Source organism: Microbacterium sp. (assembly GCF_049650565.1).
Taxonomy (GTDB): Bacteria; Actinomycetota; Actinomycetes; order Actinomycetales; family Microbacteriaceae; genus Microbacterium.
Window position 1 is genome coordinate 56,789 of the sequence record NZ_JBASAK010000039.1, and the last position, 55,271, is coordinate 112,059.

Genomic DNA, 55,271 nt, shown 5'->3' on the forward strand with positions numbered 1-55,271 from the left:
AGTCTCTTCCCGCACGTCTCCCGCAGTGGTTCCATCGATGGCCTCGGTGCTCAGCGGCGCGCAGATCAAGGACTACCTGGAGTACTCGGCGAAGTACTTCGCGCAGGTGGCGTCGTCTGCTCCCGTCGCGCCCGACAGCTGGACCCGAGCGCTGGGCACCCCGGATTACAACTACGACCAGTTCTCGGGCGTGACCTACGACGTGGACATCGCACAGCCGGTCGGGTCGCGCATCCTGAACCTGTCGTGGGACGGTGCGCCCGTGGATCCGGACGCGAGGTTCGTCGTGGCGATCAACAACTACCGCCAGTCCGGCGGCGGCGGCTTCCCGCACGTCACCACGGCACCCGTGGTGTACAACGCGCAGGTCGCGATCCGAGAGGCCATCGTCGCGTACGCCACGGCTGCGGGAGTGATCGATCCCGCCGACTTCCACGTGGAGAACTGGAGGCTCGTGCGCGACGGGGTTCCGGTGTTCTGATCCCTCCGGGTGATCGCTCCCCGATCAGCCGGTGACAGGCGGGGCATGGGTCGCCGCCGGATCCAGCCCGCGGCGCACCAGCTCGGCCCGCGCACGCTCGAGCCCGCCGTGCTCCAGCCCCGCCAGCGCGGAGCGCCCCGCCCAGACGACGCGACCACGTCGCCGCACCGTGACCTCGAGCACTCCGGCGAGGTGCTCGAGTGCGCCCGCGGTGTTGCGCTCCTGAGACGGCAGCGGCACCGGCAGGATGTGGGATGCGCCCCGCGGTGCCGTCCCGTCGATGTCGATCGTCCATCCGAAGCCCCGGCCCCGCAGCATCCACCTCTCATCCTCGGCGACCGCGTGCACCGGGCTGACGCCGGGGTTGCCGAGCCGGATGACGCGCCCGCCCGGCAGCCGCACCACCAGTCCCGTCACCTCGGTGCGTAATGGCCCCGCGTGGATCTGCCCGCCCGCGAACGCCACGCACGCGTCGCGTTCTTCGAATCCCTGCGCCTGCCCCCACCACCAGGAATCGGGGAACCCCTCCCGGCCCCAGTTCTTCTCGGCGTAGATCTGCGCGTCGCGCAGCTGCCAGGTCTCATCGCCCAGACGTGCGGTGCCGTTGACCCGCCCGCCGAGCAGCCACGGATGCCAGTACTGGTTCAGCGCCGGCACGGCCTGAAAGATGCTCGATCCGCCGAACGCACGGTGTGACCAGGGCAGCGGGTCGCTGATCGTCACGTCGAGGCGGGCATCGGGTCCGAGGTCGACGCACAGCCTCCGGTCGTCGCCATGGAAGGCGTCGCCGGCATGGGCGCCCACACGGGTCGGGTCGGCGGATGCCGTCCGATGCGCGTCCACGCGCAGGAACCCGCTCGGATGCGCGGCGAACCCGAGGGTCGCCCATGGCCCTTTCGGGCCGAGGTTGACGCCGTTCAGGGCGATCATCACCCGGCCGGTCGCGGGATCGGTGATGCGCCAGAAGTAGCCCTCCATCGCGACCCCCGGATGCGCGGGCAACGGGCTCTGGAACGGCAGATCCGCCCCGGTCGATCGGTACCACGCGCGCAGGCCCATGGGCGTTGTCTATCACGACCGGTTTCGGAGGGGAAGGCGGTTGCGCCGCCCCGGCGCCGGTGAGGGTCCCTTGTCTCGGCGGACGGTCAGTGATTGCATCGAGATCGACGGCCGATGAGACCCACCGCCACCGGCTCCGACTCCGGCTCCGGCTCCGGCGAACCCGCAGCGCCGTCGAGGAGGAATCGTGAGCACGCACATCGTCGCCAATCAGGCGCCGCCCCGGGTCGGACTGGACGAATACGCGGTCAACCCGGCCCTGGTCGAGGGCGTGGCGCGCTACGACGCCGGCTGGGCGCACGAGCAGCTGGGCGGAGTCGGCCGGCTGGTGGGCGGGGCGGAGTTCCAGGCGGATGCCCGACGAGCCGACCGCCATGAGCCGGTGCTGCACACGCACGACAGGTGGGGCTTCCGCATCGACGAGGTCGAGTACGACCCGTCGTATCACCGCATCATCGGCGCGGCCGTCGCAGCCGGAGCGCACACCGGCGCGTTCGCCAGCCCGGGTCCCGGCGCCGGCGTCGCCCGCGCAGCGGCGTTCATGCTGTTCGCACAGGTGGAGCCGGGGCACGCGTGCCCGATCTCGATGACGCACTCCGCTGTGCCGGTGATCGCCGCGAACGATGATCTCGCCGCCGAATGGATGCCGCGGATGCTGTCGACCGAGTACGACGGCGCACTGCGCATCGGCAAGAGCAGTGCGCTGTTCGGCATGGCGATGACCGAGAAGCAGGGCGGCTCGGATGTGCGCGCCAACACCACAGCGGCAGCGCCACTGGGCGATGGACGGTATGCGCTGACCGGCCACAAGTGGTTCTGCTCGGCCCCGATGTCCGACGCGTTCCTCGTGCTCGCGCAGGCCCCCGGCGGGCTGTCGTGCTTCCTGCTGCCGCGAATGCTGGAGGACGGCACACTCAATGGCATCCGGATCATGCGACTGAAGGACAAGCTGGGCAACCGGTCGAACGCATCCAGCGAGGTGGAGTACGAGGGAGCGATCGGGCGGTTGGTCGGGGAGGAGGGCCGGGGCGTGCGGACGATCATCGAGATGGTCGCGAACACACGGCTGGACTGCATTCTCGGCTCTGCCGCGGGGATGCGGCAGGCGACGGCCGAGGCGGCCTGGCATGTGCGGCATCGTGCCGCGTTCGGGCGGATGCTGATCGATCAGCCTGCGATGACGGCCGTCGTGGCCGATCTGCAGCTGGAGACCGAGGCGGCGACGGCCGCCGCGCTGCGCCTCGCACGGGCGTACGACGTGGACGCCGATGACCAGGAGACGGCGTTCCGACGGCTGGGAACCGCGGTCATGAAGTACTGGGTGTGCAAGCGCGGTCCAGCGCACGCCGCCGAGGCGCTGGAGTGCCTGGGCGGCAACGGCATCACCGAGGACTTCCCGCTCGCGCTGCGTTATCGCGAGCAGCCCGTCATGGCGGTCTGGGAGGGCTCGGGCAATGTGATCGCCCTGGACGTGCTGCGCGCCCTGACCCGCGAGCCGGAGTCGTTCGAGGCGTTCGACGCGGAAGTCGCTCTGGCCTCGGGGACGGATGCCCGGTTCGATGCGCACCTCGGGCGGATGCGGGGGCTCGCCCGCGGCATCCTCTCCTCCCCCGCACCGGAGACGCAGGCCAGACGGCTGGTCGCCGACATGGCGCTGGCATTGCAGGCGTCCCTGCTGCTGCGCACCGCCCCGGCCGCAGTCGCGGACGGTTTCGTCGCCTCCCGACTGGGCGACGGTGCGACCTACGGGCACCTCTTCGGGGCGCTGCCGTCTGGGGTGGATGCCTCCGGAATCGCAGCCCGGGCCTGACCTCTTCCGAAGGCCCGGTGTGCCCGCCGCGCCGGCGGACCCTCGCATCACCTGGTGCGTGCGCGCTCCCGTCACGGCTGCGTGGTGAGGCCGCCGTCGATCACGAGGTCGGCGCCGGTGATGTTGCCGGCGAGAGGATGCGCGCGGCGCATCCTGCGGGCTGGCATCGCGCGCCGTCGCGGGCGGAGGCGCTCCGGCTCATGGGAGAGCTGGACGATGACCAGCCGGCCGAGCTGACGCTGCGGGGGCAGGCGGACCTCAGGGCGTTCGGAGACCCGCTCGGGTCGGCGATGTTCAATGTGCACGGTCAGTACCTTCGCGCTCTCGAGCAGCACCTGGACACCGCGTTCGACCGGCTGGGCAATCCGGGGCGGTGCAGCGCTTCGTCGAGACGGCGCGCGCGGAACGCGACCGGTGCATGGCGGATGCCGCGTCAGGGCGATGCCCGACAAGACGGATGAAGCGGCGGCCGCATCAGTGCGCGACGTCGGCGAGCTGCGGGTAGATCCGCTCCGGTGCGCTCGAGAGCAGTTGCTTGATGCCCGCCGTCTGGGCGTCGAGCATCTCGAGACGACCCTCGACGAGCGCATCGAGCGCGGCCGAGATGACCACCTCCGGGCCGTTCTTGGGAATGTCGATGCCCGCCATCATGTCGGTATCCGTAGCGGCCAGGTGCACGGCCAGCACGTGAGTGCCCTGTGCAGCGAGCTCGAGGCGCACCGCGTTGGTGAGCTGCCACTGGGCCGCCTTGCCCACGGCGTACGCCCCGTGGCCGACATCCGAGATGAAGGAGAGCGCTGACATGACGTTGATGATCGCCCCGCCGCCGTTCGCGGCGAGCACGGGGGCGAAGGCCCTGGTCATCCTGAGCGTGCCCCAGAAGTGCGTGTCCAGCTCGGCGCGCACGGCGTCGAGCTCACCGGTGACGAGCGGGGTGCCGGTCGCGATCCCGGCGTTGTTGACGAGCAGGTCCACGTCGGCCGCGGCGTCGCGGGCTGCCTGGATGGTCTCCTCGCGGGTGATGTCGACGGCCAGCGTGCGCACGCGGTCGCCGTATTCGGCGCGCAGCGCATCCAGGGTCTCCGGGCGCCGCGCGGTGGCGTACACCGCGCGGGCTCCGCGGGAGAGCAGCTGGCGGGTGAAGACGCGCCCGAGCCCGCGGTTGGCGCCGGTGACGAGTGCGGTGGAGTTCTCGATGTTCATGTCAGGAAGAGTAGGAGCTGACACCGGTGTGAGGGTCAAGCCATGAGGATCGCCGAGCTCGCACGCCGCACCGGCACGAGCCCTCGCTCGCTGCGGTACTACGAGGAGCAGGGGCTGCTTGCTCCGACGCGCACGCCAGGCGGGATGCGCGAATACGGCGACGACTCCGTGGACCACGTCATCCTCATCCAGTACTTCCTCGCCGCCGGCCTGAACAGCGCGACCATCGCGACGATGATGCCGTGCGCATGCACTCATCGCACCACGCCTGCAATGGTCGATGCGCTGCTGCGACGACGTGAAGTGCTCGACCGTCGCGTCCGCGAGCTGACGGCGATGCGGGATCTCGCCGACGTCCTGATCATGCAGGCGCGGGAGCGGCTCGACGGCGTGCCCGCCACTGTGGGCCGACCGGAGTGACGATTTCCGTGACCAAACCGTTGCATTCGTTACCTCGCCGTTATACACTCATCGCACGGTGAATGTTTGCTGTGGCATGAACCGCATGTGATTGCAGGACACTCTTGGTGCAAGGGACAAGGGCCGGCCGGAAGCCTCTCCGACCGGCCCTTACTTGTGCCCGGCATCCGCTGCGCCCGTGATGTCGCCGCACGACACTACGCTGATGGTCATGACCGATCGAGAGCTCGCACTCCGCGCCTGGGAGAGCCTGTTCCGCGCCCAGCACGAGCTGCTCGCCGAGATGTCCGGCGACTTCAGCGCCGCCGACATCACCGAAGCCGAGTACGACGTGCTGCTCACGGTGGTGCGCTCCGGCGAGATGACCGCGCGTCTGCGTGACGTCACCGCCAACTCGCTGATCAGCCAGCCCAGCGTCTCGCGCCTGGTCGACCGGATGGTCGCCCGCGAGCTCATCACCAAGGCGGTCGATCCCGAGGACGGTCGCGGCGCGCTCCTCACGGCGACGGATGCCGGCGCCCGGGCGTTCCGTCAGATGGCCACCCGCCACGGCCGCTCCATCGCCGAGAGGATGTCGCGCCTGGATGACGAGGAGCTGGCGACCCTGTACGCACTCACTCAGAAGCTGCGCGGGAACTGACGCGACCCTTCACTTCGACTCGCTCCGCTCGCTCACTACAGGCGACGGGCTCAGGGACCCGGTGGTCGAGGCTCAGGGACCCAGTGGTCGAGGCTCAGGGACCCAGTGGTCGAGGCTCAGGGATCCTTGTGTCACCCCTTCACCAGGAATCTGGCAGGGTGGTTCCCGAACACACCTTGTGAGGGGAAGGGTACTTCTATGGAGATCGCCGGAATCATCGGCATCCTGATCGTCGTCGGCATCGCCGTCGCCGCCGCCATCATCATCGCGCTCATCCTGCTGCTGTTCGCACGCAGCTGGATCAAGGTCGCCCGCGCCGACGAGGCGCTGGTCATCTCAGGTCGCAAGCAGAAGGTGCAGCGCGCGGTGATCAACGCCGACGGCAGCACCAGCTCCGAACTCGGCGAATCGCCCGTGACGGTCATCGTCAACGGCAAGTCGCTCGTCAACCCGATCACGCAGCGCCACGAGATCATCTCGCTGCGCTCGCGTCAGGTGCTGCTGAACGCGGAGGCGCAGTCACTGGATTCCGTCACGCTGAACGTCGACGGCGTCGCGATCGTGAAGATCGGCTCCGATCCGCTGTACGTGCGCCGCGCCGCCGAGCGCTTCGCCTCGCAGGACAAGGCCATCGAGCAGTTCACCACCGAGCAGCTGGAGGGCGCGCTGCGCGGCATCGTCGCCACGCTGTCCGTCGTGGAGCTCATGCGCGAGCGCAAGAAGTTCTCGGATCAGATCGCCGCCGACGTCTCAAGTGAACTCGCCGATCAGGGTCTGATCCTGGACTCGTTCCAGATCAAGGGCATCACCGACAAGGTCGGCTACATCCAGTCGCTGGGTGCGCCCGAGATCCAGGCCAAGCGCCAGGCCGCGGAGATCTCGCAGACCAACGCCGACCGTGCGATCAACCAGAAGAACATCGCCAACCAGGAAGCCAACCTGATCGAGCAGACCGCGCTCGACACCAACACCGCCAACGCGAACGCCGGCATCGGCCGCGCCCGTGCCGAGGCCGAGCAGGCCGAGCAGCTCGCCCGCGCCCAGGCCGAGCAGGCCGTTCTGCAGCAGCAGGCCGAGAACAAGCAGGCTCAGCTGGATGCCGACGTCAAGCGCGTCGCCGACGCGCAGCGGTACGAGGCCGAGACCCGCGCCCAGGCCGACCTGTTCACCCGTGAGAAGGCCGCTGAGGCTGCCGCGATCGAGCAGGTCAAGCAGGCCGAGGCGCGCACGCGCATCGCCGAGCAGCAGGCGCAGGCAGACAAGGCGCGTGCAGCCGGTGAGGCCGCCGCGGCCGAGGCGAAGGCCACCGGTGAGGCCAATGCTCTGCGCGCGCAGGCCGAAGCAGAGGCCGAGGCCCGCCGCGTGCGCGCCAATGCCGAGGCCGAGGCGATCCGAGCCGAGGGTGAAGCCCGCGCCGCCGCCGTCGAGGCGGAGGCGAAGGCCATCGCGTCCAACCAGGAGGCGTTCCTGTCACAGCGCGTGCTCGAGGTGCTGCCGTCGATCATGTCCGAATTCGCGAAGGGCTACGCGGCGATCGGCAACGTGTCGATCATCGGCGGCTCCGGCGAGGACGGCGCCTCCAGCGTCGTGGGCGGCGACAGCGCCAGAGCGATGCGCTCGGTGTTCGACAGCGTCAGCTCCGCCACCGGCCTCGACCTCGCCGCCATCATCCAGGGACAGGCCATCGGCCGCGGCCTCGGCGAGGGGCTCGGCGAGGGCATCGGCCGGGCTCAGGCATCCGCCCCCGCCACTGGCGCGCCCGTGGCGACTGCCACGCAGACGGCGGAGAAGACCGCCGAGTGACCGCCGACTGACCGCCGGGTGAGCACGGGCGCCGATCGCGAGCATCCCTCGCGGTCGGCGCCCGCATCATCCCTGAGGCGTGCGCGGACCGGACGCGGACGCCCGCGCCGCCTCCGCTGTCTCCTGGAACTCGACGATCGCCGCACTGTTGTCCTGCGCCCAGCGGGTGAGCACCTCGATCGGCTCCGCGAGCGTCTCGCCTATCTCGCTCAAGCTGTACTCGACCGCGCGACCGGAGGTGCGGCGGTCCACCAGCCCATACTCCTGAAGGCGGCGCAACGTCTGCGTCAGGACTTTGCGCGACACGCCGCCGATCACATCCACGAGTTCGCCATGCCTGCGAGGCCGTCGGCTGAGTGCGAAGAGGGCGAGAACCGCCCACTTGTCGGAGAGGATCTCGGTCGCGAGCCGGGTGGGGCAATCGACGAGCTGAGCACGTGGGTCGTCGTTCTGCACCCACCAGAGGTTACCAGCAGGTAACCGCTCGCTTCCTAACGTGGAGAAGTTCCCGACGATAGGAGTGCACATGCCACGCGTGATCGAATTCGACCGGTTCGGCGGCCCGGAAGTCCTGCAGGTCCGCGACGCCGATCTCCCGGACCCGGCGGACGGGGAAGTGCGGGTCCGCATCGAGGCGTTCGCGATCAACCCGCTGGATGTGATGGCGCGCTCCGGTCAGGCCCCTGCGCCTGTGCCGCTCCCGCGCGCGCGGCTGGGAGTCGAGGCCACCGGAGTGGTCGACGCGCTCGGCGCGGGCGTGAGCGCCATGCACGTCGGCGATCCGGTCATCATCGCCGCCGTGCCGGATGCGGCCGCACACGGGACCTACGCCGACTACGTCACCGTCCCGACGGATCGCCTGCTGCCCCGCCCGCCCCAGCTCGACGTCCCCGAGGCGGCCGCGGTGTGGGTCGCCTACTCCACGGCATACGGCGCACTCGTGGAGACGGCGGGGATGCGGGCCGGCGACCAGGTGGTCATCACCGCGGCATCCGGAGCCGTGGGGCGGGCCGCGGTCCAGCTCGCCGACTACTCCGGCGCCCATCCGATCGCCATCACCCGCAGCACCGCGAAATCCGAGAGCCTGCGGCGCGCCGGTGCCGCCGTCGTCGTGGCCACCGATGCGGAGGATCTCGTCGCCGCGGTCGCCCGCCGCACCGAGGGCCGCGGCGCCGACATCGCCCTCGACCTGGTCGGAGGCCCGGGCGTCGACGACATCGCCCGCGCGACACGGCCCGGTGGTTCGCTGATCCTGGCGGGCTTCCTGGACCCGCGGCCTGCGCCACTGCCCTACGCCCCGGTGACGCTGCGCCGCTACCGCAGCTTCGACCACACGCTCGACCCGATCGTCGTCCGCCGGATGGCGAGCTTCCTGGACGCAGCCACGCGCGCAGGTGCGCTGCGGCCGCGCATCGAGCGGATCTTCCCGATCGACCGGATCGCGGACGCGCACGCGCATCTCGCGAGCGCCCGGCACCAGGGCGGGAAGATCGTCGTCACCACCTGAGCGGACTGCCCGCCCCGGACGGGCACGAGAAGATGGACTCGTGCACCGCCGACCGTTCGACCTGGACCGCATCGGGGAGGGCCTGTCCTTCCACCGAGCCCTCGACGAGCTGGCGCGGTCGCTGGAATCCGCGCGCGCAGTCGTCGTGACCGCTCCGCCGGGTACCGGGAAGACCACGCTCGTCCCGCCGCTGCTGGTCTCTCGCACCGCCGGCCGAGTGGTCGTCACCCAGCCCCGACGCGTGGCGGCTCGTGCCGCAGCCAGACGACTGGCGCAGCTGGACGGCTCGGCGCTGGGCGACCGGGTGGGCTTCACCGTCCGCGGCGAGCGCCGGGTCGGGCCCGATACCCGCATCGAGTTCGTCACCGCCGGTGTGCTGCTGCGGCGGATGCTGGACGACCCGGGCCTCGACGGCGTCGGCGCCGTGGTCATCGACGAGGTGCACGAGCGGGCGCTGGAGACCGACCTGCTGATCGGGCTGCTCGGCGAGGTGAGGGAGCTGCGCGACGACCTCGTCGTCGTGGCCATGTCCGCCACCCTCGACGCGGAGCACCTGGCGCGCGTGCTGGGCTCCGAGGACGCCCACGCCCCCGTCGTGGATCACCGCGTCCCCGCCTTTCCGCTGACCGAGATCTGGGCGCCCGGCTCCGCACCCCGGCTGGATCAGCGCGGAGTGACCGGGGCGTTCCTCGACCATGTCGCGCGCACCGCGGCATCCGCTGCACAGGACCTGACCGAGACCGACCCGGCCGCCGACGTGCTCGTGTTCGCGCCCGGCGCTCGCGAGGTCGCCGGGATCGCCCGCCGCCTGAGAGGCCAGACCGAGGGCTTCGACGTGCGCGAGCTGCACGGGCAGGTCCCCGCGGCGGAGCAGGACGCAGTGGTGCGCGTGCGTCGGCCGGAAGAGGCCCCCGCGCATCATCGTCACGACCTCGCTGGCCGAGTCATCGCTCACGGTGCCCGGCGTGCGCCTGGTCGTGGACAGCTGCCTGTCCCGGCATCCGCGCCGCGATGCCGCGCGCGGCATGACCGGGCTCGTGACCGTCGGATCGTCAAGGTCGTCTTCCATCCAGCGGGCCGGTCGAGCCACCCGGCAGGGGCCGGGGACCGTGATCCGGTGCATCGACGAGCGCACCTACTCCGCGGCTCCGGCCCGGCCCGCACCCGAGATCGCCACCAGCGACCTCGCCGATGCCGCCCTGCTGCTCGCCAGCTGGGGAGCGCCAGGCGGTGACGGCCTGAGCCTGATCGACCCACTGCCCTCCGACGCTCTCGCCGACGCACTCGGGGTGCTGCGCGGCCTCGGTGCCGTGGACGACGAGGGACGCGCCACCTCCGCAGGCCGCGCGCTCGCCCGCATCCCGACCGATCCGCGCCTGGCCCGTGCGCTGCTCGACGGGGCGCCGCTGGTGGGCGCGCGTCTCGCCGCCGAAGTGGTGGTGCTGCTGGGCGGGCAGCTCCGCATCCGGGATGCCGACGTGGCCGATGCCCTGGTCGCCCTGCGGGGACGGCGCGACACGGAGGCGAAGAGCTGGGCCCGCGATGCGGAGCGGATGCTGCGGTTCGCCCCGCTCGACGGCCCCGTCCGCCCCAGCATGGACGACGTCGGGCTGGTGATCGCGCTGGCCTTCCCCGAGCGGGTCGCACGGCGCGTGGATCGCTCCGCCGACGGGGCGAGCTTCCTGCTGGCCTCGGGCACCCGCGCCGGTGTGCGCGGTGCGCTGGCGGGCGCCGAATGGCTTGCGGTCGCCGACGTCGCGCTGTCCGGCGGCCGCACGGCGGCAGGATCGGGCGCCGTGATCCGCGCTGCCGCGGCGATCAGTGAGGAGCAGGTGGAGAAGGCGGCCGGGCGTCTGCTGACCGACCGTGTCGAGGCGAACTTCGAGAAGGGTCGCGTCTCCGCGCGCCGCGAGCGCCGGGTCGGCGCCATCGTGCGCTCGTCAGTGCCGGTGCGCGCGACTGCAGACGAGGGCAGGGATGCCGTGCGCCGTGCCCTGCAGCGCGAGGGCCTGGGGCTGTTCACCTGGACGGATGCGGGCGACGCACTGCGGCGGAGGATGAGCCTGCTGCACCGCAAGCTCGGAGACCCCTGGCCGGATGTGTCGGACGACGGCCTGCTGGCGGACCTGGACTCCTGGCTCGGGCCGGAGCTGGATCACCTGGCCACCGGCACTCCCACCAGCAGACTGGATCTGGCATCCGCTCTGCGCCGCCTGCTGCCCTGGCCGGCCGCCACACACTTCGACGAGCTCGCACCGGAACGTCTCGAGGTGCCCACGGGCTCCCGCATCCGCATCGCCTACCCGCCGCTGGACGATCCCGCAGCGCGCCCCGTCGTAGCCGTGAAACTGCAGGAGTGCTTCGGCTGGGCGCAGACGCCGAGGCTGGCCGACGGACGGGTGCCGGTGCTGTTCCACCTGCTCTCCCCTGCCGGGCGCCCGCTGGCCGTCACCGACGACCTGGCGTCGTTCTGGTCGGGGCCCTACGCGCAGGTGCGCGCCGAGATGCGCGGGCGCTACCCCAAGCATCCGTGGCCCGAGGATCCCTGGGCCGCGACGCCCACCAGGCATACGAAGAACCGCACCGAGAAGGGATGATCACATGTGCCGGGATGGATCCATCCGCTGGTGCAGGATGCGAATCACATCAACGCCGTCAGCGGCCACACGATAGAAGATGAGATGACTCCCGATGCGGTATCGCCGATATCCCTCGCGGATGTCATCGCAGGCGCGCCCGCGATCCGGATCCTCAGCGATCCGCTCGACAGCGGCTCTGAGTTCGGAGATGTACGTCTCAGCCTGTACGCCGTCCCAGTGCTCCTGCGTGAAGTCCCAGATGTCCGAGAGATCACGCTGGGCCGCCGGCGTGAGCCGATACGAGTTCACGCCTTCTTGCTCGCGATGAACGCATCGAAGTCGAAGTTTTCCGGCTCACCGCTGTTCTCGCCTGCGACGAGTGCGCCGCGCAGGGCCGCGAGACGGGTCTCCTGATCCTCCAGCAGTCGCAGGCTCGCCCGCACCACTTCACTGGCCGAACGGTAGCGCCCGGAGCCGACCTGCTCGGCGAGGAAGACGGCGAAGTGATCGTCCAGGCTGATCGATGTGTTCTGAGCCATGGACCGATTCTACCAATTGTTGGTAATTCAGGCGCCCTGTCTACGGCGTGCGGCGGCGCAGCGTGAGCGGCGCCAGCACCAGGCATCCGATCGCGAACGCCGCCACGATCAGCAGCGGGGCGCCGACGTCCCAGCCGGTGTCGCCCCGGGCGACGGCTTGGATGGCGTCGATGGCGTGACTGAGCGGCAACCAGTCCGAGATCGCATACAGCACGTCGGGCATCTGGTCGCGCGGCATGAACAGGCCGCCGAGGATGATCTGCGGGAACACCAGCACAGGCATGAACTGCACGGCCTGGAACTCGGTCTGCGCGAACGCGCTGGCCAGCAGACCGAGGGCCGTGCCCAGCACGGCATCCACCACCGCGACCGACCCCAGCTGCCACAGCGGGCCGTCGACGGTCAGTCCGCACACGTACACGGCGAACGCCACTGTGACGATCGCCTGCAGGATGGCCATCAGTCCGAACGCCAGCGCATAGCCGAGGATGAAGTCGCCCTTGCCGAGCGGGGTGGTCATCAGCCGCTCGAGCGTGCCGGAGCGGCGCTCGCGCAGCGTGGTGATCGAAGTGATGAGGAACATCACGATGAACGGGAAGAGCGCCAGGATCGCGCCGCCGAATCGGTCGAAGACACCGTCCTGATCGGCGAACAGCCAGGCGAACAGGCCCACCAGCAGGCTCGGCGCGATGAGCATGAGCGCGATGGAGCGCGGGTCGTGGCGCAACTGCTGCAGCACGCGACCGGCGGTGGCGAAGGTGCGGTTCATCGTTCCTCCTCTCTCCGGGAGCGTCGTGTCTCGTGGCCGGCATCGCGCTGGATGAGCGTGAGGAAGGCGGTCTCGGCATCCGTCTGACCGGTGTCGGCCAGCAGCTGCTGCGGCGTCGTGTCGGCGATGATCCGGCCGTCGCGCATGAGCAGCAGGCGGTCGCAGCGCAGTGCCTCGTCCATCACGTGACTGGAGACCAGCATGGTGGTGCCCGTGTCGGCGATCCCGCGGAACAGAGTCCACAGCTCGTTGCGCAGCACCGGATCCAGGCCCACGGTCGGCTCGTCCAGTACGACCAGCTCGGGGCTGCCGAGCAGCGCGGCGCCCAGCGAGACGCGGCCCCGCTGGCCACCGCTGAGCGCGTCGACGGGCTGGTTCGCGTGGCTGGAGAGCCCCACCTGGGCCAGCACGCGGTCGACGTCGGCGCGGGGGGCGCCGAGGACGGATGCGAAGTAGCGCAGGTTCTCGCGCACCGTGAGGTCGGTGTACACGGCGGAGCCCTGCGTGCCGTACGAGACTCGGTTGCGCAGCGCACGAGAGCCGGCCGGTTCGCCGAGCACCTCGACGCTGCCGCCGTGGGTGCGCTGCACTCCGACGATGGAGCGCATGAGCGTGGTCTTGCCGCACCCGGACGGTCCGAGCAGACCGATCACCTGTCCACCTGGGACACGCAGCGACAGTCCGTCGAACACGTCATGGCGCCCGCGCCGCACCCGCAGTCCGTCGATCACCACCACGTCCTTATTCATCATGTGATGAATTATTCACCGGGAGGACCGGAAGATCAAGACCGAGAGGTCAGTCGAACAGGTAGCGCTGGATCGACGGGGCGACTCGCGCCACGAGGTCGTCGATCGGGGCATCCGCCATCGCCGGGAGCTTCACGACGTACCGGGTGATGAGGAGCCCGGCGACCTGCGACGCCACCAGCGATGCCCGCAGCTCGGCATCCGGGGCATCCAGCTCGGCCGCGATGCGCGGCAGCAGCTCGCGCGAGAGGAACCCGGTCACGAGCGGAGCCGTCAGCTTGCCGCTGATCGCGGTGCGCAGGATGATGATGCCGCGTTTGCGCACAGTGGGACGCTCGAACGACTCCAGCACGAAGCGGATGATGCGCTCCCCCGCCTGCTCGCGCGGCCCGCGCAGGATGCGCGGCACCTCCAGATCAGGTCGCAGCGGGAAATCCGTGACCTCGGCGAACAGGTCGGCCTTCGCACCGAAGTAATGGTGCACGAGCGCGGGATCCACCCCGGCCCGCGCGGCGATGCCCCGCACGGTCGCTCCGTCGTAGCCGTGCTCGCCGAACTCATGCACGGCCGCCGCCGCGATGCGGGCCCGGGAGTCGGACTCCCCCGGAGGACGCCCTCTGCCGCGCCTGGTCGTCATGAGGTCAGCTTACGACCCGGCTCGGCTCGGGGTCGCCCTGCGCGCGGCCCGCACCGGACAGCTGCGCGAGCAGCGCGGCGAGCGCGGCCGCGCTGACGAGCACGCCGTAGCCGATGAGGACGGGCGCGAGCCCGAAGACGGAGATCAGAGATCCCGCGATCACGGCCGGCACGGAGAACGACAAGTAGGCGATGACGTAGATCACAGAGAAGAGTCCGGCGCGATCTTCGCGAGCGACGAGGGGAAGCACGAGCCGCAGCGCGCCGGCGTAGGAGATTCCGAAGCCGACGCCGATGACGATGATCATCGCGAAGTACAGCATGGTGGACGCCGTGAGCACCGCCGCGACGCTCGTCAGCGTGCCGACGACCAGCGCCAGCGCTCCGATGGCGAGCAGTGCTCGCGAGCTCCAGCGCCAGAAGATGATGGTCGCCACCATCGCGCTCGCGGCGAGGGTGCCCACGGTCGCGCCCTGCAGCGTGTGGTTCTGCGTGCCGAAGACATCGCGCGCGATGAGCGCGCCGAGCGAGATGAAGAGCCCGCCGGTTCCCCAGGATGCGATGATCGCCGGAGTGACGCGCAGCAGGGCCGCCGCCGCCTCATGGGGAACCCTCAGCCGAGGAATCAGCGACGGCACGAGGCCCCGCATTCGCGCGGTGGTCTCGGGGAGCAGCCTGCTGAGCGCGGCGATGATCACGATCACGACGACCACGACGCCGAAGGTCAGCGTGCGAGCGTGCGAGGCCAGATCGAGCATGACCCCGCCGAAGAGTGCGCCCACCGCCAGGCCGGCCGCCGGTCCAGCAGAGTTCGCCAGCGCGACGCGTCCGGCGAGCGCGGGCGGCGCGAGTTCGGCCATGTGCGTGCTCACCGTCGACATCACGAGCGCCGTGGCGATCCCCTGCAGGATGCGCGCGGAGAGAAGGGCGCCGAGCGAGTCGCCCCAGCCGAACAGGCCGAGGCTGACCGCCAGCATCAGGAGTCCGACCGAGGTGACCGCACGTCGTCCCAGATGGTCGGAGAGCGATCCCACCACGAGGAGCGTGACGAGGAGGCCGGCGGGATAGACGGCGAACACGACGGTGATCTCGACGACACCCAGGCCCAGGGCGCCCTGGATCTGCGGGTAGAAGGGCGAAGAGACTGTCGAAGCCGCCATGGCTGCGGCGATTGCGATGATCGTGAGGACGAATCCTGCGGTGCTATGCGACGGACGGCCTGCCGCGTGCTGTCGAGTGGACATGATCTCCTGGTTCCATAAATTTCGAACTAGGAGATCATGCCACGAAACGCCACATGGTTCAACTATGATCGAACCATGTCCCCGCCTACGGCTCTTCCACATCCTGATCCGGAGGAGTTCTCGCTCTCGGCAGTACTGAAGGCTCTCGCCGACCCGGAGCGCCTGACGATCGTGGCTCAGCTCACGCAGGGACCGCAGGATGTCGGCGAGTGCTTTCGAGATAATCCGGCCGTGCCGAAATCGACGCGCTCGCACCTCATGAAGGTGCTGAGGGAAGCGGGGATCATCCGCAACGATCCCACCCCGGGCGGACCCGGGCGCCGCGTGACGCTGCGCCAGGAAGACCTCGACGCCCGCTTCCCGGGATTGCTCGCCGCCATCCTCGCGAACGCGCCCACCTGAGCGTCAGCACTCGATGACGTTGACCGCGAGGCCGCCTTCGCTGGTCTCCTTGTACTTCGTCGACATGTCGAGGCCCGTCTGACGCATGGTCTCGACCACGGCATCCAGCGACACGAAGTGCTCGCCGTTGCCCCGCAGCGCCAGACGCGCGGCGGTGACGGCGGTGGATGCCGCGACGGCGTTGCGCTCGATGCAGGGGATCTGCACGAGTCCGCCGATCGGGTCGCAGGTCAGACCCAGGTGGTGCTCCATGGCGATCTCGGCCGCGTTCTCGATCTGCCGGGTCGTGCCGCCCATCACGGCGGTCAGCCCGCCGGCGGCCATGGCGCATGCCGAGCCGACCTCGGCCTGGCATCCGCCCTCGGCACCGGAGATGGACGCGTTCGCCTTGAACAGCGAGCCCAGGGCGGTGGCGGTCAGCAGGAACCGGCGGATGCCGCGACGTCGGTTGGCCTCGGCGATGACATCGGGATCGTCGATGGCGCCGACCGCGACCAGCGACGCCTCGGCGCCGAACCCGAGCAGCGCGCTGCCGACGAGCTCGCCGTACGGCGTGACCGCATTGCCCACGCCGAGGCCGGAGTCGGCCAGGAACCGCCACCAGTACATGGCCACGGCCGGCAGGATTCCCGCGGCGCCGTTCGTGGGAGCGGTGACCACCCGACCGCCGGCGGCGTTCTCCTCGTTGACGGCCAGCGCGAACGCGCCCAGCCATTCGCCCGGGACCTGCGCGTGGCCGTCGGATTCGACGGACTCCAGCTGCTCGCGGATGTCGGAGGCGCGGCGCTTGACCTTGAGGATGCCGGGAAGGACGCCGCCGGTGTTCAGGCCCGCTTCCACGCAGGCGCGCATGGCGTCCCAGATGGCGTCCAGACCTGCTGCGACCTCCTCCTCGCTGCGGATGGCGGTCTCGTTCAGCCGTGCGATCTCGGCGATGGTCAGCCCGTTCTCGTCGCACAGCTCCATGAGCTCCGCCGCATTGTCATACGGGTACGGCTGCTCGGCGACGGTGAGCTTCGCCTCCTCGCCGTCTCGGCGGATGAAGCCGCCGCCGATCGAGTAGTAGATCTGCTCGAGCACCGGCTCGCCCGCGGCATCCAGCGCCCGCAGGGTCATCGCGTTGGGATGGCCGGGCAGGCGGGTGCGCGGCGTGAAGGCGACGTCGTCCTTCACGAAGTCGATCAGATGCCGTCCCGCCAGGTTCAGCTGCTGTCCTTCGGGCCAGCGCTGCCAGGCCTCGCGCACGTCGTCGGGATCGCAGCTCTCGGGGCGCAGCCCCTGCAGCCCGGAGACCACGGCATCCGGCGTGCCGTGCCCGAGGCCGGTGGCGCCCAGCGAGCCGAACAGCTCACAGGTCACGCGCGTCACGCGACCCAGCAGCCCTTCCGCATCGAGGCGGGCGGCGAAGTCGACTCCGGCTCGCATCGGGCCGACGGTATGGGAGCTCGAGGGCCCCACTCCGATGGAGAACAGATCGAAGGCCGAGACGTACGCAGTCACGCTCCCAGCCTACGTCGTCGAGGGCCCCAGGAGGCAGCATCGGCCCCCGGGCATGAACGAGACCGAAGCGCCGACAGCATCCCGCCCTCCCCATGCAGGAACGGCGGTCATGGCCTCCGTGCCCGCAGCTGCGCGGTCAGTTCGGCCGCCGCAGCAATGACAGCGTGTCCGAATTCCGCGACCTTGATCTCTCCCATCCGATAACCGGGCCCTGCGACGCTGATCGCAGCCACGATCTCGCCGCTCGCGTCATGCACAGCGGCCCCCACGACGGTGGCTTCCGGGTCGTCGACGGCTGCCATCACGACGTATCCCGACTCGGGGATACGTCCCTCGAAGATCTCGCCGACAACCGATCCCGACATCGACACCGTTCGGCCGACCCATCCGTCGAACCCCACATGACGGATCGGCAGAGGACTCTGCACCTCTCGCAGGAACGTGCAGGTGTTCGCCGGACCGGGAATCGCGAGATAGCTCGACTCCTGCGTGTCGGCGGTGAGTTGCTGCATGACCGACGCGGAGAGATCGATCAGCTCCTCCGCGCGCGTGCTGTCGTTGAACATCGTGGACTGCACGAAGCGCACGCCCAGCGAATACTGCCCATCGGCTCCCCGCGATACGTATCCCCAGTGCTCCAGCGCGCGCAGCATCCGCATGGTGGTGCTGGTGGGAAGCCGGGTCGCCCGCGCGACATCGCTCAACGCGGTTGGCCCATGATCCACGACGAGGGTCAGTATCTCGAGCGCCCGGTGCACGGACTGCGGACCCATCGACGCGTCGATCTCGGTCATCGCGCCCTCACCCGCGCTCCCCGACATCTTCCCGCCCTCTGCCGTGCCCGTCGCTTTCACGGCAGTCTAGTCACGAGCGCGCCATCGACTGTCGCGGCGAACGCCGGAATGAGCTCACGCGCCAGCTCGACGTCACCCCTCAGATCACGATCAGCCATCTCCTCCGGCAGCCGTCGAGCGATGGCGACGAGTCTTGCCACCCGTGACGGAGCAGCCTCCGTGCCCGACTCGCGGAGCCGATGCGCTCGGACCGCGACGAGTACCTCCGACGCCACCATCGTCTCGAACGCGGTCACTGCGCGTTCGAGCTGGTCGAGCGCGGTGGGGGCGAAGGTCGCATCCTCCTCCACTCCGCAGGACAGGACCGCACTCTGCACGGACACGGGCGCCGACGCCGCGTGGATGTCCCCCATCGCACTCGCGACGAGGTACTCAACCACCATGGTGCCGGAGCCTCTCCCGCCGGGTGACAGGAAGCGGGGAAGTCCGGTGAACGAGTCGTCGTTGGCGAACCGCAGCCTCGCCAGTGCCAGGGGCGCGTTCTGCGCGAGTGCGATGGCTGTGGCATCGAGTTCATGTGCGAGCCACGTCTCAAGGAACGCACCGTGATGGACGGCGTGGCCCTCCTCGGCGAAGAACCGGGGGTTCTCCTGAGCGCGGCTCGTCAGTGTCTCCACCACCTCGCGCAATCTGCGCGTGGCGCAATCGAGCATGCTGATCGCGGGGAGAAAGCCACGGAACGCGAACGGGTCCTGGATCCGCGCCGGGCTCCAGTCGGGCGATCCGAGAAGTCCCGTGAGTCGTGCGGCCTGCTCGTTCGCCGTCGGGATCGCGACCGCGAGCGCGGCCTCTGCGGAGAACGCCGACGGGTTGGCGCGAAGTGCGACTGCGGATAAGGCGAAAGCGGCGAGTTCCGCTCGGATGAGCGTCTGCAGCCGGGCGACGACAAGCGCGGCGCCCGCGAGTGTCAGGGCGCTCGAACTCATGAAGGGCAAGGCGCTGTCCGAGCGTATCGATCCGATCGGGTCGAATCCGCCACGGTCGACGGGTCGCTCTCCGGCGAGCGCCAGAGCGGTGCCGGCGAGGGCCGGCAGATCCGCCGTCCCGATGCCGCCGAAGCGCCGGATCTCGGGCATCGCATCGGCGTCGAGCATCCTCGCCAGCCCGTCGACCAGCGATACGTCTATCCCTGAACCCGGATGCAGCAGCTGGTTCAGCCTCACGGCGAGCATGGCACGGACGGTCCCCCGGGCGATGGCGGGTCCGGCGTCGACCGCGTGGCTCCGAAGAAGGCTCATCCCGTGCGCCACCGGATCGCTCTCGGCCGGCGAGAGCCGGTTCGCACCGACTCCCGTCGAGCGTCCGTAGATGGGCTGACGTCCGGCGATGTCGTCTGCGGACCGGTGGTACGCCGCGACCTGCTCGCGGGCGACCGCGGAGACATCCACCGCAGCACCTCCGGCGATCGCCGCGACATCTTCGACCGTGAGCCTGGTCGGAAGCATGTACGTCATCGTGTTGCCTCGCTTTCAAGAAGTGCTTGCCAGATGTGACGCACATTACTACAGTGTGAACAAGTTAAGTTTCATCTGATGAAATCCATGACGATATTCGCACCCACGCGAAGGAGACGAAGATGTCGCCCAGGACCCTCGCCAGCCGACCCTGTCGGTGCGTCGACGGCACAATCCCGGCCGAGGCGGACGCATGATCGAGTTCAAGAACGTCGTCAAGACCTACGACAACGGCACCACGGCGGTCGCAGACCTCTCCTTCGTCGCTCCCACGGGGAAGATCACTGTCCTCGTCGGACCGTCGGGGTGCGGGAAGACGACGACGCTTCGCATGGTGAACCGCCTGATCGAGCAGACGTCGGGCGCCATCCTGCTCGGCGGCGAGGACAACGCGAAGACCGACACCATCCGCATGCGCCGGAACATCGGGTACGTCATCCAGAATGCCGGCCTCTTCCCGCATCAGACCGTCCTCGACAATGTCTGCGCGGTTCCATACCTCAACAAGAGCGACAAGCGCGCGAGCCGTGAACGCGCATTGGATCTGCTCGAACTCGTCGGGATCGATCGCAGTTACGCGAGCCGCTACCCTTGGCAGCTGTCCGGTGGTCAGCAGCAGCGCATCGGCGTGGCGCGTGCGCTTGCCGCGGACCCGCCGTACATGCTGATGGACGAGCCGTTCAGCGCTGTGGACCCGATCGTACGCAAGCAGCTGCAAGCCGAGTTCCTCAAGATCCAGGCCGACCTGGCCAAGACGATCGTGATGGTCACGCACGACATCGACGAGGCGCTCAAGCTCGGCGACCAGATCGTCGTGCTGAAGGAGGGCGGCGTCCTCGCGCAGATCGGCACGCCCGCGGAGATCCTTGCGAGCCCGGCGGATCAGTTCGTCGCGGACTTCCTCGGAGAATCCCGCGGCTACCACGCACTGAGCTTCGAGCCGATCGTCGGCCTCGAGCCGCACCGCACACCGGCCATCCGGCTCGGCGAGCTCCTCACCGGCCAAGCCGGCGACTGGGTCGTCGCCTGCGACGACAGCGGACTACCGATCGGCTGGGCCGAGGCCGACGGCGAGCCCCTGCTGGCAGAGGACGTTGTCGTCGCGACCGCCGTGTCCCGGAGCCGTGGGAACTACCGCGAGCTTCTGGATGCCGCACTTGCGAGCCCGGTCGGCCGCGCGATCATGATCGACGACGGTGCCTACGCCGGCACCCTCGGTTCCGACGCCGTCATCCGCGGAGCCGTGGAGAAGCTCGATGCAGGGCGGATGCCATGAGGCTCGACTGGATCACCAACAACCTCGACGAGATCCTGCAGCTGACTGTCGCCCACCTCTGGCTCACGCTGCTCCCGACCGCCATCGGGCTGCTGCTCTCCATCCCGCTCGGCTATCTCGCCTTCAATCATCGCAAGAGCTACCCGTACATCGTGGGCGGCACGAGCCTGTTCTACACGATCCCGTCGCTGGCGCTGTTCATCCTGCTGCCCAAAGTGATGGGCACCAGAATCCTCGACCCGATGAACGTCATCGTCGCCCTCGTGATCTACACCATCGCCCTCCTGGTGCGCGTGGTCGCCGACGGTCTCGATTCCGTCTCCCCTGACGTGGTCAAGGCCGCGCAGGGGGTGGGCTTCACCCGAGCGCAGACGTTCTTCCGGATCCAGCTGCCGATCGCCATGCCCTCGATCCTCAGTGGTCTCCGCGTGGTCGTCGTCTCCAACATCTCCATCGTCACCATGGCCGCGGTAATCGGGATCGCACAGCTCGGCTCGCTCTTCACCCTGGGATTCAGCCGTCGCCTGTACGTGCCGATCATCGCCGGCCTCGTCGTCTGCCTGCTGCTGGCCCTCGTCGTCGACCGGCTGCTCGTGCTGCTCGGCAAGGTCATGACCCCATGGGCGCCGAGAGGAGTGCTCTGATGGACATCATCGGCTGGCTGGTCGATCCGGCGAACTGGACCGGCACGGGCTCGATACCCGTTCAATCGCTCATGCACCTGCTGTACTCCGGCATCGCGCTCCTCGCCGCCGCGATCGTCGCCGTACCGCTCGGGCTCTACGTGGGGCATACGGGCAAGGGGGAGAGCCTCATCATGGGGTCGGTGAACGCGATGCGCGCTCTGCCGACGCTCGGCCTCCTCATCCTGCTCGTCCTCCTCATCGCTCCGACGATCGCCAACAACCTGGCCTTCGTGATCCCGGCACTCATCGTGCTCGTGCTGCTGGCGATCCCGCCGATCCTCAGCGGCGTCGCGAGCGGCATCCGCGCCATCGACCGCTCCGTGATCGACGCCGCACGCGGCATGGGATTCTCCACGGCGCAGATCATCTGGCGGATCGAGATCCCCTGCGCGCTCCCGCTGACGCTCTCGGGCGTGCGAGGAGCGACCCTGCAGGTCGTCTCGACCGCGACCGTCGCCGCGTACGTCTCTCTCGACGGACTCGGCAGGTTCATCATCGACGGGCGCGCCGGCAACGACTACGCCGAGATGGCCGGCGGCTCACTCGTGCTCGCCGTGCTCGCGATCCTGCTCGAACTCGGCTTCGCCCTCACGACGCGCGCCGTCGTGTCCCCGGGACTCACACGACGGACGAAGGCTGCGCCGATCGCACCCGCGCTCGACACCGAGACCAGGGCGCTCCGCGTCGCCTGAACACCACGCCCCACACACCTCACCGCCCTGCGAAAGGACTCATCATGCACAAGAAAGCCATGCTCGCTACGCTCGCCGTCGCCGCCGTACTCGCTCTCCCGGCCTGTTCCGGAGCAGATCCGCTCAGCACCGGAGCAGGCGGCAACGGCAGCGCCGGCGACACGACGAAGATCATCGTCGGCTCGGCGGACTTCTCGGAGAGCCAGCTGCTCGCCACGATCTACTCGCATGCGTTGAAGGATGCGGGCGTCGACGTCGAGGAGAAGCTGAACATCGGCAGCCGCGAGGTCTACATGCAGGCGCTGAAGGACGGGTCCATCAATCTGCTTCCCGAGTACAACGGCTACCTGCTGGGCGAACTCGACCCGAAGACGACCGAGACGGACCGCGATGTCATCCAGCAGCAGCTCAAGGACAAGCTGAACCCCGAGGGCATCGAGGTGCTCGACCCCGCCGAGGCGGAGAACACGGATGTGCTCGTGGTCGGCGCCGACGTCGCGAAGAAGCACGATCTGGTGAAGATCTCCGACCTGGCTCCGGTCGCCGACCAGCTCGTCCTGGCTGGTCCGGCGGAATGGAAGACCCGGCAGATCGGCCTCCCCGGGCTCGAGCAGGTGTACGGGCTGAAGTTCAAGGAGTTCAAGGTCCTCGACGCCGGCGGCCCCCTCACGCTCTCCGCGCTACAGAACGGTCAGGCGCAAGTGGGCGACATGTTCAGCTCCGACCCGGCCATCAAGGAGGGCGGGTTCGTCAGCCTGGTCGACGACAAGGGCCTGTTCCTGCCGGCGAACGTCCTTCCCGTGATCCGCAAGGAGGTCGCTTCGGACAAGGTGAAGAAGGTGCTCGATCAGATCTCGGCCGCGCTGACCACCACCGACCTAATGACGATGAACGGCCGCATCGCCGACGGCGACGACATCCAGACCATCGCCGACGACTGGATCGCGAAGCACATCAAGTAGGCGATCGAAAGATGCCCCTCTGCTCGTCGCGCAGAGGGGCATCTTCGTTCCGCGCGACCCCTACTCCACGAGCTTCCCGGTGCTGTCGACCTCCCGCATCAGTTCGGCGATCTCGTCGGGGACAGGGGCGATCGCCTCGCGGGTCACTCCGGTGCGGGGCGACCACACCAGATTCACCTGCATCGCGGGATCGGTCTCGGGGTAGTCGCTGCGGTTGTGGCATCCGCGGGTCTCGCGGCGCTCCAGCGCCGCTTCGAGCGTCGCACTGGCGGCGATCGCCGACGCCTTCAGGTCGAATGCATGCGCAAGATCCTGGAACCCGGCGATGTCCGGGTGGATTCCGACATCCGCCATCCGGGCCTCGATCGCGTCGAGCTCGGCGAGCCCTTCGCGCAGCCCCTGCTCGTCGCGCACGACGCCGGCGTGCTCGGTCATGGTGTTGCGGATCGCGCGCTGCAGCGCCCGCACGTTCTCAGTGCCGTCGGCGGCGAGCAGGTCGTCGATCTCCGCGCGGGCCTGCGCCACGGCATCCGCCGAGCGCCGCTGCGCATTCAGACCCAGCGCGTGCGCCATCGCCGCCTGCGCGACGATGCGGCCGTAGACGAGCAGCTCGATCAGCGAGTTGCCGCCGAGCCGGTTCGCGCCGTGCAGCCCACTGGCCGCCTCGCCCACGGCGTAGAGCCCGTCGACGTCGGTGCTGTGGTCCTCCGGACGCACCCATACGCCGCCCATCGAGTAGTGCGCGGTAGGCGCGATCTCGATCGGGTCGGTGGTGATGTCGAGCATCTGCAGCTCGAGCAGTGTCTGGTACACGCGCGGCAGCCGCGTCATGATCGTCTCGCGAGGCAGGTGCGAGACGTCGAGCCAGACGCCGCCGTTCCTCGTTCCGCGCCCCTGCTTGATCTCGGTGTACGCGGCGAGCGCGACGCGGTCGCGGGTGGAGAGCTCCATCCTCTCCGGGTCGTACCCCGACATGAAGCGCTCGCCCAGGCCGTTGCGCAGGATGCCGCCCTCGCCGCGCGCCGCTTCGGAGACCAGCGTGCCGGCCGCGTTCTCGGGCTCGATGATGCCGGACGGGTGGAATTGCACGAGTTCGGGATCGCGGATGCGGGCGCCCGCCTCGACGGCGAGCCGGAAGGAGTCGCCGGTGTTCTCGTCGCGGCGCGAGGAGGTGCGCCGCCAGATGCGGGTGTGGCCGCCGGCGGCGAGGATGACGGCGTCGGCGTGGATGAGGTAGCGCGTGCCGTCGGACTGGTCGAAGCCGTAGGCGCCGAACACGACGCCTTCGCGCACGAGGATGCGAGTGATGTAGACGCCGTCGAGGATCGGAACGTCCAGCTCCTCGGCGCGCCGAACCAGGGTGCGCTGGATCTCGAGGCCGGTGTAGTCGCCGGCGAACGCCGTGCGGCGGAAGGTGTGCGCACCGAAGAAGCGCTGCGAGATGCGGCCGTCGTCCTCACGGGCGAAGCCCATCCCCCACCGCTCGAGATCACGGATGCCGCGCTCCGCGCCCCGCGTCACGATCTCCACCGTCTGCGGATCGGCCAGCAGGTAGCTCTCCTTGATGGTGTCGGCGGCATGCTGCTGCCAGCTGTCTTCGGCATCCATGGTTCCCAGGGCCGCGTTGATGCCTCCGGCCGCCAGGGACGTGTGCGCGTCCTGGCGCGGACGCTTTCCGACCGCCAGCACGTCGATGCCGTGCTCGGCGACCTCGATCGCCGCGCGCAACCCCGACCCGCCGGTGCCGATGACCAGTACGGTGGTGGAGATCTGACGTTCGCGAGCACTCATGCGATCCACGCTAAGCTCATCATTTCAATAGTTCCAATGCATTATTCAGCTCGATTCGATAGCCTGAGCGCATGAACTTGGAGCAGCTGCGTGGATTCGTGGAGGTGGCGCGCCTGCGGCACTTCACTCGAGCATCCGAGATCCTGCACGTTGCCCAGCCGTCGTTGAGCCGGCAGATCTCGACGCTCGAGCACGAGCTCGGCGCCCTCCTGCTGCATCGCGCCCGCGGGCACATCACGCTGACTCCTGCGGGCGAGGCGCTGATGCCCCGCGCGCAGCGGATCCTCACCGAGGTCGACGCCATTCGCGACGAGATGGACGAGCTGGCCGGACTGCGCCGTGGCCGCGTTCGCCTGGGCGCGCCGCCCACGCTCTGCGTGAGCCTGGTCGCCGAGGCCATCAGCGCGTTCCACGCCGCGCATCCCGGAGTGGATCTGCACCTGGCTGAGGCCGGGTCGCGGACGCTGACCGATCAGCTGGCCGTCGGCCAATTGGACATCGCGCTGGTCACAGCCTCCGATACCCGGTCGATGCCGGGTGCATCACTGAACCGGATGCCGCTGCTGGCGGAGGAGCTGGTGGTGGCGACCTCGACAGCCGAGCCGCTCATCGCCGAGGGCACGACGGTCGGAATCGCAGAGCTCGCCGAGCTGCCGCTGATCGCGCTGGATCGCAGCTACGACCTGCGGGCGACGACGGATGCCGCGTTCCGCGCCGCGGGGCTCGCACCGGCCCCAGTGCTGGAGGGACCGGAGATGGATGCGGTGCTGCGATTCGTGGAGCAGGGGCTGGGCGTCGCCGTCGTGCCGGCCATGGCGCTGACGAACCGGCCTGCCCTGCGCTCCGCGCGGCTGTCGGCGAAGCTGACCAGGACGGTCAGCCTCGCGCACCGCTCGGATGTCACTCCCGGCGTCGCCGTGTCCGCGATGCGGGACGTGCTCGTCGACACGGCGGCGGAGTTCGCCGAGCGCGACCCGGCGCTGCACAGCCTGCACAGCTGAGGCCCACCAGAACCGCCACCACGGCGCCGCGGGCGGTTCGCACCGCACAGCGCCTGCGCTCCGTGATCGCCGAGGAGCGACACGACCGCGGGGCGATCACCAGTCTCGCGGGGCGCGAGGCGGATCACCGAGGAGTCGCCGGGAACAGAAGAAACCCCCTCCGGAGAGGGGGTTTCGCTACTGTCTCAACACAGTGTGCGCCACGAGGGACTCGAACCCCCAACCTTCTGATCCGTAGTCAGATGCTCTATCCATTGAGCTAGTGGCGCATTCCCCGCTCAGCGGGCCAGGGAACAGCCTACAGCACCGCCACGCACGACGCGAAATCGGGCCGAGCCCTCACGCATCCCCCGCGTGTCGCGACTCGCGACGGGTGCTCCGCTCGGACTTGACCGCCTGCTTCTCGGCCGCTTTCTCTGCAGCCTTCTCGCGCTTGCGGCGCGCGCGGCGCTCGGACGAGAGCGCCTGAAGATCGACGAGCTTCAGGGCCTGCATCCGCGCTTCGCGCATGCGGTCGTAATCCGGATCCTGATCGGGGCGCATACCCTCGACCCGCAGTCGGCGGTCGAGATTGCCGCGCACGTCGCCCCACGCCGCCACGCGCGCCTCCTCCACGAGCGCGCGCAGCGAGTCGGGCTCGTCGGTCATCTTGCGCAACCGGTCGGCGACGCCGGCGGACTGCTTGGCACGGCGACGAAGGTTGCGCACATCACGATCGCGGTAGTCATGCGTGCCGTGCGGGTCGGAATGCCGCCCCTTGGCGCGCTTGCGCAGCTTGGCCAACCGCTCCGCCTCTTCGTCGGATTCCTTGGCCATGAGCTTCAGCTCTCTGCGAGCGACGTGCATGTAGTGGTCGATCTCGAACGTGCCGCCGCGCGCGATCGTGCCGACCAGGATCTGGTTCTTCACCGCCAGCCGTGCCGCCGCCGTGGCGATCGCGACACCCTCGCCGATGGCATCCGTCGTGCGTCCCACGAGCACCTCCCGAACCGAGCGTACCGGCCGCCGCCGACGTTCGGCAGTGAAGTCAGCGGGCATCGCCCTGGCGTGCCCGCAACCGCTCCTCAGCGGACGCGCGGCCTGCCGCCAGGTGCGCGGGGATCATGGTCTTGAGCGTCTCGATGTCGCGCCTCCTCATGACAGCGAGGATCTCGCGGTGCGCCGCGGTCATCTCGGCCAGCTCATCGTGCTGGCCGAACAGCCAGCGCAGTCGCGTGATGAGCGAGGCCGCCAGCTCCGAGAGCATGGCATTGTGCGCCAGCTCCACCGCGGTGATGTGGAACATGGCGGATGCCGCGCGCGAGGCCGCCGCGTCGCCGGAGGCCGCCGCGGCGTCCTCCTCATCGACGATCGCCTCCAGGCGCGCGAACCCGGCGTCGTCGGTGCGCTGCGTCGCCAGGACGAACGCGAGGGTCTCCACGGCCGATCGCACCTCGGCGAAGTCCTGCAGATCCTGCACGGAGAACTCCCGCACCACAGCCCAGCTGCGCGGCGTCGAGATCACGATGCCCTCGGCGACGAGCGCTTTGATGGCCTCCCGCACAGGAAGCCGGGAGACGTGCAGCTCAGCCGCGATGTCTCGTTCGATCAGCCGCGAGCCGGGTTCGCGCCGGCCCAGCATGATGTCCTCGCGCAGCGCATCGGCGACGCGCGAGGACTCCAGGCCGGTCTCCCTCTCCAGCACCATGTCTGGATTCAACCACCAGCCATCGACATCGGCCAGTTCTCCGCATGAACCGGTGGCATCCTGGAACCATGCCTCGCACCGAGCTCGACGGTCTCGTCCGCCTCTATCCCGCGTCCGACGGCCCGCTGCGGGGGAGCACGCTGCTCTGGGCGCACGGCGGCGGCTTCGTGCATGGCGGCCTGGACATGCCGGAGGCGGATGCCGTGTCCCGGGCCGTCGCTGCGCACGGCGCGGCCGTCGTGTCCGTGGACTACGCGTTGGTGGGCGAAGACGGTTCGCGGACGTTCCCCGCGGGTTCCGACGACGTCCTCACAGCCTGGTCGTGGCTCGCCGACGGGGCTGACAGCGCCGAGCGTCTCTTCATCGGCGGCGCCAGCGCTGGCGCGAACATCGTCGCCGGCGCAGTGCTGCGGATGCTCGGGCACGCGCCTGCCACGGCATCCGCTCCCATACCGACCGGAGTGATCCTGGCGTATCCGACGCTGCTGGCGGCGCAACCGGCACCGCCGGCCGGACTGCGAGCCGCCCTGGATGCCAATCCAGCGGCCGACGTGTTCGGCCCGTCAGCAGTGCGGGCGATGTACGAGACGTACCTCGGCGGGCGCGCGGACGACGCGCCCCTGACCGCTGCGCCAGGGCTGGCGACGCCATCCGACGTCGCGGGGTTCCCCGCGACGATCATCGTCAACAGCGAGGTGGACGAGCTGCGGGTCTCGGGTGAGGTGTTCGCCGCGACGCTGACGGATGCCGGCATCGCCACGGACGTGTCGCTGGAGCCGGACACGACGCACGGGCACCTCAATCGCCCGGAGGAACCCGCGTTCGGGCGGACCATCGCACGTGTGACGGAGTGGATGGCGCGGCATTGAATCCCGCGCCATCCGACCGGCTCAGGGCAGGCGGTTGGCGATGGCCAGGTTGGCCTTCAGCTCCTCGGCGTTCTGCCGCACGACGTAGGCGGGACGGTCGCGCTCGACGCGCCACGACTCGCTGAGCGGGCCGATGTTGACGGTGTCGAAGCCGAGCTCGTCGTAGAAGCGGGTGACGAACTCCACAGCATCCGCGTGGTCGCTCGCGGTGGCCAGCGCACGACGGTTCGGCGTTCCCGCCGGGGCGACGTCGGTCGTGATGTCGCGGGCGGGGATGTGATTGAACGCCTTCGCGACGAGCGAGGTGGGCAGGTGCTGCTGCACCAGCTGCGAGGTGGTGGTCTCTCCCCGATCCAGCGCATCGATGCGGCCGTCGCGCTCGAAGTAGTAGTTGTTGGTGTCGAGCACGATCTTGCCTGCCAGCGGCTCGACGGGGATCTGGGCGAGCGCATGGAACGGCACGGTCACCACCACCACATCGCCGGCGGCCCCGGCATCCGCCGCCGTCGCCGCCCTGGCGTGCTCGCCCAGCTCGGCCACGAGATCCGCGAGGGTCTCGGGCCCGCGCGAGTTCGCGATCACCACGTCGTATCCGGCCGTGACAGCCGCGCGTGCGACCTGGCTGCCGATGTGTCCTGCACCGATGATTCCGAGAGTTGTCATGCTCGTGACAACAGGTGCGGAGCGCGAGTATTCCTGCGTGACGATCCGTGTCGCTCTACAGCTCGGCCGGCGGGTCGGGCTCGGCCTCGGCGACCTCAGGATGCCGGGCGAGGTTGATCACGCCGGCGACGAGTCCGCCCCAGACCGTGACCATGGCGATGATCATCATGACGACGGCGACGGGTGTCATGACCGGGCTCCTCTCGTCACGGCATCCGCTCTGCCTGCAGCATCCGGGATCCGGACGGCGCCGGTCTCCGCGTCCGGCGCGTACGCCTCATCGACGAGGAACGCGTCGTACTCCGGGTCGTCCTTGGCGCGCGAGCGCCGGCTCCACGGCAGCAGCGACAGCAGGATCGCCAGCACCACGAGCGAGACGACCATCCCCCAGCCGAAGATCGACAGGAACCACATCGGGTAGCCGCCGTAGGGCGCATCGACCTTGGCCCTGATTTCACTGACGAACAGGTAGCCCAGCACGAGCGGCGCCAGCGCGCCGACCAGCAGCATCCAGAACCATCCGACGGTGAAGCTGGAGCGCCGGTTGAGGTGGTCGCGCAGCGCAGGGAGCCGGTGCAGAATCCACCCGACGAGTATGACCGCGACCAGGGCGACGGCCATGATGCCGAACGCGTTGATGAACGCATCGGTGGTGTCCAGCACGGCCAGGGCCGTGGTCGTGGAGAACATCGCGATGGAGATCAGCGCGACGGGGATCGACACCACCAGCGTGGTGCGCACGCGCCCCCAGCCCAGCTTGTCCTGGAGAGCTGCGACCACCACCTCGAGCACGGAGATCAGCGAGGTGATGCCCGCGAACACCAGGGCGCCGAAGAACAGCACGCCGATGATCGATCCGCCGGTGGCCTGCGAGACGATCGTCGGGAAGGCCACGAAGGCCAGGCCGATGCCCGCGGTCGCGGTGTGCGCGACATCCGTGCCCTGCGCCTGCGCCATGAAGCCCAGGGCCGCGAACACGCCGATTCCGGCGAGGATCTCGAAGCCGGAGTTCGCGAACGCCACCACCAGGCCGGAGCCGGTGAGGTCGGTCCTGCGCTTGAGGTACGAGGAATAGGTGACCATGATGCCGAACGCCACCGACAGCGAGAAGAAGATGTGTCCGTAGGCGGAGGCCCACACCGCGGGGTCGGCGAGCGCCTGCCAGTTGGGCGTGAAGAAGGCGTTCAGGCCGTCGACGGCGCCGGGCAGGAACAGCGACTGCACCACCAGGGCAGCGAACATCACCGTCAGCAGCGGCATGAGCACGACGTTGGCGCGCCCGATGCCGCGCTTGACGCCCAGGGCCATGATGATGACGACGACCAGCCACACCGCGATCAGCGGGTATCCCACCTGTGGCACGAACTGCGTCGATACGCCGTGCTTGACGTCCCCCATCTGCAGGAAGTCGCCGAAGAAGAAGTCGTTCTCGTTTCCGGCGCCCCAGGTGATCTGCGCGGAGAACCAGGTGTACATGGCGGCCCACGCGATGATCACGGCGTAGTAGGTGGCGATCACCACGCAGATCAGCACCTGCCACCAGCCCAGCGGCTCGGCGGCCCGGTGCATGCGGCGGAACGCCAGTGGCGCCGACCCGCGGAACCGGTGCCCGATCGCGTAGTCGAGGAACAGCAACGGGATGCCGGCGGTCAGCAGCGCGCACAGGTACGGGATGAGGAACGCCCCGCCGCCGCCCTCGTAGGCGACGTACGGGAATCGCCAGATGTTCCCCAACCCCACCGCCGATCCGATCGCGGAGAGGATGAAGACGTTCCGGGAGCCGAAAGCCTCCCGTTTGGTGGACTGCGTCGTCGCGGATGGCATGAGTCGAGGGTATCGGAGCGGGGCGGACCGACTCAGCGAGTTGACGGAAGCTTGAGGCGGGGCGGCCGGCCGCCCCGCCTCCGCGTCACCTCGTCGCGACGAACGGGTCGAAGCCCTCCGGGAGCAGCGGCACGGGAGCGACGGTGCTGGCGATGTCGAGCGTGCTGCCGGAGGCCGCGGACTCCTGCGCCGAGAGCATGACGTCGAGCACGTGATAGCCGAGCTCGCCGTTGGCGACGTGCGGGCGATCCTCGGCGATGGCACGGGCCATGTCCAGCACACCCAGGCCGCGGCCGGTGACGACGCCGTGCGAGGGGATCTCGATCCACTCCTGCTCGACGGACATGCCATCGCGCAGCACGCCGAGGGGCTTCACGTACGCGATGCGACCGTCGAACTGGTTGGGGTCCGGCAGCACGATCGTGCCCTCGGTGCCGTGGATCTCGACGATGCCGTGCCGTTCCAGCGCCGAGTCGAAGCTCAGCAGGTGCGTACCGTGCTGTCCGCCCTCGAACGAAGTCAGCACCTGCACGCGGGACGGCACCTCGACAGGGAACGTCTCGCCCGCGCGCGGGCCCGTGCGGATCTCGCGCTGCGTGCGAGAGCGCGAACCGCGGGCGGCGACGGAGACGATGGGGCCGAGCAGGCTCACCAGCGCGGAGAAGTAGTACGGCCCCATGTCCAGCAGCGGGCCGGCCCCTTGTGCGAAGAAGAAGGGGCCGGCTCGGGATGCCACATGTCGGGCCCCTGGGTCTGGAATACTGTGCTGGCGAACAGGGGACGACCGATCACCCCGCCCTGGATGGCCCGCTTCGCGGTCTGGAAGCCGGGGCCGAGGATGGTGTCGGGTGCGGAGCCGATCCGTACGCCCGCGGCAGCCGCTGCACGCAGCAGCTGTGCCGCGCCCTCGCGCTCCAGGCCCAGCGGCTTCTCCGACCACACGTGCTTGCCCGCGGTGACGGCAGACCGAGGGCGAGACCGCCGGTGCCGGGGCCGCCGCAGCCGCCGGCATCCCGTTCACACTGTCCACGCTCGGCACCACGTCGATCGAGGGCGTGAAGGCCGCCAACCTTCGAGAGCCTCAGGGACCCATTCCAGGAAGGAACTGGTTCCAGCTGTACGTCATGCGCGACCGCGAGATCTCCTACGAGCTCACCCGCCGCGCCGCCGCCGCCGGGTTCGACACCCTGCACTTCACCGTGGACACGCCGGTAGCCGGAGCCCGGCTGCGCGACAAGCGCAACGGGTTCAGCATCCCGCCGCAGCTGACGCTGGGAACCATCATCAACGCGATCCCGCGACCGTGGTGGTGGTTCGACTTCCTCACCACCCCGAAGCTCGAGTTCGCCTCGCTCAGCACCACCGGCGGGACCGTCGGCGAGCTGCTGGATGCCGCCATGGATCCCACGATCAGCTATGACGACATCGGCGTGATCCGCGACCTGTGGCCCGGCAAGATCGTCGTCAAGGGCGTGCAGAACGTCGAGGACTCGGTGCGGCTGCGCGATGCCGGCGTCGACGGCATCGTGCTCTCCAACCACGGCGGGCGCCAGCTCGACCGCGCGCCCATCCCGTTCCATCTGCTGCCTCACGTGCGCAAGGCCGTGGGAGACGACTTCACCGTCATGATGGACACCGGCATCATGAACGGCGCCGACGTCGTGGCGGCCATCGCCCTGGGTGCGGACTTCACGCTCATCGGGCGGGCGTACCTGTACGGCCTGATGGCCGGCGGGCGAGCGGGCGTGGACCGCACGATCACCATCCTGCGCACCGAGATCGAGCGCACCATGCGCCTGCTGGGCGTCGCCTCGCTCGCCGAGCTGGAGCCCGGCCACGTCACGCAGTTGGCGCGTCTCGTACCGGTCGCGCAGGGAGCAGCGGTGTCTGCGCGCTGAAGGTCCGCCCGAGCGCGCAACACCCCATGGACGCCGCACCCCGACGAGGCGCATGCTGCTGGTGCTGAGCCTGCCCGCGCGGGCAGGAGACCCGGGAGACCGCTCGGCGCTCATGCCGTGAGGCGGGCCTGCACGATTCGTGCGAATCGACGGCTCACCACTTCGAGTGGATGGCCTCGCGGAAGCGGCGGTCGTAGATCTCGCGCACGGATGCCGTGAACTCCTCCCCCAGATCCGGAATGGATCCCGCGGCAGCGTTCGACTCCGCCTGGGAGACGCTGCGGGCGCCGGGGATCACCGACGAGACGCCGGGAATCTGGGACACCCACGCCAGGGCCGCCGCAGCCGGCGCGAGACCGTGCCGCTCTGCGAGCGCGGAGAACTCCCGCGCAGCCTCCACGCCCTCGTCGTAGTCGACACCCGAGAACGTCTCACCTTGATCGAACGCCTCCCCGTGCCTGTTGAAGCTGCGGTGGTCGTTCGCAGCGAACACGGTGTCGTGCGTGTAGCGCCCCGAGAGCAGTCCGCTGGCGAGCGGCACCCGGGCGATGATCCCGACTCCGGCTTCGCGCGCGGCCGGCAGCACGCGGTCGAGCGGCTTCAGCCGGAACGCATTGAGGATGATCTGCACGGTCGCGACCCCCGGGCGCGCGATCGCGGTGAGCGCCTCGTCGACTCTCTCGACGCTCACACCGTAGTTCGCGATCGCCCCGTCGTCGACGAGCGTGTCCAGTGCGTCGAACACGGCGTCATCGGAATACACCGCGGTGGGCGGGCAGTGCAGCTGCACGAGATCCAGCGTCTCGACGCCCAGGTTGCGCCGACTGCGGTCGGTCCACGCGCGGAAGTTCTCCAGGACGTAGTTCTCCGGGACCTGATCCACGCGACGCCCCATCTTGGTCGCGACGGTGACCTCGGCATCCGGGTGATCACGACGCCAAGCTCCGATCAGCGACTCGCTGCGCCCATCGCCGTAGACGTCCGCTGTGTCGAAGAAGGTGACGCCCGCCGCCGCGCTCGCGTCCAGCACCGCCCGCGCATCGGCCTCGCTCACCTCGCCCCAGTCGGCGCCCAGCTGCCAGGTTCCCAGTCCGATGAGAGAGACGTCACGGCCGGTACGGCCAAGGATGCGATGCTGCATGCCACCAGCCTAGATGCCGCGCTGACTGCGACCAGCGCCTGCCGTTGAGTGCATGCTGACGAGGTGCGGTGCAGCGCTCCGTGTTACGCGATCCGGACGAATCGCGGGCCGCTGTAGCCGTCGCGCGCAACATGCTCCGTGAACATGTCCAGCGGGCGCGCCCAGTGGCTGTAGTCGTCGTAGAGCTTGCGGTAGAAGACCAGCGGCTCGTCGGTCTCGCTGTGCCGGCCGACGGCGATGACCTCGTACCGGGCGCCTTTGAAGTGCTGGTAGATGCCCGGTGCCACCTGCTGTGTCTCGTTCTCGGCCATGCCTCATCCTCACACGCATCGGCCATCCGTCACAGCAGAAAATCTGAGCCCCGAGACTGCGTCCCGGGGCTCAAATTCTTGGCGGAGACGGAGGGATTTGAACCCTCGGTCCCCTTGCGAGGACTCCACCTTAGCAGGGTGGTGCACTAGGCCTGACTATGCGACGTCTCCAGGTGCCCGACCGGAATCGAGCACGTCATGCAATCATAACTGGTCGCGCGGAGTGCGGCGAACCGGGCGAACCTCAGCGCCGCACGTTGCCGTTCGAGCAGGTGACCTGGGCGGCCGACGTGCCCTTGATCGCGGACGGGAGCTGGGTGACATCCGTCGGCGCATCGGTGGGCGTGCCCGTGGGAGCATCCGTCGGGCTCGTCGTCGGCGTCGCCGGGTCCGCGGGCGTCTCGGGCCCCGGATCCTTCACGACCACACCGTCGTTGCTGTTGTTCTCGTGGGTGATCTGCAGCTGCGAGTTGGCCGTGATGGCGTCCCACAGGATCTTGGCGTTGCGCTTGTCCGGGATGACGCGGTTCGGATCGGCGGGGTCGTACATCGTGGGGTACTGCACGAACACGAAGTCCTGGAACGGCACGTCCTTGACGGCCAGCGCGATCTGCGCGATGGTCATGGGGTTGGCCAGCGAGGTGGACGTCTCGAGGTTGTTCAGACCCGTGTCAGCCAGCCTGAGCATGGTGCCGACGTTGCCGAGCACCTGGCCGCTGACCAGCTTGCGCACCAGACTCGACATGTACTGCTGCTGGTTGCTGATGCGCCCCAGGTCGCTGCCGTCGCCCACGCCGTGCCGGGTGCGCAGGAACTGCAGCGCCTGCAAGCCCTGGATGGTGTGATCTCCGGCGGCCATGTCGAGACCCGTGAAGCGGTCCTTGATGGGGTTCGCCAGGCACACATCGACGCCGCCGATGGCATCCGTGATCTCGATCACGCCGCCGAAGGTGACCTTCGCGGCGAACTCGATGTCCTCGCCGCCGACGAGACTCGAGACGGTCTTGGCCACGCAGTTCAGCCCGCCCTTCTCGCCGCCGTGCTCGTAGGCGACGTTGAGCTGCTGCTTGCTCATCGCCGAGTAGGTCCTGTTGTTGGCATCCGTGCAGGACGGGATCGGGATCATCAGGTCGCGGGGGAAGCTCACGACCGTGACGCGGCGCGGCTCGGACGAGACGTGCACGAGCATGGTGACGTCGTTCAGCGTGCCGCCGGCGTCCTTGCCCGAGCAGCGCTGCCCGAACAGTGCGGCGTACTTCGGCTCGCAGGTGTCGACGCCCGTCAGCAGGATGTCGAATCCGCCCTTGTAGGCGGCGATGTCCGGCGGCAGCTCCTTCTGGTGATCCAGCTGCACTGCATTGGCGCTGACGGTGTTCAGCATCCCGCCGACCACGAACGTGGCCACGCCGATGCCGCTGACAAGCACCACGGCCATGGCGATGCCGATGAGCTTGAGCAGCTGCCCGACGGCGCCCGGCGAGCGCAGCTGACCATGACGGGCGATGGGCATGCGTCGCCTGGCGGAGGTGCTCACACGGTGCCTTTCACGAACAGAAGCGGAGGGTGTGGGATTCGAACCCACGAGACATCACTGCCCACTGGTTTTCAAGACCAGCTCCATCGGCCGCTCGGACAACCCTCCCGATCCCGGCTCGCACCGGTCGATCAGGCGTCGAGTCTATCGGTTCCGGGGGAGGATCGAACTCGCCGACGCCTCAATTGTGGCGTGAAGACCTGGATAAGCCCTGGATTGACGCTCGGAACGCACGGGGAGCGGATGCTGCGCCGCAGGGCTCCCGGATGCCTCAGAGCAGCGTCCTCAGGGCGATCGCGAGACCGCCGTCGTCGACGCTCAGCGTCTGCTCGCCGGCGGCGTCCTTCACCTCGTCCGGGGCCTGCCCCATCGCGACGGCGCGTCCGCCGCCACCCTGTGCCCAGGCGAACATGCCGAGGTCGTTGCGGCCGTCCCCGGCCACCAGCACGTCCTCGCCGTTCACACCGAGCTCGGTGCGCACCCGCTCGAGCGCGGTGCCCTTGTCGACGCCGTGCGGGGCGATGTCCAGCCATGCCGTCCAGCCGATGGCGTAGGAGACCTCGTTCAGCCCCACCTCCTCCACCAGCCGGTGGAAGTCCGCCTCATCGTGGTTCGGCGAGACGACCACCACGCGCGAGACGGGCTGCGAGACGAGCTCCTCGAACGTGACCTGGCGACCGCCGTCGAGCGTCCAGTCGTCGAGCACAGCGGTGTACAGCCGCTGACCGGACTCCAGTTCGACCATGTACCGAGCCTCCGGCAGCCGCTCGCGCAGCAGCGCCAGCACCGGGGTGGGATCGAACACCTCCACGTGCCAGCGGGTCCACTCGCCGTCGACGCGCCGCATGATCACGGCGCCGTTCGAGCACACCGCGAACTCGCTCGTCAGACCGAGCTGCTCGACGTACCCGCGCGTGCCGCCCCACCCGCGACCGGTGGCCAGCATCACCTCGAAACCGGCATCCCGCACCTCGGCGACGGCGTCCACGACCCCGGGGCTGAGGGTCTCGTCCTGGCACAGGATGGTGCCGTCGACGTCCAGGCCCACCAGGCCCCGGACGGTCACTCCGCGACCTGCGCAGGGTCGACCCCTTCGACGGGCTCAGGAACCCATCCGATGGGCCGCAGCACCTCGATGCCGCCCAGGTACGGACGCAGCACCTCCGGCACGGTGACCGACCCGTCGGCCTGCTGGTGCGTCTCGAGGAGGGCGACGATCCATCGGGTGGTGGCCAGCGTGCCGTTCAGCGTGGCCACGTTCGCGGTCTTCCCACCCTCTTCGGGGCGATACCGCACGTCGAGCCGGCGCGCCTGGTACGTGGTGCAGTTCGACGTGGACGTGAGCTCGCGGAACGCGCCCTGCGTGGGCACCCACGCCTCGATGTCGAACTTTCGCGCGGCGCTGGAGCCCAGGTCGCCGGCGGCCACGTCGATCACGCGGTACGACAGGCCGAGTGCGGTGAGCATCTCCTCCTGCAGCGCGACCAGCCGGTCGTGCTCGGCCTCGGCATCCTCGGGAGTGGTGTAGACGAACATCTCCAGCTTGTTGAACTGGTGCACGCGGATGATGCCGCGGGTGTCCTTGCCGTACGAGCCGGCCTCGCTGCGGTAGCAGGTGGACCAGCCCGCGTAGCGCTGCGCGCCTGCGGACAGGTCGAGGATCTCGTCCTTGTGGTAGCCGGCCAGCGGCACCTCGCTGGTGCCGACCAGGTACAGGTCCTCCTTGTCGAGGTGGTACACCTCATCGGCGTGCTCGCCGAGGAACCCGGTGCCCTGCATGATCTCCGGGCGCACCAGCGTGGGGACGATCATGGGCGTGAAGCCGTTGTCGAGCGCCTTCTGCAGCGCCAGGTTCATCAGCGCGATCTCCAGTCGCGCGCCGATGCCCTTGAGGAAGTAGAACCGGGAGCCGGAGACCTTCACGCCCCGCTCCATGTCGATGGCGCCCAGCAGCTCGCCGATCTCCAGGTGGTCGCGCGGAGTGAAGTCGAACGTGGGGATCTCGCCGACGCGGCGCAGTTCGACGAAGTCCTCCTCGCCACCGGAGGGGACGCCGTCGATGATGACGTTCTCGATCTTCGCCAGAGCGGATGCTGCGGCGTCCGCCGCCTCGTTCGACGCCTGCTGCGCGGCCTTGACCCGCTCGGCCAGGTCCTTCACCTGCGCGACGAGCGCCGCCTTCTCGTCCTTGGGCGCCTTGGCGACGGTCTTGCCGAAGGCATTCTGCTCGGCCCGCAGGGACTCGAACGCGTTCAGCGCATCACGGCGCGATCGGTCGGCCTCGATCGCGGCGTCGACGGTCTCGGGCGCGTTCCCGCGCGCGAGCTGTGAACGACGGACGAGCTCGGGCTCGTCGCGGAGGAGGTTCAGATCGATCATTGTGCAAGTCTATCGAGCGGCCCCGACGCGCCGATCGGGGCGACGGGCCGTAGAGTGGCGGCATGTCGGCATCCGAGGACCAGCACCCGCACGCGGCGCTGGTGCTCAACCCGGTGAAGGTCGACACGAAGAAGCTGCGCGCCACGCTCCAGGCACTCTCGAAGAAGCACGGCTGGGGCCCGCCGAGGTTCTACGAGACCAGCGTGGCCGACCCCGGGCGGCAGGCCGCCCGCACGGCTCTGGACGAGGGCGCCGTCGCGGTGCTCGCCGCCGGCGGAGACGGCACCGTGCGCTCGGTCTCCGAGGCGATGGCCGGTACCGGCATCCCCTTCGCGATCGTCCCCGGCGGCACGGGCAACCTGTTCGCCCGTAACCTGGGCCTGCCGCTGCTGGATCCGGAGAAGGTGATGGATGCCGTGTTCACCGGCTTCACGCATCCGGTGGACATCGGCTGGGCGGAACTGACCAAGCAGGACGGCACCTCGTCCGAGCACGGATTCGTCGTGCTGGCCGGGATGGGGCTCGACGCCGACATGATCGCCAACACACGCCCCGATCTGAAGAAGACCGTCGGCTGGGTCGCGTACCTGGAGGGCGCGGCGCGGTCGCTGCCCCGGGCGAAGCCGTTCCGCGTCGTCTACCAGCTCGATGACGGCAGGCTGCACTCCACCAAGGTGCACAGCATGCTGTTCGCCAACTGCGGCGCCCTTCCTGCGGGGATCGCCCTCATGCCGGATGCCTCGCTCGACGACGGCACGATGGACATCGCGGTCATCCAGCCCACCGGTCCGCTGGGCTGGATGGGCGTCTGGCGCAAGGTGTGGTGGGACAACTCGGTGCTGCGCCGCTCACGCGCCGGACGCCGCGTGCTCGAGCGTCGCGGCAAGGAGGCGTCGATCCGGTACCTCCGCGGGCAGCGGGCCGAGGCCGCGATGGTCTCCCCCACCTCGATCGAGCTCGACGGCGATGAGATGGGCACCGCCGTGCGGATGACGTGCCGCATCCAGCAGGGCGGTCTGAGCATCCTGCTCCCCGCCGGGCACGACGTCTCCCGCTTCTGATCGGACTTCTGTCCGGCCGAGGACAGGCTGGTCAGCCGAGCACAGGCACCTCGCCGGAAAGGCCGTCCCCCTGCATCCGCAGCGTGAACGATCCATCGCCCTGCCGCTCCTCCGTCAGCTGGATGACCGTCACACGCGGCGACAGATCCATCGTGCACACGCGATCGAGCGACGCGAACGACACCGAGATCTGGTCCTTCGTCTGAACCGCCTGCTCCGGCACGGGCGGACAGGTCGAGGATCCGTACGTGATCAGCAGGATGCCGTCGTCGTCGAACCAGCCCGCCGAGGGCTGTCCGATCGGAGCGTCGCTGGGCACCGCATCGAGCGCGTCGAGGTCGGCATCCTCCGTCAGATCCCGATAGACGATCCTCACCGCCACGTCCTTCGTGACGTCGACGCCGCCGGGGACGGGGAACGCGATGGCCCGCGGACCGAAGTCCGCGGTGCAGGCGGTGTTCTCCCCCGCTCTGTCGGTGAGCGTCACCTCGATGGTCTGGCCGTCTGCCTTCGCGTCGGCCCTGTGCGGCTGGCAGTCCTTCGACGACGAGCCCCAGGTGACGATGCCGATGGATGCTCCACCAGCGAGCCACGCCGCCCCGACGTCGCCCGAGTCGTGCTCACCCGGTGCGGTCGGCGCCGTGGAGGGATCCGATGCGCTCGTGCTGGTGGCTGCCGGCGCGGTCGGAGTCGTGGAGCATCCGGCTGCCGGCACCGCGACGGCGGCGAGTGCGAGGACGAACGGGACCAGGCGGAGTCGCGAAAGGCTCATGGCCCCAGTCTCGCCCGGTCTTGCATGCTCGGCAACCGGCGCCTGCCGCAGCTCGGCAACGGCCTACTGCAGCGCCGAGGTCAGGCGCGCGAGGTTGTCGAGCACGGTGGAGCGCAGCGGCTGCTTCATCCACTCCTCCAGCGTCAGCTCGCGGCTGAGCATCCGGTACTCGTCCTCGACGATGCGCATCTCGTCGACGAACTCCTCGCCTCTGACCAGCATGGAGACCTCCATGTTCAGACCGAAGGAGCGCATGTCCATGTTGCTGGAGCCGATGACGGCCACCTGGTCGTCGATGGTGAGACTCTTGGTGTGCAGGATGTACGGCCTGGGGTACATCCAGATCCGCACCCCGGCGCTCAGCAGCGCCTCGTAGTAGCTGCGTTGCGCGTGGTAGACCATCGCCTGGTCGCCCTCCTCCGAGACGAAGAGCTCCACCTGCACGCCGCGGTCGACCGCCGCGGTCACGGCCAGCAGCAGCGCCTCGTCGGGTACGAAGTACGGGCTGACGATCATGATGCGCTCCCGCGCGGCGTACAGCAGGGCCAGGAACAGTCGCAGGTTGTTCTCCACCTCGAATCCCGGACCCGACGGCACGACCTGGCATCCCAGCTCGCCCGTGCCGTGCTCGATCCTGGTCAGATCGCCGATGTCGGGGACGCGATCGGTCTCGGCGTAGTAGTCGCTCAGGAACACGGCGTTCAGGCTGGCGACGACGGGTCCCCGCATGCGCACCATGAGGTCGACCCAGTGCAGGCCGCGCTTGATGTTCTTGGGCAGGTTGTACGAGGAGTCGGTGACGTTCTGCGATCCGACGAACCCGACCGAGCCGTCGACCACGAGCAGCTTGCGGTGATTGCGCAGATCCGGACGCTGGATGCGACCGCGCAGCGGCTGCACGGGGAGCATCAGGTGCCAGTCGGCCCCCATGTCGTCGAGCCGCTTCAGTGTCTCGCGGTACTTCGGCTTCCAGCGGTTGGCCCAGTAGTCCAGCAGTACGCGCACCGGGACGCCCCGGGCCGCCGTCTCCTCCATCGCGCGGAAGAAGTTGTCGGTGGAGGCGTCCGACTGCAGGATGTAGAACTCGACGTGCACGTAGTCCTGTGCGTTGCGCATGGCCTCGGCCATGGCATCCAGCGACTCCTGGTAGTCGCTGATCAGGTGCGCCTCATTGCCACCGGAGAGCGGGAGGGCGCCCAGATGCTGGTTCATGGCCACCAGCGGCGGGAACCACTCGGGCGCGTTCGGTCGCACGGAGCCGAAATTCAGGTGCCCGGCCGCCTCGGCGATGTACTCGTTGACCTGCTCCTGCTTGCGGCGTCGTGCGCGCGGCAGCTTGGGGTTTCCGATCAGCAGGAACAGCAGCACGCCCAGCACGGGGATGAGGAAGATCGCCAGCAGCCACGCCATCGCCGAGCTGGGGCGGCGGTTGCGTGGCACGATGATGATCGAGATGACGCGCATCGAGATGTCGATGACCAGGTACCCGGTGACGGCCCACCACGGCCAGTTGTTCACGTCGAACATCGCACCCCCTTCTCGGCCCTCACTGCTGTCCGCTCTGGTTCACAGTAGCCGCAGTCCGAGACGGAGGCGGTCAGGATGCCTTGGGCGGCAGTCCGCGTCGAGCGCGCTCCTCGGCCTCGATCTGGGCGTGCACCTTGCGCTCGGTGCGGTCGGATCGCAGGATGCCGCGCAGGATGATCGCGAAGAGGATGCAGATCGCCAGGGTCGGCAGAATCGCCCAGCCCACCGCGACCCAGATGTTGTCCACGTCTCAATCGTACGGTACGGCCGCTGTGAATCGCCCTGCACAGAAGGCGGATCCGGACGACCTGTGCACAGCAGCCGAGGATCCCGCGGATCCAGTGTGAGCACAGGTGGGAGCCTGCTCGGCACACTCACGGCATGAGCACGATCATCCACGCCACAGAACCCGCCGAGCTGCTCGGCATCGTCCCGGCTCTGGCCGGCTTCACCCCGAGGCGGAGCATCGTGATGCTGCCGTTCCACGGGAACCGCGCGCACGGCGCGATGCGCATGGATCTGCCGGATGCCGACGTCGATCCCGAGGAGTTCGCGAACGCCGCCGTGCACGCGCTTCTGCAGGTGCGCGGCGTCGACGCGACGGCCGTCGTGGTCTACACCGACGAATCTGCGCAGACCGTCCCCGACGGTGTCCTGCTGCCGAGGCTGGCGCTCGCGGAGACGCTGGTCGACGTCATCGAGCAGGCGGGGCTGCATCTCGTCGACGCCCTGTGCGTGACGCCGGAGGGGTGGGCGGACTACGGGGAGGACGGGCCCGTCATCCGGCCACTGGCCGGCATCCCGCTCCTCCCGGACCTTCCCGGGATCGGGTCCGTCACCGGCGACCAGACCGCGGGCGCGGAACTGCCACCGGGCGACCTCGTGCAGCGTGAGCGCGTCGGGCTCGCGCTGCACGAGCTGGAGCAGCTGCTGGCGGGGCATCGCCCCGGCCGCATCGCGGCGAAGCCCGGAGAGAGCCCTCTGGCGCTCGAGCGCGCGGGCATGATCCTCGACGATCTGCCGGGGTTCGTCGAGCGGATCACGGGCAGCCCCGGCGACCTGTCCCCCTATGACTGCGCGGCGCTGCTGTGGTGCCTGAACCGGCCCGCCCTGCGCGACGCCGTGATCGTGCAATGGGCGACCGACGACGAGTTCGGATGCCTGGCGCTGCAGGCGCAGCTGGAGTTCGCGGGCACCCACGACGAGATCCCGGATGCCGTCGGCCGGGTGTTCCTGGGGCGCGGGCCCCGCCCCGACCCCGATCGGCTGGGTTGCGCTCTGCAGGTGGTGCGTCGGGCCGCGTCGCTCGCCCCACGGACAGCGAAGCCCGGCGCCCTGACGGCAGCCGCCTGGCTGGCGTGGGCGATGGGGCGCTCCTCGCACGCCGGGCAGTACATCGATCAGGCGCTGAAGATCGAGCCGGAGCACGGCATGGCGTCGCTGATCTCGAGCATGCTGTCGGCGGCGCTGCTGCCGGAGTGGGTGCTGCATCGTGCCTGATGCGAGCTGCGCGCTACTCTTTCCGACATGCTCCGGTCGAGACGGTCTTCTTGTCGCTCCCCAGCTGGGCGATCACGGGCAGCAGTTCGGCATTGGTCATCGCGTAGCCGATGCCCGGCTTGACCTCGTCCTTGGCGAAGACGAGACCCGCCGCCTGCCCGCTCTCGGTGAGCAGCGGTCCGCCGGAGTTGCCGGGCTCCACCTGCGCCCGCAGCGCGTAGATGCTGCGCACATCGGTGCGGTCACCGTAGATGCTCGGCAGCGTCGCATTCGACGACGAGATCACCCCGGCGGCCACCTCGGTGAAGGGTCCCCCGAAGGGGTACCCCATCACGGCGGCGCCGTCGCCGGGCTTCAGCGCATCGGAGAGCGCGAGCGGCTTGGCCGTGACGTCGGCGGCGATCACCGCGATGTCGTCCACGGGGTCGTAGTAGATCACGCGGCCGTCGCGTGCGGGCTCCCCCGGCAGCTCCACCACGGGCGTGCTGACACCCGCCACGACGTGCGCGTTGGTGATGATGCGGTCGGGGGCGATCACGAAGCCCGAGCCGTTGGAGATGATGCTGCACTGGCTGGCCACGCCCGAGACGCGGGCCACCGAAGCCTGCGCGGCCTTCAACCCGGGGCTCGACAGGTCGATGGAACCGGCGTGCGGCGAGGCGTCCAGCACGCCGGGGCTGGCCGCGCCGTCGACCGTCGGCAGCTGCATCCCGCCGAACACGAGCGCGCGCAGCCGTGCTGTCGCATCGGCGAGCGGAGCCGGCGTGTACTGCTCGATGGTGCTCAGCACGCTGGACGAGGCGACGGCGGGCGAGAGGCCGGGGATGCCGGCCGTCGCGATCGACGATCCCGCCATCGTGACGGCCAGGGCGCCGGCGACCAGCGCGGCGACACCGCCCAGCATCCGCTCCAGCACCCGCAGACGCAGGTGGTCCGCTCCCCGGCGCAGCAGCGCGCCGATCGCCGATCCGATTCCCGAGCCGACGACCAGCAGTGCCAGGGCGACGGCCACGACGATCAGCCCCTGCCACTGACTCTCCGGCAGCACGCGGGCCACCAGCGGAAGCACTACGGGCACGGCGAGCGCACCCGCGACCAGCCCGCACAGCGCGCCGAGGATCGAGAAGAACCCCGCGCTCAGACCCACCACGACGGCGACCAGCAGAAGCACCGCGATGACAAGATCGACGACCCCGAACACCACGGTGATCTCCCCTACTTCACCAGTGGGAAGAGGATCGTCTCGCGGATGCCCAGGCCCGTGACGGCCATCAGCAGTCGATCGATGCCCATGCCCATGCCCCCGGACGGCGGCATGCCGTGCTCGAGCGCGCGCAGGAACTCCTCGTCGATGGACATGGCCTCGTCGTCACCGCGCGCGGCCAGCTTGGCCTGCTCGGTGAAGCGCTCGCGCTGGATGACGGGGTCGACCAGCTCGGAGTACCCGGTGGCCAGCTCGAACCCGCGGATGTACAGGTCCCACTTCTCCACGACGCCGGCGGTCGAGCGATGGTCGCGCACCAGCGGAGAGGTGTCGACGGGGAAGTCCATCACGAACGTGGGGCGCACCAGGTCGCCCTTCACGAAGTGCTCCCACAGCTCCTCGACGAGCTTGCCGTGCGTGGCATGCGCGGGGATGTCCACACCGCTCTCGTTCGCGAAGGCGATCAGGTCCTCGACCGCATCCTGCGGGGTGACCGTGCGACCGCATGCCGCCGACAGCGAGTCGTACATCGAGATGCGGTCCCACTCACCGCCCAGGTCGTACTCGGTGCCGTCCGCCCACGTGACGGTGGTGGATCCGGCGACCGCGATGGCCGCGTTCTGCACGAGCTCCTGCGTGAGCTCGGCCATCTGGTTGTAGTCGCCGTACGCCTGGTAGGCCTCGAGCATGGCGAACTCCGGCGAGTGCGTGGAGTCCGCCCCCTCGTTGCGGAAGTTGCGGTTGATCTCATAGACCCGCTCGATACCGCCGACCACGGCGCGCTTGAGGTACAGCTCCGGGGCGATGCGCAGGTACAGCTCCGTGTCGAACGCGTTGGAGTGCGTCACGAACGGACGGGCGGATGCCCCGCCGTGCTGCACCTGCAGCATGGGGGTCTCCACCTCGAGGTAGTCGTGGCTGGTGAACGTGGCGCGCAGGCTGGCGTTCACGGCTGCGCGGGCGCGCACGGTGGCGCGGGCCTGGTCGCGCACGATCAGGTCGAGGAAGCGGCTGCGCACGCGCGACTCCTCACTGAGCTCGGCGTACACGTTCGGCAGCGGCAGGATCGCCTTGGATGCGATGGCCCAGTCGTCGGCCATGATCGACAGCTCGCCGCGCCGGCTGGAGATGACCTCACCGTGCACGAACACGTGATCGCCCAGGTCGACGAGCTCCTTCCAACCCGCCAGCGACTCCTCGCCGACGTTCGCGAGGGAGACCATCGCCTGGATGCGCGAACCGTCGCCGGCCTGCAGGGTCGCGAAGCACAGCTTGCCGGTATTGCGGCTGAACACCACGCGGCCGGCCACGCCGACGATCTCGCCGGTCTCGGCGCCGGCCTCGAGGCCGCCGTACTGCGCGCGCAGCGCCGGGATGCCGTGCGTGACGGGCACGCCCACGGGGAACGCCCCGCCACCGGCATCCGCCCGGTTCGCGATCAGCTTGTCGCGCTTGGCAAGACGCACGGCCTTCTGCTCGAAGACGTCGTCCTCCAGCTCGGCGGGGACGGTGGTCTGCGCAGGCACGTCAGTCATGGGTGGGGCTCCTCGGGAAAGTCGCCTCCCAGTCTACCGGCGGGGCTTCGGCCCTCCTGAGCGCGAGGCGAGCGCCCGGGGGTGCCCGAGCACGCCACGGGCTCAGAGCCCGAAGGGGATGTCCCCCGGGCCTGCCGCCTCGCGCAGCGCCTGCTCCACGGTGGATGAGACCAACGCGGAGAGGTAGCCGCCGGGGTTCTCGACGCCCACGCTGCGCAGCAGCGAGGTCGCCTGCTCGACGATGGCTCGGGAGAACTCGGATGCCGTGGCGATGGCCTCGCCGTAGGCGGCCCGATCCTGCTCGGCGATGACGACGGGCTCGCAGCCCAGTTCCACCGCGAGCGCCTGCGCGATGGGCAGCACCGCAGCGGGGGCCGTGACGGCGGCGAACGACGCGTTCAACTGTCGCAGGTCCATGGTGGTGCCGGTGAACGCGATCGCGGGGTGCACCGCCAACGGAATCGCGCCGCGCTCGGCGGCCGGACGCAGCACCTCGATGCCATGCAGCGGATCGGTGTGCAGCACCAGCTGGCCCAGCTGCCATCCGCCGACCTCGGCGATCCCCGCGACGAGGCCGGGCAGTTCGTCGTGCGGGACGGCGAGCACGACGAGCTCGCTGCGGCGCACGACCTCCAGGGCCTCCAGCACCGGCACACCCGGCAGCACGGCGGCCGCTCTGTCGTCATCCGATCCGGCGGTGATTCCGACGATCGCGTGTCCGGCCCCGGCGAGCGCGGCGCCGATGACCGGGCCCACTCGACCTGCGCCGATGATTCCGACGCCCAGACGGCCGTCCCTGTTCATGCTCACTCCTCGGGGGCCCTGGGTGGCAGCACGGGTGCAGGCGGTGCCGACGACACGGGCGATGCGGGCGGCTCCGACGGCAGGATCTCCGCCTGCCACTCGCCCCATCGGTGCGTGTGGTCCCGTGTGGCGGCGAGCGCCGCGGCTCGGCTCACGCGGTCGAGCAGCGCGATCGCGTCATCCCGCTCGAGACCCGACAGGGTGCCCGAGATGGGCCCGGTGACGGAGTGCACTTGTCCGCCGGACACGTTCTGCAGCCGGTCCAGCGGCCCCTGAGCGATGGACACCCCCTGCAGTCGCGCAAGCGGGAAGACGGCGAGCTTGCGCCACAGCATCCCGCGGCGAAGCAGCACGCCGAACTCGGTGATCGCGTACCCGTGACGCTTCCACGACAGCGGGCGATGCCACCAGGCGCGCTTCGGGATGGTCTTGTAGGGGTCGCCGACGGTTGGCCCGAGGATGCCGTGCTCCCACACCAGGGGCAGGTCCTGGGCGGGCGCGCCCGGAAGGATCAGCGACAGCACGCGCTCGACGTCGGCGCGCTTGCCGACCGGCAGCACGATGTTGAACTGCTGCGCGTTGCCGGACTGCTGCTGCGCTGCGCTCTTGCCGCTCATCCGGTTGATCTTGACCGTCCACCAGCCGAACGGCCGCCACAGCAGCGACTGCGTCACCTCGACCGCGAAGATGCGGCCAGGCGGGAGCGTCTCGGTGACGGTCGTCAGCAGGCCGTAGGTGATGCGCACGCCATCCGGCGTGGGGGCGATCGAGTAGCGCAGCGACTTGGAGATCTGCGCCCACGTGATGCCGACCACGGCGATCACGAGGGGCACGCCCATCCCGAGCGCGATGCCCACCATCGAGACGATGATCTCGCCGCTGCTGTCGCCGTCCGCGGTCATCCCGAAGAAGGAGGCCGTGAGCGCGACGACGAAGATCGCACCGAAGAACAGCACCCACAGCACCGCTGAGATCAGCTGCGAGGCGACCAGACGGCCGGTGGGGATCTTGACGACGCTCTCGGGTGCCACGTCAGCCAGGTCCACCCCCGCGATCAGGTCGCTGACACCGACGTTCATCGAGTCGACGAGCTGCGAGGTCATACTCGCATGAGCGGGCATGCCGGCGCCGCCGCTGCGCGCCTGTGCGCGCGCCGCCCTGGCACCGGATGCCAGCCGCAGGATGTCGGCGCGGATGGACTCCGCCTTCGGCGTGGACAGGTACTCCAGCTCCACGTTGGCGTCGTTGCCGGCACCCACGACCTCGAGCTTGGCGAGGCCGATGATGCGGGCGGGAAACGGACGGGTGAGGTTCACGCCCTGCACCCGGTCCAACGGCGCACGACGGTGCGAGCGGAACACGATGCCCTTGCGCACCTCGACGTGGTCGCCGGTGATGCGGAACCGGTGGAACCGCCAGAACATCCAGAACACGACGACCAGCAGGATCGCCAGCGCCAGCACGCCCAGCAGCACCAGCAGCACCAGGTTGTTCGCCAGCACCCAGTCGACGGGGTCGCCGCCGTAGTCGAGGTACTTGGACTCGCCCGGGGCGAAGATGCTCACCGTCCAGGCGATCACGCGGTCGCGCAGGTTCGAGATCACGATGCCCGCGACGATGATCAGCACCAGGCCGCCCTTGAACAGCGGCGTCAGCGGATGCATCCGATGCCACTCGCCGTCAGCCTGAGACGACGACCCGCCCTGCGGCAGCACCGCAGGGGCCGGATCCCCGTCGGGCTGCGACGCCCACCCGGCCGAGTCGGTCACAGTCCCGTCCTGCGGGTCTCGGCCACCTCGATGAGCGTGTCGCGCAGCACCTCGGCGGCCTCCTGCGTGAGGCCGGGGATCTGCACGCCGGTGGTCGCGGCGGCGGTGACCATCTTCAGCTGCGAGATGCCGAACGCGCGGTCGAGCGGCCCCTGCGTGATGTCGACGAGCTGCATGCGCCCGTAGGGCACGGCGACCATGCGCTGCCACAGGATGCCCCGGCGGAACACCACGTCGTCGGCACGCAGCATGTAGCCGAGCGCCCTGGCCTGCCGGGGCAGGATGATCAGCGTGAACACGTCGACGAGCACGATCGCACCCGCCGGGATCCACACCCAGGTCTGAGCGAGGACGAGTGCCAGCACGAGCGCCGCGATGACAGTCACGGCGATGAAGATCGCGTTCTGCACGTACTGCGAGACCACGTACCGCGGGGAGATCTGGTGCCAGACGCCGTCGAGCGCGAGCGCCCGGCCGCTGCGCGGCGTGCGCAGGGACTCATAGGTGCCGACATCCAGCACGGGCGGGAAGAGAGGAGCGGATGCCGGATGCTCGGGCTCGGCCGGACCGACCGATCCTGCAGGCGGTTGCGCCACGACAGGCGGCGCCGGCTCGACGGGAGACGCCGGCACGGCGGGCTGAGCGGGCTCGTTCGGGTCAGCGGGCGGTGTCGTCGGGCTCTCGGTCATCAGGATCCTTCGGCAGAGTGCAGAACTGTTCGGCGACCAGTGCCGCCCCGATCAGCACGAGTGCTCCCACGATCAGGGCGACCATCGCCACCGTCGACCCTACCGGCGTCGGCACGGGACGGGTGGAGAGGTAGCCGAGCAGGCCGATGGCGAATCCCGTCATGATCGCGCCCAGCAGGCTGGACGCCTGCGCCAGCGTCGACGCGCGGGCCGCGCGGAACGGGTCGATCCGCACGCCGCCGCGCACGCTGCGACGGACCGGCCAGGCCACGCCCAGGCAGGCGACCGCCAGCAGCACCAGGAGCACCGGCAGGAACAGCGAGGGGGTGAACGTCGCGCGTCCGGTCACCGTGAGCAGGTGATCGAAGCCGTAGCCGGCCCCCGCCGCCAGCAGTGCCAGCACGGCGAGTGCGCCCGGCGAGGTGCGCTTCACTGCTGCGCCTTCAGGCGGCGCACCAGCTCGTCCACCCGCCCGGCGCCGGGCAGCACGGCATCCGGGTCGAGGCTGAGCCACGGCTCCAGCACGAAGAGCCGCTCCGCAGCGCGTGGATGCGGCACCATCAGGTGCTCCTCATCGCTGCGGAAATCTCCGTAGGCGATGAGGTCCAGGTCGAGCGTTCGGTCGCCCCAGCGCTCCAGGCGCACCCGGCCCTGCTCCTCCTCCACGGCGTGCAGCATGCCCAGCAGCACCTGCGGCGCAAGCCGCGTGGTCACCAGCGCCACCGCGTTCAGGTAGCGGGGAGCATCCGGGTCCGGTCCGTCCGGCTTGACGGCGATGGATTCGATGGGCTCGGACATCACCACGTCGGCGACCAGCGGCAGGCGGCGCAGCCGCTCGGCAGCAGCATGCAGCATCTCACCGCGGTCGCCCTCGTTCGAGCCCATCGCGACGACGGCGACCTGCGGATCGCGGCCGGGCCGCGGGTCCGGCGGCTCAGGCAGATGCGTGAGGCGCACGTCCATCAGCCACGTCTCCGGTGCACGACCACAGCCACGTCGGCGAAGGTCTGCTGGATGGGCGCATGCGGCTTGTGCACGGTGACGGTGACCAGCTGCACGCGCTCATCCTCGAGCACGGCATCCGCGATGCGCTCCGCGAGCTTCTCGATGAGGTTCACCGGCTCACCGGCCACGATCGCCGCGACCTTGTCGGCCAGCTCGCCGTAGTGCACGGTGTCGAGCACGTCGTCGGATGCCGCCGGCCTGCTCAGCGGCAGCATCAGCCGCAGGTCGATGGTGAACTCCTGACCGTCACGGCGCTCGAAGTCGAACACTCCGTGGTGGCCGAACACCGTCAGCCCGGTCAGCACGATCTCGTCGAGAACATCCATGTCAGACTCCGTCCCATGCGCCGACCACGGCCAGCGCGTCTCGTGTGGCCGCCACATCGTGCACGCGCACGGCCCAGATCCCCGCCCGCGCGGCCAGGGCGCTGGTCACGGCCGTCGCCAGGTCGCGGCGCCGCTCGCTGAGCGGGTCGGGTCCGGATGCCCTGTGCAGCGCGTCGGCCAGCAGGCGCTTGCGCGACGTGCCGACCAGCACACGGTGGCCGAGAGCGGAGATCTCGTCGAGTCCACGCAGCACCTCCCAGTTCTGCTCGGCGGTCTTGGCGAATCCGATGCCGGGGTCGACGATGATCCGGGCGGGGGCGATGCCGGCCGCCTTCGCGGCCACCACCCGCTCGCGCAGCTCGCCGGCGACCTCGCGGGCCACGCGCGTGTACTGCGCGTGCGCGTACATGTCCTGGCTCGGCCCGCGCCAGTGGCCGATCGCGATGTCGGCGCCCAGCTCGGCGACGGCCGACAGCATCCGCTCGTCGGCGAGGCCTCCGGACACGTCGTTGACGATCCGCGAGCCCGCCCGCACGGCGGCGACAGCGGTGTCGGCATTGAGTGTGTCGATGGAGGTGGGAATGCCGGCATCCGTCAGCGCCTCGATGACCGGCAGCACGCGGGAGCGCTCGATCCCGGGATCCACGCGCAGCGCGCCCGGTCGGGTGGACTCGCCGCCCACGTCGATGATCACGGCGCCCTGGGAGTGCATGAGGCGGGCGCGCTGGATGGCGGCCTCGGGGTCGATGTACCGGCCGCCGTCGCTGAACGAGTCGGGCGTCGTGTTGAGCACGCCCCAGATGCCGGTCACGCGGCGGCCCCGATCAGGGCGATGATCTCCGCGCGGGCAGCGGGTTCGGCCAGTTCCCCGCGGGCGGCGACGGTGACGGTGGACGCATCGGGCTGGCGCCCGCCGCGCAGCGTGACGCAGCCGTGCACGGCGTCCATCACGACCAGCACGCCCCGGGCATCGAGGTTCGCGGTGACGGCATCCGCGATCTGCTCGCCCAGCCGCTCCTGCACCTGCGGGCGGGCGGCGAGGGTCTCCACGACCTTCACCAGCGACCCGAGGCCGACGACCTGCTCGCCCGGCAGGTACGCCAGGTGCGCGACCCCGGCGAAGGGCAGCAGGTGGTGCTCGCAGACCGAGCGGAAGCGGATGCCGCGCATGACCACCGCGCCCGACGGCAGCGTGTCGGGCGCGGGGCCGCCGGCGACGCTGATGGTGCGGGAGAGGTGCACCGCAGGGTCCTCGCCCACGCCGGCGAACAGCTCCGCGTACAGCTCGGCGACCCGGCTCGGCGTCTGGGTCAGTCCAGGACGATCCGGGTCCTCTCCGATGGCTTCGAGCAGTTCTCGGGTGAGGTGCTCGAGACGCTCCTTGTCAACCGCCACGTCAGGCCGTCGCCGGCCGCGCCTGCCCGCCGACGCTCTTCGGCCCTGCCGTGCGCGGAGTCTCGGTGCGCGCCTGCTCGTCGGCCGCGACGGGCTCGACGGCCCGCACGGGAACGGCGATCGGAGGCAGCGTCGATACCGGGCGGCGGTCGCTGGAGAGCCACTGCGGGCGTTCGGGCAGCTTGCGCACGTCGGTGAAGATCTCGGCGATGCGGTGGTGGTCGAGCGTCTCCTCCTCGAGCAGCGCCAGCGCGAGGCGGTCGAGCACATCGCGGTTCTCGCTGATCACCTGGTAGGCCTCGTCGTGCGCCTGCTCGATCAGCGCCCGCACCTGCTCGTCGACGGCCTCGGCGATCTTGTCGGAGTAGTCGTGGCCGCGGTTCATGTCGCGGGCCACGAACATCTCGCCGCCCTCGGAGCCGAGCTTGACCGGCCCCACCTGCGTGGTCATGCCGTACTCGGTGACCATCTTCCGGGCGATGCCGGTGGCCTTCTCGATGTCGTTGCTGGCACCGGTGGTGGGGTCGTGGAACACGATCTCCTCGGCCACTCGTCCGCCCATCGCGTAGGTCAGCTGATCCTGCAGCTCGTTGCGGGTGACGGAGTACTTGTCATCCAGCGGCAGCACCATCGTGTAGCCGAGGGCCTTGCCGCGCGGCAGGATGGTGATCTTCGTGACCGGGTCGGTGTGGTTCATGGCTGCCGCAGCCAGGGCGTGGCCTCCCTCGTGGTACGCCGTGATGAGCCTCTCGCGATCCTTCATCACCCGGGTGCGGCGCTGCGGGCCGGCGATCACGCGATCGATGGCCTCATCCAGAGCGCGGTTGTCGATCAGCTGCGCATTGGAGCGGGCGGTCAGCAGAGCGGCCTCGTTGAGCACGTTGGCCAGGTCGGCGCCGGTGAAGCCGGGCGTCTTGCGGGCTACCACCTCGAGCTCGACGTTCTTGGAGAGCGGCTTGCCCTTGGCATGCACCTCGAGGATCTTCTGCCGGCCCTTCAGATCGGGCGCGTCCACGCCGATCTGACGGTCGAAGCGGCCCGGACGCAGAAGTGCGGGGTCCAGGATGTCGGGACGGTTGGTGGCCGCGATGACGATGACGTTGGCGTTCGGGTCGAAGCCATCCATCTCGACGAGCATCTGGTTCAGCGTCTGCTCACGCTCGTCGTTGCCACCGCCGAGGCCCGCGCCGCGGTGCCGGCCGACGGCGTCGATCTCGTCGATGAAGATGATGGCCGGAGCGTTCTCCTTGGCCTGGTTGAACAGGTCGCGCACGCGGGAGGCGCCGACGCCGACGAACATCTCCACGAAGTCCGAGCCGGAGATGGAGTAGAACGGGGCGCCGGCCTCGCCGGCCACGGCACGGGCCAGCAGCGTCTTCCCGGTTCCGGGAGGGCCGTACAGCAGCACGCCCTTCGGGATGCGGGCGCCGATGGCCTGGAACCTGCCCGGATCCTGCAGGAACTCCTTGATCTCGTGGAGCTCCTCGATGGCCTCATCAGCGCCGGCCACGTCGGCGAAGGTGACGGTCGGGGTCTCCTTGTTGACGAGTTTGGCCTTGGATTTGCCGAACTGCATGACCTTGCTGCCGCCGCCCTGCATGGAGGAGAGCAGCCACCAGAACAGCAGTCCCAGCAGCACGAGGGGAAGAAGAAGGGAGATGAACCCGTCCAGCCACGTCGAGCGCGGCACGACGTCACGAGAGTCGGCGGGCTTGATGCCGGCATCGTCGATGGCCTCGAGCACCTGCGGGGCGCGCGCTTCGACGTAGTAGAACTGCACGTTCGTGGCGCCCTTGAACGGCTTCGACAGGGTCAGGTCGACGCGCTGATCGCCGTCGGTGTTGACCGCCTTGGTGACCGTCTTGCCCTGCAGCAGCTCGATGCCCTGCGGTGCGGTGATGAGCGTGGGCGCCGACAGGTTCGAGATCAGCAGGAACCCGCCGAAGAGCAGCGCGCCGATCAGCACGATGTAGATCAGCGGGTTGCGGGAGATCTTCTTGACATCCATGGTCCGTTCAGCGTACCGCCCGGGCACTGGCCCCCTGCTGTGCGTTCACCATCGGCGAACCGGGAGGATCCGATGCGTTCTCAGGAATACACGTGCGGCGCCAGCACTGCGACGTCACGCAGGTTGCGGTAGCGCTCGGCGTAGTCCAGCCCGTAGCCGACCACGAACTCGGTGGGGATGTCGAAGCCGACGTACTTGCAGTCGATCTCGACCTTCGCCGCCTCGGGCTTGCGCAGCAGCGCCAGCACCTCGATGGACTCCGCACCGCGGGACTCGAAGTTCTCCAGCAGCCAGCTCAGGGTCAGGCCCGAGTCGATGATGTCCTCGACGATCAGCACATGCTTTCCGTGCAGATCGGTGTCGAGGTCCTTGCGGATCTGCACCACGCCGCTGGACTTGGTGCCGGCGCCGTAGCTGGAGACCGCCATCCAGTCCATCGGCACGTGGAAGGGCAGCGCGCGGATGAAGTCGGCCATCACCATCACCGCGCCCTTGAGCACGCCGATGAGGATGAGATCCTTGCCCTCGTAGTCGACGGTCACCCGCGCGGCGAGCTCCGCGAGCTTGGCGTGGATCTCCTCCTCGGTGACGAGGATCTGGGTGAGGTCTTCAGGAATGTCCGCGGCGCGCATGGGATCGAGTTTAGATCGGCATGCGCACTACTGTGAGCGGTGGAGCGGGCAGGCGCCCGCGGGGAAGGAAGACCATGGACCTCGACGAGATCCTCAAGCAGGTGCCGATCGACGACATCGCCGCCAAGTTCGGCGTCAGCACGGATGTCGCCCGACAGGCCGTCACCGAGGGCAGTGCCGCCCTCGTTCACGGACTCGCCAGCAACGCGAAGACGACGGAGGGCTCCTCCGCCATCGAGAACGCCCTGAACCGCCACGGCGGCTTCTCCGGCGCGTCGAAGGTGGACGACGTGGACCAGGCCGACGGCGGCAAGATCCTCGGCCACGTGTTCGGAGACAAGCAGCAGCAGGTGACCGACAGCCTGACCAAGTCGGACAAGACCGCCGGCGGCATCGACTTCGGCAAGCTCCTGCCGATCCTCGCACCGATCATCATGGGCGTGCTGGCCAACGCCAAGGGCGGCTCGGGCGACTCGGGCGACAACGGAGGCGGCCTCGGGAACATCCTCGGCGGTCTGCTCGGCGGCAGCCAGCAGAACTCGACCAGTGGCGGCGGGCTCGACGACATCCTCGGCGGCCTCGGCGGGCTGTTCGGCGGCTCGACCGGCGGCGGCTCGCAGGGCGGCGGCAACGTGATCGGCGACATCCTGGGCGGTCTGTTCGGCAAGAAGTAGGCGACGC

55 protein-coding genes, 3 tRNA genes and 3 pseudogenes are annotated in these 55,271 nt (G+C 69.4%); 18 read left to right on the forward strand and 43 right to left on the reverse strand.

Annotation, left to right across the window (positions count from 1 at the left end):
* Window positions 1–37: 37 nt before the first annotated feature.
* The gene (locus WA967_RS06700; RefSeq protein ID WP_424420335.1) at window positions 38–481 is read left to right on the forward strand and encodes a 5'-nucleotidase C-terminal domain-containing protein; all 444 of its coding nucleotides are present in this window, start codon (window positions 38–40) and stop codon (window positions 479–481) included.
* 24 nt (window positions 482–505) lie between these two features.
* On the opposite strand, the gene WA967_RS06705 is transcribed toward WA967_RS06700, so the two are convergent.
* Entirely contained in the window at window positions 506–1,540 is a 1,035-nt protein-coding gene (locus WA967_RS06705; RefSeq protein ID WP_424420337.1) for a tocopherol cyclase family protein, read from the reverse strand.
* A 187-nt stretch (window positions 1,541–1,727) separates the two neighbouring features.
* On the opposite strand from WA967_RS06705, the gene WA967_RS06710 reads away from it, so the two are divergent.
* On the forward strand, window positions 1,728–3,350 hold the full coding sequence (locus WA967_RS06710) for an acyl-CoA dehydrogenase family protein (RefSeq protein WP_424420340.1): 1,623 nt from the start codon (window positions 1,728–1,730) through the stop codon (window positions 3,348–3,350).
* A 71-nt stretch (window positions 3,351–3,421) separates the two neighbouring features.
* On the opposite strand, the gene WA967_RS06715 is transcribed toward WA967_RS06710, so the two are convergent.
* Window positions 3,422–3,655, reverse strand: coding sequence for a hypothetical protein (locus tag WA967_RS06715; protein WP_424420343.1), 234 nt, complete (start codon window positions 3,653–3,655; stop codon window positions 3,422–3,424).
* Window positions 3,656–3,824: 169 nt separating this feature from the next.
* Entirely contained in the window at window positions 3,825–4,553 is a 729-nt protein-coding gene (locus tag WA967_RS06720; RefSeq protein WP_424420346.1) for an SDR family oxidoreductase, read from the reverse strand.
* 42 nt (window positions 4,554–4,595) lie between these two features.
* Here WA967_RS06720 and WA967_RS06725 point away from each other — a divergent pair, with 42 nt between their 5' ends.
* The 3 genes from WA967_RS06725 to WA967_RS06735 all read left to right on the forward strand — a co-directional run bounded on the left by WA967_RS06725 (window position 4,596) and on the right by WA967_RS06735 (window position 7,416).
* Entirely contained in the window at window positions 4,596–4,973 is a 378-nt protein-coding gene (locus tag WA967_RS06725) for a MerR family transcriptional regulator (RefSeq protein WP_424420349.1), read from the forward strand.
* 211 nt (window positions 4,974–5,184) lie between these two features.
* Window positions 5,185–5,613 carry a MarR family winged helix-turn-helix transcriptional regulator gene (locus tag WA967_RS06730; protein ID WP_424420352.1) on the forward strand — a complete coding sequence of 143 codons (429 nt, stop codon included), beginning with the start codon at window positions 5,185–5,187 and terminating at the stop codon, window positions 5,611–5,613.
* Window positions 5,614–5,811: 198 nt separating this feature from the next.
* Complete coding sequence (locus tag WA967_RS06735) at window positions 5,812–7,416, forward strand: SPFH domain-containing protein (protein ID WP_424420355.1); 1,605 nt, start codon at window positions 5,812–5,814, stop codon at window positions 7,414–7,416.
* 66 nt (window positions 7,417–7,482) lie between these two features.
* On the opposite strand, the gene WA967_RS06740 is transcribed toward WA967_RS06735, so the two are convergent.
* Window positions 7,483–7,872, reverse strand: a complete 390-nt coding sequence (locus WA967_RS06740; RefSeq protein ID WP_424420358.1) for a winged helix-turn-helix transcriptional regulator — start codon at window positions 7,870–7,872, stop codon at window positions 7,483–7,485.
* A 70-nt stretch (window positions 7,873–7,942) separates the two neighbouring features.
* Between WA967_RS06740 and WA967_RS06745 the strand changes: the two genes are divergently transcribed.
* Window positions 7,943–8,923 carry a zinc-dependent alcohol dehydrogenase family protein gene (locus tag WA967_RS06745; RefSeq protein ID WP_424420361.1) on the forward strand — a complete coding sequence of 327 codons (981 nt, stop codon included), beginning with the start codon at window positions 7,943–7,945 and terminating at the stop codon, window positions 8,921–8,923.
* Window positions 8,924–8,963: 40 nt separating this feature from the next.
* Window positions 8,964–11,520, forward strand: a pseudogene (gene hrpB / locus WA967_RS06750) (ATP-dependent helicase HrpB).
* Here the strand turns inward: hrpB and WA967_RS06755 are convergent.
* From WA967_RS06755 to WA967_RS06780, 6 genes are read right to left on the reverse strand one after another with little or no spacing between them, the layout of a single operon-like run.
* Window positions 11,521–11,811 (reverse strand): type II toxin-antitoxin system RelE/ParE family toxin, encoded by a 291-nt coding sequence (locus tag WA967_RS06755; protein WP_424420363.1) that lies wholly within the window; start codon window positions 11,809–11,811, stop codon window positions 11,521–11,523. It lies immediately after the preceding pseudogene.
* Window positions 11,808–12,041: a type II toxin-antitoxin system ParD family antitoxin gene (locus WA967_RS06760; protein WP_424420365.1), complete on the reverse strand. Its 234-nt coding sequence runs from the start codon at window positions 12,039–12,041 to the stop codon at window positions 11,808–11,810. The genes WA967_RS06755 and WA967_RS06760 overlap by 4 nt, the downstream gene beginning before the upstream one ends.
* A gap of 40 nt (window positions 12,042–12,081) precedes the next feature.
* Window positions 12,082–12,810 carry an ABC transporter permease gene (locus WA967_RS06765; RefSeq protein WP_424420368.1) on the reverse strand — a complete coding sequence of 243 codons (729 nt, stop codon included), beginning with the start codon at window positions 12,808–12,810 and terminating at the stop codon, window positions 12,082–12,084.
* A complete protein-coding gene (locus tag WA967_RS06770) occupies window positions 12,807–13,559 on the reverse strand; it encodes an ABC transporter ATP-binding protein (RefSeq protein WP_424420568.1) in 753 nt (250 codons plus the stop codon). The genes WA967_RS06765 and WA967_RS06770 overlap by 4 nt, the downstream gene beginning before the upstream one ends.
* 49 nt (window positions 13,560–13,608) lie before the next feature.
* A complete protein-coding gene (locus WA967_RS06775; RefSeq protein WP_424420371.1) occupies window positions 13,609–14,196 on the reverse strand; it encodes a TetR family transcriptional regulator in 588 nt (195 codons plus the stop codon).
* A gap of 4 nt (window positions 14,197–14,200) precedes the next feature.
* Window positions 14,201–15,439 carry an MFS transporter gene (locus WA967_RS06780; protein WP_424420374.1) on the reverse strand — a complete coding sequence of 413 codons (1,239 nt, stop codon included), beginning with the start codon at window positions 15,437–15,439 and terminating at the stop codon, window positions 14,201–14,203.
* A gap of 36 nt (window positions 15,440–15,475) precedes the next feature.
* Between WA967_RS06780 and WA967_RS06785 the strand changes: the two genes are divergently transcribed.
* The gene (locus WA967_RS06785) at window positions 15,476–15,841 is read left to right on the forward strand and encodes an ArsR/SmtB family transcription factor (protein ID WP_424420377.1); all 366 of its coding nucleotides are present in this window, start codon (window positions 15,476–15,478) and stop codon (window positions 15,839–15,841) included.
* 3 nt (window positions 15,842–15,844) lie between these two features.
* Here the strand turns inward: WA967_RS06785 and WA967_RS06790 are convergent, their stop codons facing one another.
* The 3 genes from WA967_RS06790 to WA967_RS06800 form a co-directional block, all read right to left on the reverse strand.
* Window positions 15,845–17,341 carry an L-serine ammonia-lyase, iron-sulfur-dependent, subunit alpha gene (locus tag WA967_RS06790; protein WP_424420379.1) on the reverse strand — a complete coding sequence of 499 codons (1,497 nt, stop codon included), beginning with the start codon at window positions 17,339–17,341 and terminating at the stop codon, window positions 15,845–15,847.
* Window positions 17,342–17,448: 107 nt separating this feature from the next.
* Window positions 17,449–18,135, reverse strand: a complete 687-nt coding sequence (locus WA967_RS06795; protein WP_424420381.1) for an IclR family transcriptional regulator — start codon at window positions 18,133–18,135, stop codon at window positions 17,449–17,451.
* 56 nt (window positions 18,136–18,191) lie between these two features.
* On the reverse strand, window positions 18,192–19,649 hold the full coding sequence (locus tag WA967_RS06800; protein WP_424420384.1) for an aromatic amino acid lyase: 1,458 nt from the start codon (window positions 19,647–19,649) through the stop codon (window positions 18,192–18,194).
* A 193-nt stretch (window positions 19,650–19,842) separates the two neighbouring features.
* Here WA967_RS06800 and WA967_RS06805 point away from each other — a divergent pair, with 193 nt between their 5' ends.
* The 4 genes from WA967_RS06805 to WA967_RS06820 are packed head-to-tail and all read left to right on the forward strand — an operon-like array spanning window position 19,843 to window position 23,265.
* Window positions 19,843–20,925, forward strand: a complete 1,083-nt coding sequence (locus WA967_RS06805) for an ABC transporter ATP-binding protein (protein WP_424420386.1) — start codon at window positions 19,843–19,845, stop codon at window positions 20,923–20,925.
* Complete coding sequence (locus WA967_RS06810; protein ID WP_424420388.1) at window positions 20,922–21,569, forward strand: ABC transporter permease; 648 nt, start codon at window positions 20,922–20,924, stop codon at window positions 21,567–21,569. The genes WA967_RS06805 and WA967_RS06810 overlap by 4 nt, the downstream gene beginning before the upstream one ends.
* A complete protein-coding gene (locus tag WA967_RS06815; protein WP_424420390.1) occupies window positions 21,569–22,303 on the forward strand; it encodes an ABC transporter permease in 735 nt (244 codons plus the stop codon). Before WA967_RS06810 ends, WA967_RS06815 begins: the two co-directional genes overlap by 1 nt.
* Before the next feature lie 44 nt (window positions 22,304–22,347).
* Window positions 22,348–23,265, forward strand: coding sequence for an ABC transporter substrate-binding protein (locus WA967_RS06820; RefSeq protein ID WP_424420393.1), 918 nt, complete (start codon window positions 22,348–22,350; stop codon window positions 23,263–23,265).
* Between the two features lie 60 nt (window positions 23,266–23,325).
* On the opposite strand, the gene WA967_RS06825 is transcribed toward WA967_RS06820, so the two are convergent.
* Window positions 23,326–25,056, reverse strand: a complete 1,731-nt coding sequence (locus WA967_RS06825) for an L-aspartate oxidase (protein ID WP_424420396.1) — start codon at window positions 25,054–25,056, stop codon at window positions 23,326–23,328.
* Window positions 25,057–25,127: 71 nt separating this feature from the next.
* Here WA967_RS06825 and WA967_RS06830 point away from each other — a divergent pair, with 71 nt between their 5' ends.
* Window positions 25,128–26,057 (forward strand): LysR family transcriptional regulator, encoded by a 930-nt coding sequence (locus tag WA967_RS06830; RefSeq protein WP_424420399.1) that lies wholly within the window; start codon window positions 25,128–25,130, stop codon window positions 26,055–26,057.
* A 196-nt stretch (window positions 26,058–26,253) separates the two neighbouring features.
* Here WA967_RS06830 and WA967_RS06835 read toward each other — a convergent pair.
* The 3 genes from WA967_RS06835 to WA967_RS06845 form a co-directional block, all read right to left on the reverse strand.
* Window positions 26,254–26,326: transfer RNA gene (locus WA967_RS06835), tRNA-Arg, on the reverse strand.
* 70 nt (window positions 26,327–26,396) lie between these two features.
* Complete coding sequence (locus WA967_RS06840) at window positions 26,397–27,032, reverse strand: asparagine synthase (protein ID WP_424420402.1); 636 nt, start codon at window positions 27,030–27,032, stop codon at window positions 26,397–26,399.
* A gap of 52 nt (window positions 27,033–27,084) precedes the next feature.
* Window positions 27,085–27,744: a GntR family transcriptional regulator gene (locus tag WA967_RS06845; protein WP_424420405.1), complete on the reverse strand. Its 660-nt coding sequence runs from the start codon at window positions 27,742–27,744 to the stop codon at window positions 27,085–27,087.
* 68 nt (window positions 27,745–27,812) lie between these two features.
* Between WA967_RS06845 and WA967_RS06850 the strand changes: the two genes are divergently transcribed.
* Window positions 27,813–28,613, forward strand: a complete 801-nt coding sequence (locus tag WA967_RS06850) for an alpha/beta hydrolase (protein WP_424420407.1) — start codon at window positions 27,813–27,815, stop codon at window positions 28,611–28,613.
* 21 nt (window positions 28,614–28,634) lie between these two features.
* Here WA967_RS06850 and WA967_RS06855 read toward each other — a convergent pair whose 3' ends face one another.
* From WA967_RS06855 to WA967_RS06870, 4 genes and pseudogenes are all read right to left on the reverse strand, one after another.
* On the reverse strand, window positions 28,635–29,276 hold the full coding sequence (locus tag WA967_RS06855; protein WP_424420408.1) for an NADPH-dependent F420 reductase: 642 nt from the start codon (window positions 29,274–29,276) through the stop codon (window positions 28,635–28,637).
* A 55-nt stretch (window positions 29,277–29,331) separates the two neighbouring features.
* A complete protein-coding gene (locus WA967_RS06860) occupies window positions 29,332–29,466 on the reverse strand; it encodes a methionine/alanine import family NSS transporter small subunit (RefSeq protein ID WP_424420410.1) in 135 nt (44 codons plus the stop codon).
* Window positions 29,463–31,100, reverse strand: a complete 1,638-nt coding sequence (locus tag WA967_RS06865) for a sodium-dependent transporter (protein WP_424420412.1) — start codon at window positions 31,098–31,100, stop codon at window positions 29,463–29,465. The genes WA967_RS06860 and WA967_RS06865 overlap by 4 nt, the downstream gene beginning before the upstream one ends.
* Window positions 31,101–31,185: 85 nt before the next feature.
* Window positions 31,186–32,066: pseudogene (locus tag WA967_RS06870) on the reverse strand (Gfo/Idh/MocA family protein); the annotation flags it as partial.
* Between WA967_RS06870 and WA967_RS06875 the strand changes: the two are divergent.
* Window positions 32,063–32,998, forward strand: a pseudogene (locus WA967_RS06875) (alpha-hydroxy acid oxidase); the annotation flags it as partial. The pseudogenes WA967_RS06870 and WA967_RS06875 sit on opposite strands and share 4 nt — an antisense overlap.
* A gap of 154 nt (window positions 32,999–33,152) precedes the next feature.
* On the opposite strand, the gene WA967_RS06880 reads toward WA967_RS06875, so the two are convergent.
* The 7 genes from WA967_RS06880 to serS all read right to left on the reverse strand — a co-directional run bounded on the left by WA967_RS06880 (window position 33,153) and on the right by serS (window position 38,363).
* Window positions 33,153–34,139, reverse strand: coding sequence for an aldo/keto reductase (locus tag WA967_RS06880; protein ID WP_424420415.1), 987 nt, complete (start codon window positions 34,137–34,139; stop codon window positions 33,153–33,155).
* An 83-nt stretch (window positions 34,140–34,222) separates the two neighbouring features.
* Window positions 34,223–34,450 carry a DUF1653 domain-containing protein gene (locus tag WA967_RS06885; protein WP_424420417.1) on the reverse strand — a complete coding sequence of 76 codons (228 nt, stop codon included), beginning with the start codon at window positions 34,448–34,450 and terminating at the stop codon, window positions 34,223–34,225.
* A 79-nt stretch (window positions 34,451–34,529) separates the two neighbouring features.
* Window positions 34,530–34,621: transfer RNA gene (locus WA967_RS06890), tRNA-Ser, on the reverse strand.
* A 73-nt stretch (window positions 34,622–34,694) separates the two neighbouring features.
* Window positions 34,695–35,960: an LCP family protein gene (locus WA967_RS06895; RefSeq protein WP_424420420.1), complete on the reverse strand. Its 1,266-nt coding sequence runs from the start codon at window positions 35,958–35,960 to the stop codon at window positions 34,695–34,697.
* Window positions 35,961–36,007: 47 nt separating this feature from the next.
* A tRNA-Ser gene (locus WA967_RS06900) sits at window positions 36,008–36,092 on the reverse strand.
* A 163-nt stretch (window positions 36,093–36,255) separates the two neighbouring features.
* On the reverse strand, window positions 36,256–37,050 hold the full coding sequence (locus tag WA967_RS06905) for an HAD family hydrolase (RefSeq protein ID WP_424420423.1): 795 nt from the start codon (window positions 37,048–37,050) through the stop codon (window positions 36,256–36,258).
* Window positions 37,047–38,363, reverse strand: coding sequence for a serine--tRNA ligase (gene serS, locus WA967_RS06910; RefSeq protein WP_424420426.1), 1,317 nt, complete (start codon window positions 38,361–38,363; stop codon window positions 37,047–37,049). Before serS ends, WA967_RS06905 begins: the two co-directional genes overlap by 4 nt.
* A 62-nt stretch (window positions 38,364–38,425) precedes the next feature.
* On the opposite strand from serS, the gene WA967_RS06915 reads away from it, so the two are divergent.
* Window positions 38,426–39,424, forward strand: a complete 999-nt coding sequence (locus tag WA967_RS06915) for a diacylglycerol/lipid kinase family protein (protein ID WP_424420429.1) — start codon at window positions 38,426–38,428, stop codon at window positions 39,422–39,424.
* A 31-nt stretch (window positions 39,425–39,455) separates the two neighbouring features.
* On the opposite strand, the gene WA967_RS06920 is transcribed toward WA967_RS06915, so the two are convergent.
* The 3 genes from WA967_RS06920 to WA967_RS06930 form a co-directional block, all read right to left on the reverse strand.
* On the reverse strand, window positions 39,456–40,196 hold the full coding sequence (locus WA967_RS06920; RefSeq protein WP_424420432.1) for a hypothetical protein: 741 nt from the start codon (window positions 40,194–40,196) through the stop codon (window positions 39,456–39,458).
* Window positions 40,197–40,259: 63 nt separating this feature from the next.
* Window positions 40,260–41,723, reverse strand: a complete 1,464-nt coding sequence (gene cls, locus WA967_RS06925) for a cardiolipin synthase (RefSeq protein ID WP_424420434.1) — start codon at window positions 41,721–41,723, stop codon at window positions 40,260–40,262.
* A 70-nt stretch (window positions 41,724–41,793) separates the two neighbouring features.
* Window positions 41,794–41,970 (reverse strand): hypothetical protein, encoded by a 177-nt coding sequence (locus WA967_RS06930; RefSeq protein WP_424420437.1) that lies wholly within the window; start codon window positions 41,968–41,970, stop codon window positions 41,794–41,796.
* A 134-nt stretch (window positions 41,971–42,104) separates the two neighbouring features.
* Here WA967_RS06930 and WA967_RS06935 point away from each other — a divergent pair, with 134 nt between their 5' ends.
* A complete protein-coding gene (locus WA967_RS06935; RefSeq protein WP_424420439.1) occupies window positions 42,105–43,223 on the forward strand; it encodes a DUF4192 family protein in 1,119 nt (372 codons plus the stop codon).
* A gap of 13 nt (window positions 43,224–43,236) precedes the next feature.
* Here WA967_RS06935 and WA967_RS06940 read toward each other — a convergent pair whose 3' ends face one another.
* The 12 genes from WA967_RS06940 to hpt all read right to left on the reverse strand — a co-directional run bounded on the left by WA967_RS06940 (window position 43,237) and on the right by hpt (window position 54,590).
* A complete protein-coding gene (locus tag WA967_RS06940) occupies window positions 43,237–44,427 on the reverse strand; it encodes a MarP family serine protease (RefSeq protein ID WP_424420442.1) in 1,191 nt (396 codons plus the stop codon).
* An 11-nt stretch (window positions 44,428–44,438) separates the two neighbouring features.
* Window positions 44,439–45,962: a lysine--tRNA ligase gene (gene lysS / locus WA967_RS06945; protein WP_424420444.1), complete on the reverse strand. Its 1,524-nt coding sequence runs from the start codon at window positions 45,960–45,962 to the stop codon at window positions 44,439–44,441.
* 102 nt (window positions 45,963–46,064) lie between these two features.
* Entirely contained in the window at window positions 46,065–46,766 is a 702-nt protein-coding gene (locus WA967_RS06950) for a DUF2520 domain-containing protein (protein ID WP_424420446.1), read from the reverse strand.
* A 2-nt stretch (window positions 46,767–46,768) separates the two neighbouring features.
* Entirely contained in the window at window positions 46,769–48,535 is a 1,767-nt protein-coding gene (locus tag WA967_RS06955) for a PH domain-containing protein (protein ID WP_424420449.1), read from the reverse strand.
* Complete coding sequence (locus WA967_RS06960) at window positions 48,532–49,029, reverse strand: PH domain-containing protein (RefSeq protein WP_424420570.1); 498 nt, start codon at window positions 49,027–49,029, stop codon at window positions 48,532–48,534. The genes WA967_RS06955 and WA967_RS06960 overlap by 4 nt, the downstream gene beginning before the upstream one ends.
* A 163-nt stretch (window positions 49,030–49,192) precedes the next feature.
* Entirely contained in the window at window positions 49,193–49,657 is a 465-nt protein-coding gene (locus WA967_RS06965) for a DUF3180 domain-containing protein (RefSeq protein ID WP_424420451.1), read from the reverse strand.
* Window positions 49,654–50,187 (reverse strand): 2-amino-4-hydroxy-6-hydroxymethyldihydropteridine diphosphokinase, encoded by a 534-nt coding sequence (gene folK / locus WA967_RS06970; RefSeq protein WP_424420454.1) that lies wholly within the window; start codon window positions 50,185–50,187, stop codon window positions 49,654–49,656. The genes WA967_RS06965 and folK overlap by 4 nt, the downstream gene beginning before the upstream one ends.
* The gene (gene folB / locus WA967_RS06975; RefSeq protein WP_424420457.1) at window positions 50,187–50,555 is read right to left on the reverse strand and encodes a dihydroneopterin aldolase; all 369 of its coding nucleotides are present in this window, start codon (window positions 50,553–50,555) and stop codon (window positions 50,187–50,189) included. The genes folK and folB overlap by 1 nt, the downstream gene beginning before the upstream one ends.
* A 1-nt stretch (window position 50,556) precedes the next feature.
* Window positions 50,557–51,366, reverse strand: coding sequence for a dihydropteroate synthase (folP, locus tag WA967_RS06980; protein WP_424420460.1), 810 nt, complete (start codon window positions 51,364–51,366; stop codon window positions 50,557–50,559).
* On the reverse strand, window positions 51,363–51,950 hold the full coding sequence (folE, locus tag WA967_RS06985; protein ID WP_424420463.1) for a GTP cyclohydrolase I: 588 nt from the start codon (window positions 51,948–51,950) through the stop codon (window positions 51,363–51,365). Before folE ends, folP begins: the two co-directional genes overlap by 4 nt.
* A gap of 1 nt (window position 51,951) precedes the next feature.
* Complete coding sequence (gene ftsH, locus WA967_RS06990; protein WP_424420465.1) at window positions 51,952–53,958, reverse strand: ATP-dependent zinc metalloprotease FtsH; 2,007 nt, start codon at window positions 53,956–53,958, stop codon at window positions 51,952–51,954.
* 80 nt (window positions 53,959–54,038) lie between these two features.
* Window positions 54,039–54,590, reverse strand: a complete 552-nt coding sequence (gene hpt, locus WA967_RS06995) for a hypoxanthine phosphoribosyltransferase (RefSeq protein ID WP_424420468.1) — start codon at window positions 54,588–54,590, stop codon at window positions 54,039–54,041.
* Between the two features lie 74 nt (window positions 54,591–54,664).
* On the opposite strand from hpt, the gene WA967_RS07000 reads away from it, so the two are divergent.
* The gene (locus tag WA967_RS07000; RefSeq protein ID WP_424420471.1) at window positions 54,665–55,264 is read left to right on the forward strand and encodes a DUF937 domain-containing protein; all 600 of its coding nucleotides are present in this window, start codon (window positions 54,665–54,667) and stop codon (window positions 55,262–55,264) included.
* Window positions 55,265–55,271: the final 7 nt, after the last annotated feature.

Coding starts and splice junctions, on each gene's coding strand:
- WA967_RS06805 (WP_424420386.1), top strand. CDS start 19,843: ATGATCGAGTTCAAGAACGTCGTCAAGACCTACGACAACGGCACCACG.
- WA967_RS06895 (WP_424420420.1), bottom strand. CDS start 35,960: ATGCCCATCGCCCGTCATGGTCAGCTGCGCTCGCCGGGCGCCGTCGGG.
- WA967_RS06760 (WP_424420365.1), bottom strand. CDS start 12,041: ATGGCTCAGAACACATCGATCAGCCTGGACGATCACTTCGCCGTCTTC.
- WA967_RS06865 (WP_424420412.1), bottom strand. CDS start 31,100: ATGCCATCCGCGACGACGCAGTCCACCAAACGGGAGGCTTTCGGCTCC.
- WA967_RS06815 (WP_424420390.1), top strand. CDS start 21,569: ATGGACATCATCGGCTGGCTGGTCGATCCGGCGAACTGGACCGGCACG.
- WA967_RS06825 (WP_424420396.1), bottom strand. CDS start 25,056: ATGAGTGCTCGCGAACGTCAGATCTCCACCACCGTACTGGTCATCGGC.
- WA967_RS06780 (WP_424420374.1), bottom strand. CDS start 15,439: ATGTCCACTCGACAGCACGCGGCAGGCCGTCCGTCGCATAGCACCGCA.
- WA967_RS06810 (WP_424420388.1), top strand. CDS start 20,922: ATGAGGCTCGACTGGATCACCAACAACCTCGACGAGATCCTGCAGCTG.
- WA967_RS06770 (WP_424420568.1), bottom strand. CDS start 13,559: ATGAATAAGGACGTGGTGGTGATCGACGGACTGCGGGTGCGGCGCGGG.
- WA967_RS06935 (WP_424420439.1), top strand. CDS start 42,105: ATGAGCACGATCATCCACGCCACAGAACCCGCCGAGCTGCTCGGCATC.
- WA967_RS06730 (WP_424420352.1), top strand. CDS start 5,185: ATGACCGATCGAGAGCTCGCACTCCGCGCCTGGGAGAGCCTGTTCCGC.
- WA967_RS06745 (WP_424420361.1), top strand. CDS start 7,943: ATGCCACGCGTGATCGAATTCGACCGGTTCGGCGGCCCGGAAGTCCTG.
- WA967_RS06855 (WP_424420408.1), bottom strand. CDS start 29,276: ATGACAACTCTCGGAATCATCGGTGCAGGACACATCGGCAGCCAGGTC.
- WA967_RS06915 (WP_424420429.1), top strand. CDS start 38,426: ATGTCGGCATCCGAGGACCAGCACCCGCACGCGGCGCTGGTGCTCAAC.
- WA967_RS06765 (WP_424420368.1), bottom strand. CDS start 12,810: ATGAACCGCACCTTCGCCACCGCCGGTCGCGTGCTGCAGCAGTTGCGC.
- ftsH (WP_424420465.1), bottom strand. CDS start 53,958: ATGGATGTCAAGAAGATCTCCCGCAACCCGCTGATCTACATCGTGCTG.
- WA967_RS06725 (WP_424420349.1), top strand. CDS start 4,596: ATGAGGATCGCCGAGCTCGCACGCCGCACCGGCACGAGCCCTCGCTCG.
- WA967_RS06785 (WP_424420377.1), top strand. CDS start 15,476: ATGCCACGAAACGCCACATGGTTCAACTATGATCGAACCATGTCCCCG.
- WA967_RS06775 (WP_424420371.1), bottom strand. CDS start 14,196: ATGACGACCAGGCGCGGCAGAGGGCGTCCTCCGGGGGAGTCCGACTCC.
- WA967_RS06850 (WP_424420407.1), top strand. CDS start 27,813: ATGCCTCGCACCGAGCTCGACGGTCTCGTCCGCCTCTATCCCGCGTCC.
- WA967_RS06845 (WP_424420405.1), bottom strand. CDS start 27,744: ATGGTGCTGGAGAGGGAGACCGGCCTGGAGTCCTCGCGCGTCGCCGAT.
- WA967_RS06800 (WP_424420384.1), bottom strand. CDS start 19,649: ATGACGTACATGCTTCCGACCAGGCTCACGGTCGAAGATGTCGCGGCG.
- folK (WP_424420454.1), bottom strand. CDS start 50,187: ATGGACGTGCGCCTCACGCATCTGCCTGAGCCGCCGGACCCGCGGCCC.
- folB (WP_424420457.1), bottom strand. CDS start 50,555: ATGGATGTTCTCGACGAGATCGTGCTGACCGGGCTGACGGTGTTCGGC.
- serS (WP_424420426.1), bottom strand. CDS start 38,363: ATGATCGATCTGAACCTCCTCCGCGACGAGCCCGAGCTCGTCCGTCGT.
- WA967_RS06720 (WP_424420346.1), bottom strand. CDS start 4,553: ATGAACATCGAGAACTCCACCGCACTCGTCACCGGCGCCAACCGCGGG.
- WA967_RS06950 (WP_424420446.1), bottom strand. CDS start 46,766: ATGAACAGGGACGGCCGTCTGGGCGTCGGAATCATCGGCGCAGGTCGA.
- lysS (WP_424420444.1), bottom strand. CDS start 45,962: ATGACTGACGTGCCTGCGCAGACCACCGTCCCCGCCGAGCTGGAGGAC.
- WA967_RS06920 (WP_424420432.1), bottom strand. CDS start 40,196: ATGAGCCTTTCGCGACTCCGCCTGGTCCCGTTCGTCCTCGCACTCGCC.
- WA967_RS06700 (WP_424420335.1), top strand. CDS start 38: ATGGCCTCGGTGCTCAGCGGCGCGCAGATCAAGGACTACCTGGAGTAC.
- WA967_RS06820 (WP_424420393.1), top strand. CDS start 22,348: ATGCACAAGAAAGCCATGCTCGCTACGCTCGCCGTCGCCGCCGTACTC.
- WA967_RS06795 (WP_424420381.1), bottom strand. CDS start 18,135: ATGACCGAGATCGACGCGTCGATGGGTCCGCAGTCCGTGCACCGGGCG.
- WA967_RS06880 (WP_424420415.1), bottom strand. CDS start 34,139: ATGCAGCATCGCATCCTTGGCCGTACCGGCCGTGACGTCTCTCTCATC.
- cls (WP_424420434.1), bottom strand. CDS start 41,723: ATGTTCGACGTGAACAACTGGCCGTGGTGGGCCGTCACCGGGTACCTG.
- WA967_RS06705 (WP_424420337.1), bottom strand. CDS start 1,540: ATGGGCCTGCGCGCGTGGTACCGATCGACCGGGGCGGATCTGCCGTTC.
- WA967_RS06885 (WP_424420417.1), bottom strand. CDS start 34,450: ATGGCCGAGAACGAGACACAGCAGGTGGCACCGGGCATCTACCAGCAC.
- hpt (WP_424420468.1), bottom strand. CDS start 54,590: ATGCGCGCCGCGGACATTCCTGAAGACCTCACCCAGATCCTCGTCACC.
- WA967_RS06830 (WP_424420399.1), top strand. CDS start 25,128: ATGAACTTGGAGCAGCTGCGTGGATTCGTGGAGGTGGCGCGCCTGCGG.
- WA967_RS06735 (WP_424420355.1), top strand. CDS start 5,812: ATGGAGATCGCCGGAATCATCGGCATCCTGATCGTCGTCGGCATCGCC.
- WA967_RS06860 (WP_424420410.1), bottom strand. CDS start 29,466: ATGACACCCGTCGCCGTCGTCATGATGATCATCGCCATGGTCACGGTC.
- WA967_RS07000 (WP_424420471.1), top strand. CDS start 54,665: ATGGACCTCGACGAGATCCTCAAGCAGGTGCCGATCGACGACATCGCC.